Below are 57671 nucleotides of genomic sequence, written 5' to 3' on the forward strand. Positions count from 1 at the left end.
TTATTATTCTTCAGAAGGAGCGGCAACTACTACTTCTTCTTCAGCAACACCGGCAGCCGGAGCAACAAGCGTAGCGATGGTGAAGTCGCGGTCGGTGATGACGGCGCGTACACCCTTCGGCAACTTGACGGCCGAAATGTGGATGCTGTCGCCGATCTTGGCGCCGTCGAGATCGACGGTGATGAATTCCGGGATGGCGTTGGCCGGGCAGAGGAACTCGACCGTGTGACGGACGATGTTCAGGACGCCGCCCTGCTTGATCGCGGACTTGTCTTCGTTGACGAAGTGAACCGGAACGTCGACGGTAACTTCTGTGTTGCCGGAGACGCGCAGGAAGTCGACGTGCAGGGTGAAGTCACGCACCGGATCCAGCTGATAATCCTTCGGCAGAACAGTGATCTTCTTGCCGTCGACATCGATGGTTGCAACCGTCGTCATGAAACCGCCAGCGTGAATACGCTTGGTGACCTCATTGGTGTTGAGGACGATTGAAATCGGGGCCTGCTTGTCACCATAGATGACAGCGGGGATAAAACCGTTGCGGCGAAGTTCACGGGAGGACCCCTTACCTACCCGTTCGCGCGCCTCGGCCTTGAGCTCGTAAGAATCCTGGCTCATGGCATTTCCTTTCGAGGTTATTTGGAGAGTTCAGTCGATCGAAACGGTCGCTCTGAACCGGAAGGCATTATGCATGCGTTCCATCCGCGTTGCCTCCAAGGGTGTCTATGCGGACGCGCCCCTATAGTACAACGACCCCTGCGAGGCAAGGCTTTCCTGAAGCTGACAATGTCTTTTGTTTCGCCGGTCGTACAGCCGCTTGTTGCGGAGCTGTGGGCTGGCGTTGATCCAGGGTAGGCACTCCTTGCCAGACTGTTAAGGACGTTTCTTTCCACCAGTCCAAAAACTGGTCTGCACAATACAACGTATGGAGTTTGTTAAAGAAACGACGCCGACAAGCAACATTGATTTCAAGGAATGATTATGATGTACGGTATCGTCAACTGCCTGGTCCAAGAACACGATCTTACCCTTGTCCTGATGGCGGGCGTACTTTGCTTTCTGGCGAACCTTGGAACTGTCTCTTTCATCGGTCGAGCACGGGAAACCGATCGCGCCGCGCGCCTGACCTGGGCTGCGGTCGCTGCAGGGGCAGGAGGGTTCGGCATATGGGCGACGCATTTCGTCGCAATGCTGGCCTATGATCCCGGACAGACTTTCCGTTTCGACCTCAGTCTTACGCTTGTGTCGCTGGGGCTGGCGTTTGTCGCGACCTTTGCTGCCGCAACCTTCGTGCTGGTTATTCCGACGCGCTTCGGCGCGGCTGCAGCCGGTGTGGTGTTCGGCGCCGGGGTATCCTGCATGCATTTCACCGGCATGTCGGCCATCGAATTTGCCGGCGTCATTGCATGGGAGCGTTCGCTTGTTTTTGCCGCAATCGCTGCGGCCGTCACCCTGGCTCCGGTTGCTTTTGTCATCGCGCAGTCGCGGAGCGTCAAGGCTGTTGCGGTAGCTGCGGGGATTTTGTCCCTGGCGATCGTATCGATGCATTTCATCGCCATGGGGGCCGCCAGACTCGTTCCGGATCTCTCTTCGGCGATCGAAGTAGGCTCGCTGTCAAAACCACTGATGTTATCGACTATCGTCGTTGTCTCATTGACCCTGATCGGGTCGGGCGCTGCCGCTGCCGTCGTTTCCGGCCGCGCCGCACGCTCGTCCAGGGCAAGTGAGAGAAATTTTCAGCTGCTTGTCCGCGGCGTTACGGACTACGCCATCTACATGCTGGACCCGACAGGCGTTGTGACCAACTGGAATGCCGGCGCTGAACGCGCCAAGGGTTATGCCGCCAACGAAATCATTGGCAAGAACTTCGCACGTTTCTACTCTCGGGAAGATCAAAAGCAGGGCATGCCGGAACAGGCTCTCAGAACGGCTCGCGATACCGGCCGTTTCGAGGCGGAAGGAAAACGTTACCGGAAGGACGGAACGTGGTTCTGGGCGCATGTCGTCATCCAGCCGATCCGTGATGAAGAAGATGTGCTGGTCGGTTATGCAAAAATCACCCGCGATATCACCCGCGAGAAGGAAGACAGCGACCGTATCGCAGTCGTTACACAGAACCTTGATCTTGCCCTTGAAAACATGAGCCAGGGCATATGTCTCTTCGACCGCGATGAGAGGCTGATCCTATGCAATGGCCGCTATCGTGAGATGTTCAAGTTTCCGGAAGGTTTTGTCACTCCGGGTGTCAGCTATTGGGAAATGGTCCGCAAGGGCTATGAAATGTCCTACGCCGATCCGCAGGATGCGCTGAACCGTGCGGAGAAACACTACAATCGCTATCTTGCTGCCATGAAATCGGGGCAACGCGTTATCCCTCATCGCACTGCCGGCGGCCAGACCTTCCGCATAGGACTGAACATGCTGACAGGCGGGGGCTGGGTCTCGACCTTCGACGACATCACTGAGCAGGTTCGCTCCGAAGAGCAGATCGCCTTCATGGCGCGTCATGACGGCCTAACGCAGCTTCCCAACCGAGCCGCCTTTATGAGCCATATCGAAAGCGAAGTTCTACATGCTGAACATAGTGGCGATCGTCTCGCGGTCGTCGGCATCGACCTCAACAGATTCAAGCAGATCAACGACCAGTTGGGGCATGGCGTCGGTGACGCGGTGCTAAGGGAGATCGCTCACCGCATGCTCAAGGTGATCGAGCCGACACAAATCTTTGCCCGTTTCGGCGGCGACGAATTCGTGGCGGCCATTCGATATGACGATATCGGCGAGGTCAGTGCGTTTCTTGATCGTATGATCGGCGAATTCAACCGGCCTATGGATATCGAAGGTCACAGGCTTAGCACTGGTGCCAGCATGGGCATCGCTCTTTATCCCAACGACGGCCAGTCGCCCGAAGTGCTTATCGCCAATGCCGACCTGGCCATGTATCGCGCCAAGGCGTCGCTGACCGGCGAGTTCTGCTTCTACGATGTGGAGATGGACGAGGCAGCGCGTGACCGCACGAAAATGGCCAAGGAACTGTGGGCCGCGATCGACGCGAAACAGTTCCATTTGAATTATCAGGTCCAGAAATCAGTCTCGACTGGCGATATAACCGGCTACGAAGTTCTGCTGCGCTGGTATCATCCGGAACGCGGTCTTGTTTCGCCCGTGGATTTCATCCCTGTTGCGGAAGAATGCGGCGCCATCCTGCCGATCGGCGAATGGGTGCTTCGCGAGGCCTGCCGAGAAGCTGCCGGATGGCCAGTCGACCATAAGGTCGCGGTCAATCTTTCGCCTGTTCAGATCGCTCATACCGACATGCCGGCACTCGTGCATCAGGTGCTTCTTGAGACCGGGCTGAAACCTAGCCGCCTGGAACTCGAAATCACCGAGAGTTCTATCTTCAGCGACAAACAGCGCGCTCTGCATGCGTTGCGGGCGATCAAGGCGCTCGGCGTCTCTATTGCCATCGATGACTTCGGCACCGGCTATTCTTCTCTGGAAACGCTGCAGTCCTTCCCGTTCGACAAGATCAAGCTCGATCGCAGCTTCCTGATCGATGTCGAGCGGAGCGAAGAGGCAAAAGCCATGGTCCGGGCTATCCTCGCGCTGGGGCAGGGCTTGCGTATCCCGGTGCTCGCCGAGGGTGTCGAGACGTCCCATCAGCTGGATATCCTGAGGCATGAAGGCTGCCACGAGGCGCAGGGCTACCTGTTGGGGCGGCCCATGCCGATCGACAAGCAACTACTGACCGAAGCGGCCTGACAGGCTCTACGCGAGGTTTTCGCCGGCCGCGTCAGCGGCGCGCTTCGCCACCCGGAGCGTAGACCGTTTTCTGCTCAAAGCGGAACTTGAACCCGCAGTCGCTACAACGGATCATATATTTGCGCGGGTCGGTCGAAGCAAATTCGGTCCTAAAGCTCTTCGGCAGTTCGTCTATGCGAAAATCCCGGTTACCGGCGCGCTTGTCGTCCGTTTCGGAGACTTCGGCAAAGCCGGTATTGCCGCACTGGGAACATTCGAGCTTTCGGGAATAGCGGTCGCGGGCGGCCATGCGGGACTCCTTGGGAATACCGGACCTACATAGTCAACGCATTTGCCGAATGCAAAACGCCGGGACTGTTGCCCCGGCGTTTTGTAACGGTCTTCCCGCGTTTTTTATCCGCGGCGGCATTCGCCGGATGAAATGATGCCGAATCCGGCGTTGTTTGCCTCGCAGGGATTCGGGAACGTCTGTGTGCGACCGCCGCGCTGGCCGCAAACCGGACGGTATTCGCGCGTGCAGATGCCGCCGGACTGCTGCGGGCGGTCAGGGCGACCCGGTCTGTCCCAGTCGGGACGATCCGGTCTGCCGGGACGATCCCAATCCGGCCGGTCTGGCCGACTCGACTCCGGCCTGTCAGGTCTTCCGGGGCGATCCCAGTCAGGACGATCAGGCCTCCCAGAGCCCCTGCATTCGCCGGAGCTGACGACACGGAATCCACGGGCTCCGGCCTGGCAGGAATTGCCGAAGGTTTCAAACCGTCCGCTCCGTTCGCCGCAGACGGGCCGATAATCCATGGTGCACATCTGTGGCCCACGGTCGGGACGAGAAGGCGGGTAATAGCCTCCCGGACCTGATGGCGGGCCGCCCTCCACGCAGGCTGATAGAAGCGGCAGCAGCAGAAGAAGTGGAAGCTTGGCAATATGGGCTGATATGAATGACATCGTTGATTCCTCCCCATCGAATTGATGATCAATCTAAAGCATCGGGCCGAAAATCGATATCGACTTTCGGCCCGGCGGAAATATTCGCAAAATTATGTCGGATGACCGGAAAGGGTCAGTCGAACAGGCTGGAGACGGAGGATTCCATCGCCGTGCGGTTGATCGCCTCACCGAGCAGGTTCGCAGTCGAAATGACGCGAATGTTCGGTGCGGACTGAACTGCCGTCGTCGGCTGGATACTGTCGGTGATCACCAGTTCCTTCAGCTTGGACGAGGCGATGCGGCTGACCGCGCCGCCCGAGAGCACGCCGTGGGTGATATAAGCGGTTACGCTGGTAGCGCCGTTTTTCAAAAGAGCTTCGGCGGCATTGCAGAGTGTCCCGCCCGAATCGACGATGTCGTCGATCAGTAGACAGTCCTTGCCGGTCACGTCGCCGATGACGTTCATGACTTCCGATTCACCGGCACGTTCGCGGCGCTTATCGACGATCGCGAGCTGGCAACCCAGTCGCTTGGCGAGCGAGCGCGCGCGCACCACACCGCCGACGTCCGGCGAAACGACCATAACGTTGCCGAGGTCGTAATTTTCCTTCACGTCGCGGGCGAGGATCGGCACGGCGAAAAGATTGTCCGTCGGGATGTCGAAGAAGCCCTGGATCTGGTCGGCATGCAGGTCGAGCGTCATGACACGGTTGGCGCCCGCCTCGGTGATCAGGTTGGCCACGAGCTTGGCCGAGATCGGCGTGCGCGGTCCGGCCTTGCGGTCCTGACGGGCATAGCCGAAATAGGGAAGAACCGCCGTGATGCGCTTGGCGGAAGCCCGCCGGAACGCATCGATCATAATGAGCAGTTCCATCAGATGGTCGTTGGTCGGGAAAGACGTCGACTGGATGACGAAAATGTCTTCCCCGCGCACGTTTTCCTGAATTTCAACGAAGATTTCCTGGTCTGCAAATCGCCTTACGCTGGCTTTTCCGACTGGGACATTAAGATAGCTGCAGATCGCGTCGGCCAGATGCCGGTTCGAATTGCCTGCGAAAACCTTCATTTCGGTCCGCCTGTTTTGAAGCTGGATGGCGGCCTTTTACCGCCGCTGCCCTTGAATGCAAGAGCGTTTTCGAAATGCGCACTTATTTTATGAATGAACTGTGACTTGAGGGCCAAAATACCACTCCTTTCACAACCGTAAGGCTGTTTGGCGCCACTCGAGATAACCCGATATGGTCTTGTCGGCAATCGACTGCATGACGGATGCAGGTATTGCTGCCCACGGATCAGAACTTTCAGCGGACAGCGTTTCCTGTCCCTGCATTCGGTGCAGTCTCGCACCTGCATTGTCCAGTACATCCCAGACGTAGACGACCGTGACCTTGCCGTCGTCGGCGAGGGCCGAGAAATATCCCTTGAGTATATGCTCGGTGCTCGTATCGACCGATGGCCGGATCGTCAGCCCGCTCGAACGGGCCGCTGCCGCCAGCTGGCGGGAGAGAGGCGTGACCGCCTCGACCGGAGCGCCGATGATCGGCAAGAAGCGAATGGTTCCGCCGTCATTGGCCTGTACAGACGGCAATGCTGCTTGATTTGCCGGGGAGGTGGCGGGTGCGCCGCCAGCGGAGGGCATCTGCACCAGGCTGCCCGAAGTTTGTCCCGCCCATTCCGGCGGTGGGCCTGAGGAGGACGGCGAGATGGTGTTGCCATTCTCCAAAGCCCGAGCCTGCGACTCCAGCGTGTTATTCGGTCCGCGCGAATAGGTTCTGGAAGCCGGAGGGGCAGGTCGAAACGGTGCGGGTTTATAGGTCCCGGCCATCCTGTCGGTATCGTCCTGGGTGACGGTGCTGGAGGACCGCTCCATTCCGCCGCCGATATCGACCTGCGGGGTCAGGGCATCGGTGGTGTTGCAGGCGGAAAGTCCGAGCAAGAGAACGAGAGCCGCGATGACATGCCATCTTCCAGATCGCTGCACGCATCCACCTCCCGAACACATCACCTCATGTGAACTTAGAGGCGGCCTTTCGGACGTGTCAATTGCGACAGATATTGTGATCAGCAAACGATCAGGTCGAGGCCGCGGCGTGAGAGCGGTTCCGGTGCGCCTTCGGTCGTCAAATAGGTATGGCCAAGCGTCATCGCCGTGCCGCTGTCGGAATCCATGATGATCATGTGCACGAAGAGCGTCATGTCGGCCAGGATCTCCTGCGGGTTGCCGACATGGAACATCTGCTGTTCCATCCAGGATGGCGAGAAACGGGCGCCGAGCGAGTAACCGCAGGCGTTCAGCCGGTGGCGTGACAGGCCGCGTTCATCGAGGATGCGCGCATGGGTGTCGAAGACATCGCCGAACGTATGGCCGGGACGAAGCACTTCCTCGATCGCCTGGATGGTTTCAAGACATGCCTTGTAAAGCTCGCGGTGTCGCAGCGACGGCTCACCGATCACGACCGTGCGCATCATCGCCGCGTGATAATGCGCTGAGGCGCCGGCCCATTCCAGTGTCAGCTGGTCACTGGACTCGAGCTTGCGCCGGCCGGCCTTGTAGCGGCAAAGAAGCGCGTCCTCGCCGGAGCCGATGATGAATTCATTGGCCGGGTAATCGCCGCCGCCGGAAAATACCGCGCCCTGCATGGCCGCCAGAATATCGGCTTCGTCACCGCCTGCCCTGATCAGCGGAAGGGCGGCGTCGAGCGCATCGTCCGCCAGTTCGGCAGCGTGCCTTGCGTAAGCGATCTCAGCAGGGCTCTTGACCAGGCGCAGCCTGCCGACGAGATAGGAGCCGTCGATCAACTGGCCGAAGGTGGAGAGCTGGTTGTCGATGAGGCGGCCCACACGGCCGGTCATGCCGTGGGTATCGTATTCGATGCCGATCTTGGCGCCGAGCAGATCCATGTCGCTCAGCAAGTTCTTGAGATCGAGTGTCGGATCGGCGTTTACCCGGTCTACCCAGATGACGATGTTTTCGATGATCGAGGTCTGGCGTGCCTGGCGCAGATCCGCCGAGCGGGTCAGCAGCGTCATCGAGCCATCAGCCTTGACGATCAGCGTCTGGAAGAAGCAGTAGCCGAACGTGTCGTAGCCGGTGAGCCAGTACATGCTCTCCTGGGCGAACAGCAGCATCGCATCAAGCTTCTGCTCCTGCATCTCGGCCAGAAGCCGGTTCAGGCGAGCGGAATATTCATCACGTTCGAATTGCAGGGCCATTTCAATCCTCCCGGATCGCGATTGCGGAAATCTGACGGCCGTAATCCGGCTCTTTCGCATGGGTCGTGCGCCGATAGGAGAAGAACCTCTCCGGATCGGGATAGGTGTCGAGGTCAAGGTTTTCGGCGCGCACACCGGCTTCGGTGAGGCGCCTGACCGTCAATGACGGAAGGTCGAACATCGCGTGACCGGGCTTGTCCGAGGCTGAGAAGAAAACCTCGTAAGACGGATCGACGGCTTTGAAATTGGCAACGAATTCGGGTCCGACCTCATAACTTTCCGGACCGATCGACGGGCCAAGTACGGCGGTGATCCTCGAACGGTCAGCGCCGAGTGACACCATGGCTTCGACGGTGTTTTCGAGCACGCCGTGGAGCGCGCCTTTCCATCCCGCATGGGCGGCACCGATCACGCCCGCCTCGGCATCGGCAAAGAGGATCGGGCCGCAATCGGCGGACAGAACCCCAAGCACGATGCCAGGCACATTGGTCACCATCGCATCGGCCTTCGGCCGCTCGCTTGCCGCGGATTGTTCATCAACGACGATGACATCAGGCGAATGGATCTGGTGGAGGGTCGCCAGTCTGTCGAGCGGCAGGTCAAACCATGCCGCGACGCGGGCGCGATTTTCGATCACCCTGTCCCTGTCGTCATCAGAGCCTATGCCAACATTCAAGCCTGCATAGATTCCTTCGGAAACGCCGCCAGTTCTGGTGAAAAAGCCGTGCCGGATGCGTGCACCTGCCCGTTCGCGCAGCAATGTGCTTTCGATCGGCAGCGGCAGGTCGTTTTTCGGCATGTGCGTTTATCCTGTTGATTTTACGAGGTAATGCACACGAACGCGTCTGCTTCTGCCGACGAGAGTGGCGCAGAAACCGCCAACCTGTCAATGCAGTTCGGGCAAGGATCAGTCGATTGCACGGAACGGCATGAGCTTCACCGCCGGGCTCGAAACGGCGATGACCTTGAACAGTTCGCCCATCTTGCCTGCGCCTTCTCCGGCCAGCCTGTCGACGGCTGCCGCGATGAGGCGCTGTTCGGGCGGGTCCTTGTCGCGGGCGAGAGCCGTGGCGCGTTCGGCCAGGCCAAGCCCGTAAAGAAACTCACCCTGACGCAATCCTCCATTCAGATGAACGCCGCTTGCCACGGCAACCTTGGCAAGATCCTCGAAATCGACGTGACTGGTTAGGTCTGCTTCACCCGGATGGGCGAATGGCGGATCGAAGTCATGGTTCATCACGGCTTGCAGCGTGTCCCCGAAGCCGGTCACCATGTGGCCGTAGTCGATAACGAGGGCAGTGCCGCCTTGTTGCAGCAGGCGCTCGCAAAGGGTCTGCATCACGGCCTGACGTGCGGGCGCCACTTCGAAGATGGTGCCATCCGGAACGGCGCTGGTGTGCGGAGGCAGTAGCGCCGGATCGACGGTTGCAACGCCCGCCGCAAAGGCGAGTTCGTCATCGATACCCAGACCGATCAGGCGCTCGCGAAAGCCCGTCGCTGTCTTGATAAACTGGCGGATCGGAATGGCGTCGAAAAGCTCGTTCGCGACGATCAGGCAGAAGCCGTCGGGGATTTCTTCAAAACTGTCGTGCCAGCTGATCTTGGTCGAATAGGCTTCGAGCGTCACCCGCTGGACACCGCGAAGGCGTTCGCTGGTTTCGACGAGATGTACGGTCATCTGATCGAACAAAGCAGGCGCTATACGTCTGATCACACGCAGCATGTCGGCCATCATCGTGCCGCGACCCGGCCCGATCTCGACGAGACGAATTTCGCCGGGCGTACCGTGCTGCTGCCAGGCATGCACCATGAAGATGCCGACCATTTCGCCAAACAACTGGCTGATCTCGGGGGCGGTTATGAAGTCCCCGTGGCGGCCGAACGGCTCGCGTGTGCGGTAATAGCCGTATTCCGGATCGGCGAGGCAGAGCGCGAAATAATCCGTGACGCTGATTGGTCCGTTGGTGCGGATCAGGTTCTTTATCTTGTCGGCCAGGGGAGTATTTGCGGGCGTGCTCATGATGGGCGTGTCCTTCAGGCCTCGGCCGTACGGGAGGCAGCGAGTGCGCGCAGGGCAGCCCAGAGACCGATCAGCACCATCGGCGTCGATAGAACCATGCCCATGGTCAGCCAGTTCGTTCCGAGAAGATAACCCAACTGTGCATCCGGCTCACGGAAAAACTCGACGAAGATGCGTGAAAAGCCGTAACCGATGACGAAGACGCCTGCCACGAGGCCTGGCTTCTTCAAGGCCTTGATGCCGAAGATCAGGGCGGCGAGCAGCAGAAGAAGGACGATGCCTTCCAGGCCGGCTTCGTAAAGCTGGCTCGGATGACGTGCGAACGGGCCGCCGGTTGGGAAAACGATCGCCCAAGGCGCGGCGCTCAGCCGCCCCCAGAGTTCGCCATTGATGAAGTTGGCGATACGTCCGAACAACAGACCGAGCGGCACGACGGCTGCGATGATATCGAACATGCTCCAGACGGGAATGGCGTTCTTGCGCGCAAACAGGATCATCGCGACGATGGCGCCGAGAAGGCCGCCATGGAAGGACATGCCGCCGTTCCAGATCTGGATGATGCGGATCGGGTTCTCGATCATCACCGAGAAGTCATAGAAGAGGACGTAACCGGTGCGGCCGCCGACCACGATGCCGACGGCGATCCAGACCAGAAAATCGTCGAGATGAACTTTCGTCATCGGTGCCGCGTCGCCCTTCCAGAGCGTCGGCCTATCGACCAGCTTGCGGGCATAAAACCACCCGATCAGAATGCCCGCCACATAGGCGAGGCCGTACCAATGAACGGCAAGAGGCCCGATGGAAAAGGCCACCGGATCGATATTTGGAAACGGCAGAATGGCAAGAAGATTCAATGTTTCGTACAATGTTTGTTCCCGGCGTGACCGACTTGGGCGGACCATGGCCTTACCAAAAGTGGCGGTCAAGCTGGAATCGCACAACCGGTTACCACAACAGTGGATGGCGCTTGCAACGGACAGCCGCTAGCCCTACTTCCATTGTCATGGACAAAAGATATGCCGGGGCATTTCCGCCGGCTTCAAGGAGATGACGACATGTCGACCGGAACCAACCGCATTTTTGACGATTTCGCGAAGCTGATGACGGATGCCGCAGGCGCAGCCCAAGGCGTGCGCAAGGAAATGGAAACGGCTTTCCATGCCCAGGCCGACCGTTTCCTCAACAGCATGGATATTGTGAAGCGCGAGGAATTCGAGGCTGTCCGCGAGATGGCGGCACGCGCCCGTGACGAAAACGATGCGTTGAAGGCGCGCATCGAAGCTCTCGAAGCAAAGCTGTCGGCACAGCAGGGCTGATCGCGAACTCTCTCGATCATCCAGAATCAATCGGCCTCCCATGTCCGCATGGGAGGCCGATTCGTATCTGCCGTTAACCTTTGTGTGCCGCCTTGGAGCAATGTCCCCTGGCGGTGAAGTGTAGTTCTCCTCAAAAAAGTCTGGCCTGTGGACACTTCCGAAAAAGGTAAGCGACAGAGTCAGTTACTCATCTCCGCTGACCTCCGGCACGAACCGTTCCGCCCGTAACCCACCGAAATAATGGGGGGAGGGGCTGGAAGCTCGAAGTGGTCTAGCTACACTGATTTTAAATGATGATTCGAAACGGGCTGGTAAGCTCCAGGCAGGGTTAGAGCGTTAATCTGGCGGCGCCGTAAGATCATCGGGAGTGTTGTTTCCGGTTAACTGTTCGCGTGTTGGCGTTTTTCGCAACTCCGCATTCATTCCGGTCTAAAAGGTGCCGCATGAGCCTCATGGAATTGGAAATTGAACGTCAATCGAATCCGGTCGACATGATCGAATTCGTTGCTGCGTCCAACGACTGGACGTTCGAACGATCCGGCGAAGACGAAATCGCAATGACCGTCGAAGGTCGCTGGACCGACTACCACGTTTCCTTCTCCTGGATGGAGGATTTCGAGGCGCTGCATCTGGCCTGCGCGTTCGATCTCAAGATCCCGGACATCCGCATGAACGAGATCCTTCGCCTGCTGTCGCATGTGAATGGTCAGACGCTGATGGGCCATTTCGACCTGTGGCGTCAGGAGGACGTGATCATCTTCCGCCAGTCGCTGCTGCTCGCCGGTGGCGCAGAGCCGACCAACCAGCAAGTGGAAGTGCTGCTTTCCAGCGCGCTCGATGCCTGCGAGAGCTATTATCAGGCATTCCAGTTCGTTGTCTGGTCGGGCATGGAAGCCAAGGCGGCCATGGATGCCGTCCTGTTCGAAACCGTAGGCGAGTGCTGATAATGACTTCTGGCAGTGGATCGATCGTGCTTGTCGGTGCCGGCAATATGGGCGGCGCAATGCTGTCCGGCTGGCTGGACAAGGGCGTTTCCGGCGATCGGATCACGGTCGTCGATCCTTCTCCATCCGACAGGATGAAGGCGAAGATCGTCGAAGCCGGGGCGCGCCATGTGACGGCGGTGCCGGAAGGTTTCAAGGCCGATATTCTGTTCCTTGCGGTCAAGCCGCAGATGATGGACGTGGTCCTGCCGCCTTTGAGGCCGGTCGTCGGCGATCAGACGGTTATTGTCTCCGTCGCGGCAGGCAAGACGCTCGTCTATCTCAAAAGCCATCTCGATGACGCCGCCATGGTTCGCGCCATGCCGAATACGCCGGCGATGATCGGTCGCGGTGTTACGGGTGCTTTCGCCAATGCGCGTGTCAGCGATGTGCAGCGTGAGGCGGTCGATGCTCTTCTGCGGGTCAGCGGCCCTGTCGAGTGGGTCGCAACCGAATCCGATATCGACGCGGTTACGGCCGTTTCCGGCAGTGGACCGGCCTATGTGTTCTATCTCGTCGAGTGCATGGCAGAGGCAGGCCGCAAGCTGGGCCTGCCGGCGGACCTCGCCATGCGGCTCGCGCGGGAAACCGTCTCGGGGGCTGGTGAGTTGTTGAACCAGTCCCCGGAGGACGCGTCGCAGCTTCGCAAGAACGTGACTTCGCCCGGCGGCACGACCGCTGCCGCTCTCTCGGTGCTGATGGCGGATGACGGCATCCAGCCGATCTTCGACAAGGCGATTGCCGCGGCTCGTACTCGGGCCGAAGAACTGGGTAACTGATCTATTATGACGGACGAAATCACTTACGGCGACTTCGAGAAGGTCGATATCCGGGTTGGGACGATCGTCGAGGCGGAGCCGTTTCCCGAAGCGCGCAAACCGGCCTTCAAGCTGAAGATCGATTTCGGTCCCGAGATCGGGATCAAAAAGTCGTCGGCGCAGATCACTGTGCACTATACGCTGGAATCACTGATCGGCCGTCAGGTGCTGGGCGTCGTGAATTTTCCGCCGCGCCAGATCGGCCCGGTGCGGTCAGAGGTACTCACGCTCGGTTTCGAGGACGAAAACGGTGCGATCGTGCTGGCCTCGGTGGAACAGGGCGTTCCGAACGGGCGGAAGATGATGTGATCGGCTTGCGGGGTTTCGGTTATGTTTCCGCTCGAGCTGGAACACGGCGCATTTGAAACCCGGTCTTCGACTGTTCGAAACCTGCACCGAGATAAAAGTCCAATGTTTCACGTCGCTTCGAACCGGTCATGAGCATGACCTTGTAGCAGCCTGCCTTCCATGCGGCTTCAGCTGCGTATAGCAGGACCTGCCTGCCAAAGCCCCGATTTCGATATTCGCGGTGCGTAACAACATACTCGATCAAACCATACGGTGTCCCGCCGTGCGTGAGGTTGGGGACAACGACTAGCGTGCATGATGTCGCCAAGGCGTCGCCTGCCTGTCCGACTATGATCATGCTTCCGTATAGGCTCGGAACCGTTCAAATACGTCCTGCGCCAATTCAAGGTGAGGCTTTTCGTCCCCTTCGGCCAAATGTTGGTACAGTTCCATAAGCGCGGGTAGGTCGCGCTAATGAGCTTGTCGGATATCCAAAGACGTTGCGCTCATGGTCCGCCCTTTATGCCGGAATGCGCACGATAGCCCTCAAGCCGCCGCTCGGGCTGTCGCCCAGCGTGACGTTGCCGCCATGGGCACGGGCGATGTCGCGGGCGATGGCGAGGCCGAGGCCCGTGCCGGAACTATCCAGATTGCGAGCCTCATCGAGCCGGTAGAAAGGCTTGAAAACCTCCTCTCGCGATTCCGAGGGGATGCCGGGACCGTCGTCGTCCAGTGTCAGGGTGAGCCACTTGGCGCTGTGTTTTGCGTGAATGTGCAGGCTCTTGGCATAACGTTCGCTGTTGGACACCAGATTGCCTGCTAGCCGGGTAAAGGCGTTCGGCCGTACCGCGATTTCGTCCTCGCCTTCGATCTCATAAGTGAGTTTGCGGCCGCGCAGTTCGAAATCGTTGCGAAAGCGGTCCAGCAGCTCGCTGAGTTTGAGCGTACCGAAATCCTCCTCGCCCTCGCCCTTGGCGAAGGCCAAATAGCCCTCCAGCATGGACTGCATGTCGTTGACATCTTCGGTCATGCCGGAGAGTTCCGGCTTGTCGCCGGCAAGCGCCAGCTGCAGCTTGAACCGGGTAAGGATGGTGCGAAGGTCGTGGCTGATGCCGGCCAGCATCGCGGTGCGCTGTTCCATCTGACGTTCGATGCGTTCGCGCATCTGGATGAAGGCGAGACCGGCGCGGCGGACCTCGTCGGCGCCACGAGGGTAAAAACCTTCCGTTTTCTGGCCCTTGCCAAAACTTTCGGCGGCAACGGCAAGCGATAATATGGGGCGGATCTGCCCGCGCAGAAAAAGAATGGAGATGATCACCAGAACCAGGGCGGCACTTACCATCCATACCAGGAAGATGTGGGTGTTGGATGCATAGGTCGAGCCGCGGCTGACGAAAACCCTGAGCACCCGCTGATCGAACTTGATGCGGATTTCCACGAGCTTGCTGTCGCCCACCGTATCCAGCCAGAACGGCATCTTGATCTGCTGGGTAATCTGGTCGGTCAATATACCGTCCAGGATCGAAAAGAAGGGGCGAGGCCGTGGCGATGGCAACTGCCCGTTCTCTTCCACCGCGATCGTCAGGCCCAGTGTCTGGTCGGCGATCCGCGTGATCTGGTTGTAATTGCTGTCCTGGGGATAGCTGCGAATGATCTCGATTATGGCGGCGATGTCGCGCACCGTGCCGTCGGACAGACGCTCGGTGACCATGCGCCAGTGACGCTCCATGAAGACAGCAGCGACCACGGTCTGCAACAGCAGCATCGGCAGGATGACGATCAGCAGGGAGCGGGTATAGAGACCCGTGGGCAACCAACGGCGTAGCCAACGGGTGAACGGGCGCCAGCCCGGAATGCTGAGCGCTGCCGCGTTCTGTCTCAGCGTGTCGAAAAAAGCCATTGCCGCTCCATTGCCGCCCGTTGCGGGAGGCTAGTCGATGCTCAGCCTGTAGCCGATGCCTCTCACCGTCTGAAGATAGACCGGATTGGCCGGATCGTCTTCTATCTTCCGCCGCAGGCGGTTGATCTGCACGTCGATCGTCCGTTCCCCGACATCGGAATCGTCCCCGATCAATTCGTGGCGGGGGATCGTATCGCCGGCGCGCAACGCAAAAAGAAGCATGATTTCCTGCTCCCTGTCGGTCAGGCGAATGGTTTCGGCTGCGCGCCTCAGTTCCTTGCGGGAAATAGAGAAGGTGAAAGGTCCGAAGATCACCTGTTCGATCTTCGGTGTTTCCGACGCGCTGCGGCGCAGGATGTTGTTGATGCGCAGGACCAGTTCGCGCGGGTCGAACGGTTTTGCCAGATAGTCGTCGGCGCCAGCCTCCAGCCCCTCGATGCGGGATTCTGCCTCGACACGCGCCGTCAGAAGGATGACCGGGATCGTCTTTTTCTCGTAGAGCGATTTGGTCAGCGACAGGCCGGATTCGCCGGGCATCATCACGTCGAGGATGATGAGATCGAAATGCAGGCCTTCAAGCTTGCGCCTGGCTTCGGCGGCATCACCGGCAATGGTGATGCGAAAACCCTGTTCGGCGAGGTAACGATTGAGCAGATCGCGGATGCGCTTGTCGTCATCGACGATCAACAAATGAGGGGCGTCGTCCGTAGGTGGTGTTTTCGTCATAACGGCATCCTACACGTCGTCGTTTGCCGGCGGCAGGCTTTCGTCGCGGCCAAGCATTTTTTTCAGGAATTCCTTCACCGCCTCGCGATTGCTGGGGGTCAGATCCTCCATGGCATTGGCGATGCGCAAAGATTGCGGCTCGGATAGGGCAAGCGCCAGTTCGCGGCCGGCCAAAGTAGGGTAGAGGCGTCGCTCACGGCGGTCCTTTGCGCCAGCCATCTGGCGGATATACCCGGCCTCGATGAGATGTTTCAGGACGCGCGAGAGGCTCTGTTTGGTGATCTGCAACGTATCGAGAAGATCGCCGACCATCAGACCCGGCTGACGGCTGACGAAATAGACAACGCGGTGATGCGCCCGTCCCATGCCGATCCTGGCCAGAATGGCGTCAGGGTCCGAGAGGAAATCGCGATAGGCGAAAAAGAACAATTCGATTGTGTCGAAGTCGATCCGGCTTTCATCGACCGCCGGCATGGGCGGCAGATCTTTCCTGACGGGTTTGGCCGCCATTGATCGAGACACGTGCAGTTCCTTTCCACTGTGCGGCGCCAACACCTGCGCCGCATACCCTTATGATTGTAATGCGTCGTGCTCGATAAAGCGCGATCGGCTTGAACAATCAACAGAATTTGTATGATTTCCATGGCGAGCATCCGGGGAAGGATGCCATGCCGGTCGTCGGACGCATAATATCCGGCGAGCAAGTTTTGGAGCGGCAATGTCCAAAGCTCGCGGCTTTCTACGATCCTCCCAGATCTCCCTTGTACCAAGGTTCATGGAACCTAAAGCCGCGCTACTCATTATTCCGGCCAGAGAGTTTTGGAGAGCCATCATGCAGACCTATTCAGCCTTGCCGCCGATCACGATGGACAAACCGGAGCCGCATCCGTTGCGCGCCGTTTTCGTAACTGTGATCACGCTCAAGCTTGTCGTTTGCGCTTTCCTTCTGGCCAACGCGTCTCTCGCTCCCCCTGTCGCCGCCGACACGCGCTACATGGTTGCTGCCGGCGAGTGAATTTTAGGCTGCTTTCTCTTGCGGTAGCCGCTATATCCGGCGGGTAATCAAGCCAAGGCCGGAGATCATGGGAAAACTTCAAGCCGGGATCATTCCCGTTACTCCGTTTCAGCAGAACTGCACGATCTTTTTCGATGACGAAACACGCGAAGGCGTGGTCGTCGATCCTGGTGGCGACGTTTCGCTGATCGAGCAGACGGTTCGCGAGAACGGCTTGTCGATCAAGGAGATATGGATCACGCATGGCCATATCGATCATGCCGGTGGCGCAGACGAACTTCGCGAAATCCTCAAAGTGAAGGTGATTGGCCCGCATGAAGCCGATCTGCCGCTGCTCGAGCGATTGGATACGCAAGCCCAGTCGTTCGGCGTCAGGATGGAAGCGCGCAACCTTGTGCCGGACCGCTGGCTGACAGACGGTGATACCGTGTCCTTCGGCGATCATGTTTTCGAAGTCTACCATTGCCCAGGCCATGCGCCTGGACATGTGATCTTCTTCAATCGCGCGCAACGTTTCGCGCATCTGGGAGACGTTCTGTTCAACGGTTCCGTCGGTCGTACCGATCTGCCGGGAGGCAATCACCAGACGCTGCTGGCTTCGATCCGGGACAAGGTGCTGCCGCTTGGCGACGATGTCGGGTTCCTGTGCGGCCATGGGCCGGGTGGGCGGATCGGAGAGGAGCGGAGAAACAATCCTTATCTGCAGGACATGTATTCGGCGTCTGCCAACGAGCAGCAAAAGCCGTCATCCGGTTCGTAAAGACAATATCACGCCGAGATTACGGAGTTTCACAAGGAGTGTGAGGCGCTCGGTCGAAATTTCTGGTATAAAAAAACCCGGCAATCTTGCCGGGCCTCAACTTGGGTCAAAGCCTCGCAGGCTTAGCCATCGATCTGCAGGTTAACGGCCTTTGGGCCCTTACCGCGACGATCAGGCTCCGTGTCGAAGCTTACCTTCTGGTTTTCCGAAAGACCGGACAGGCCAGATGCCTGGACGGCAGAAATGTGGACGAAGATATCGGCGCCGCCATTATCTGGCTTGATGAAGCCGAAGCCTTTGTCAGTATTGAAGAATTTTACAGTGCCAGTTTCGGCCATGCATCAGGTCCTTTTCTCTCTGTCCGTGTTCAGCGGCGGACAGCACAACACTATTGCCCCGAGGGGCGGCGGCAGGCAGCTTTAAGAAAGGGTCCCTGTGTTACCGCGGCGAATGTCAGGAATAGATTTTTTCAAATTGTCCCCGTTTCTACCGCCCGAAGTTTTGGCGCCTTCGGATCGCATTATTATAGGTCTTCCCATGCTCGTAAATTGCCCGAACTGCGGCAGATTGCTGTGTTTATAGGGAATTGGCAAGAAAAAGTTTTGCGAAATTGCGCCGTCAAGTTGAAAAGGCAAACCCGCGGAAGCCGTTGGAACATAGGCGTTTTCGCCGACTCGACAGCTTTGGCGCTATAAAGTCTAGTTGGCTATCATTGATTGTATTGAGCAATGTGCCGATTTGGCACAGGTGATACTGTTACCTTTATTTCAGCAGAGTGGATTAGGAGAGCATTCCTTCAATGTGGCTTGCTCTGCGTTTCCGGCTCGCAATTTGGCCGCATTCTTCGTTTCCCGGTTTCGGGTTTTAATGTTTGAGCTGGTGACACGAATAGGTTGTGCGGACGTTGAGCCGGCTTCAATTACCGCACTTGCTGCCGGGGTGAGTGTTCACGGACTTTGATAGGTCGTATTCAAGCTTTCCGCTTGAAAGAGAGGGCGTCATTCGACATACCACTTCGGGCGATTTTTTTGACCTTCGCCGCGTTGCAACAGCTCTCAGGACCTCAATTATGGCCTTTCTCGCCGATGCCCTCTCCCGTGTAAAGCCGTCCGCCACCATCGCCGTTTCGCAGAAAGCGCGGGACCTGAAAGCGAAGGGCAGGGACGTGATTGGTCTCGGCGCCGGCGAGCCTGATTTCGACACGCCCGATAACGTCAAGCAGGCGGCGATCGATGCGATCAACCGCGGTGAGACGAAGTACACGCCGGTTTCGGGTATTCCTGAACTTCGCAAGGCGATCGCGGCAAAGTTCAAGCGCGAGAACGGCCTCGACTACGACTGGCAGCAGACGATCGTCGGCACCGGCGGCAAGCAGATTCTTTTCAATGCCTTCATGGCAACGCTTAATCCGGGCGATGAAGTCGTCATCCCGGCTCCTTACTGGGTATCCTATCCGGAAATGGTGGCGCTGTGCGGTGGTACGCCGGTTTCGATTGCCACAAAGCAGGAAAACAATTTCAAGCTGACGGCAGAAGAGCTCGAAAGCGTCATTACCCCGAAGACGAAGTGGTTCATCTTCAACTCGCCGTCCAACCCCACCGGTGCTGCGTATAGCGCTGCCGAGCTGAAGGCGTTGACAGACGTCCTGCTCAAGCATCCGCATGTCTGGATCCTGACCGACGACATGTACGAGCACCTGACTTTCGGTGACTTCAAGTTCGCCACTCCGGTGGAAGTGGAGCCGAAGCTTTACGATCGCACGCTGACGATGAACGGCGTTTCCAAGGCTTATGCGATGACCGGCTGGCGTATCGGTTATGCAGCCGGCCCGATCCAGCTGATCAAGGCCATGGACATGATCCAGGGCCAGCAGACCTCTGGTGCCTCGTCGATTGCCCAGTGGGCTGCTGTTGAAGCGCTCAATGGCCCGCAGGACTTCGTCACCAGGAACAAGGCAATCTTCGAAGGCCGCCGCGACCTCGTCGTGTCGATGCTGAACCAGGCGACCGGCATTGTTTGCCCGAAGCCGGAAGGCGCTTTCTACGTCTATCCGTCCTGCGCCGGCCTGATCTGCAAGACTGCGCCGTCGGGCAAGGTCATCGAGACGGACGAAGACTTCGTGTCCGAACTGCTGGAATCCGAAGGCGTCGCCGTCGTTCACGGTTCGGCATTCGGCCTCGGCCCGAACTTCCGCATTTCATACGCGACGTCGGAAGAACTGCTGGAAGAAGCCTGCAAACGCATCCAGCGCTTTGCCGGCGCCTGCAAGTAACGTTTCGGCATCAATGCAAGAAAAAGCCGCTCCTTTTCGGGGCGGCTTTTTCGTTTGTAGATCTGCAATGGACGACCGCGTTTAGAAGCGGCGGCTCAGCGAGATCTTGAAATTGCGGCCGGGCATGGCGGCAATTCCGTCGCTAAGATAGGGCTCGTATCTCTTGTCGAAGATATTCTCGACGGACGCGTGCAGCTCGGTATCCTTCATGAAGCCTTCCTTGGGCGTCCAGTCGAGAAAAATGCCATGAACGGCGTAACCCGAGCTTTCGGGCCGCGCATAGGTTGAGCCTAGATACTGCCGGATAGGTGTCTTATCCTGTGCCTTCACGAAGGTGCCCTTCCAGCCGAAGGATAGATCCCAATCGGGTATCTTTGCTCCGAGCATGAGATTGGCCGTGGTCGGCGCCAGATCGTTGATATAGGTCTTTGGTCCGAGGATATCGTTTACAGCGCCATGGCGAGTACCCGTCATTATCGAGAAGCCGAGATCGGCAAACATCCTGTCGTTTTCGTAGTGCGTCTGGATTTCCAAACCGGACGTATAATAAGCAGGGGTATTCCAATACCAGTCCACACCACTTGCGCCCATGCCTGACAGGTTCCTGCCGCCGAAACGCCGTGTTACGGGATTGGTAACGTGATTGTTGAAGACGGCGACCCGGGCGGACAGCGTATCGCCGGACGTCATCATGTCGTCGAAAATGAAATCGACGCCTAGATTTATCGTGTTGTTGCGTTCGATATGCAGCTCGCGGCTGGTGGCCGGTGCAGTGGTGGTGCCTTGAGTAGAGTAAAGTTCATCGATATTGGGCGCGCGCATGGCGTAAGCCCAATCAGCGAACAGACGAATATTCGAAGTTGCCGCCCAGGCCACGCTGACAGCGGGCGTAAAGCCGGAATGGTCGACTGCCGAATAATCATGGCCGAGTGCCGGATTGTTGTAACGCGGGGCTGCGTTCGGCACCCCTTCGGAGCGAACCCAGTCGAAGCGCAGCCCCGGTGTCAGTGTCAGGCTGTCGGCCAGGCTGATCGTGTCACGGACAAAGGCCGACACGGTGTCCTGCGTGCCTTCGGGCATGAAATAGGGGGCGTAGTAACCGTAGTTATACTCGGGCTTCGTGCTGTTGGCGATGTCGAACATGGAGATGTCGCGCTTGTGCGCATTGTATTGCAGGCCGTAGTTGAGCGCATGCCCAAAACCGCCAAGATCGAAGTTTGACGTGTTTTCCAGTTCGACGTGGATATCCGAATAGGACGCATCGTTTTCATAACCGCCGACGGAGGCGGAAGGCGTTTGATTGCCGTGACGCGTTGCATGCTGTTGGGTAGACGAATAGCTGGCCATGAAGCGCGTGTTCACGAGATCGCTGTCACCGCTATATTTATGTTCGAAGGTCGAGGTGAAGTCCTTCAGTTCCCGCCACGCCAGGCGCCGCCTCAGCGCTTCCTGATAACCGTAATTCTTGATGTCATTGGCAATGGGATCAATCTGACCACGGATGGCGGCGACCGGTCCCCAATTGTTGCTCTCACCATAGAGCACGGAAGCCTTAATCTCGTGGCCGTCGAATTCTGCGCCTACTTTGCCCATGCCTGAGGCCAGTTTCTCATCGGAAAACAGAAAGCGTTCGCCGCCACCGATCCGCATGTCGTCGCCCTTGCGCCATGTCAGCGAGAGGAGGCCGTCATAGGTGACCGGCGTTCCGAAATCCGAGCGGCCGTAGAGGGCGCCGGTTTCCAGGAATTGCCTGTTGGCCGTCTGATAGGCGGTCTTGCCATAGAAACCCCAGGTCTGTCCCGGTTTCAGCATGTCGGCGGCATCCTTGCTGTCCATGCGGATGGTGCCGCCGAAGCCGCCATTGCCGTAACGCACGGAGGTTGCGCCCTTTTCGATCTCGACGCGTTTGAGCAGTTCCGGTTCGACGAAGATCGTGCCCTGGTCGTATTTTTCGAAGTTCTTCGGAGCGCCGTCGAGCAGGATGCGTGTGTCCGACTGGCGAGCGAAGCCGCGTATGGCAATGGTCTGCCCCTGAAGCCGTACGCCGCCACCCATGGATACGCCCGGCGTGTAGTTGACAAGCTCAGGAATGCTTGCTGCCTGCATTCGCGCCATTGTTTCTTTGCCGATAACAGCCTTGCTCGGGTCCCCGGCGCCATAATAATTGCCGCCCGTGAGCACGATAGGCTCGAGTGCTGTCTGCTCGCCTGATGCCAGGTCCGCACCATTAGCCTTGCTCAACGTCACCATCGACGTGCCGGAATAGCGGTATGAGATGCCGGTACCAGCGAGCAGCCTGGAAAGTGCCGCGTCCACGGTCAGATTTCCGGAAACGCCTCGTGTCGGGATGCCCTGCGTTATCGAAGCGTCGAAAGCGATTTGTAACCCCGCCTGTCCGGCCAATGCATTGAGCGCCCTGGTCAATGTGCCGGCCGGTACGTCGATCGAAATGGCCGCGGTTTGCTGGGCGCGTGCCGTTTCCATCGTCGAAAATAATGCGGCACCGCTCAGAAGAACGGCAAGCAGCCGGCTGTGTCTGCGCATGCTGCTGTGTCTTGTCGAATGTGTCATTTGCCCCCGGACCTGTCCGTTTAAATGTGCTTCTGCCGGGTTGACGGACGGACATGCAGCTTTGGGACACGTCTGTGAAAAAAATTATTGGCGCAGGATCGTCAGGTATGGGCCAAGCCGGGTAATCCTGATGCCGATGGCGTTCGCAAAGGCGTCCAGTGCCGTGTCGGGCCGGGCCAGATCAAGGCTTCCCGAAATTCTTCTATCGGCGAGATAGGACTGGGCGATGACGATCCGGCCGGGAATATAGCGGTCGATCTGTTCCACCACTGACGACAGAGGGCTGTTGTCAAAGATGATGCGGCCCTGCCGCCAGGCGGTTGCGGTGTCGATGTCCGCCGCTGCCGCCGTATAGAGGTGGCCATCGAGATCGTAGGAAATCTGCTCGCCTTCCTGCAGCCGATGTGCGCGATCTCCGTCCTCGGGCGCGACCATGACGGCATGTTCCGTAACGACCACCTTTGTGCCCTGCTGCGTGAGGTTGATGTCAAAAGCAGTGCCAAGCGCCGTTGTGGTTCCTGCGCCAGCTTCCACAACGAAGGGGCGCGTCGGGTCAGCCGCAACCTGGAAAAAGGCCTCGCCCCGCAACAGGCTTATACGACGCTGGCTTTGCGAGAGGTGGATGGCGATTGCGGATTCGGCGTTCATCTCGACAATGGAGCCATCTGCCAATGTTACGCTTTGCTGCTGGCCTGTGCCTGTGATGACATCCGCACGCAAGCGCATTGGTCCATCGGCCAGGGCAAAGGCTATCGAGCCTCCCAGAACCAGCAGCAGGCCCGCCACGACGTTGCGCCGGCGTAGCAGCGGCTTGTGAGCTGCGTTGCGGGTGAAGTCGAGGTCGCTGGTGAGGAGATGGCTCGCATCGCCCATGGCTCGACATGCCCGCTCGTAAACCACGGCTCTATTAGGGTCTTCGCCAAGCCAATGCTGAAAACGCTGCGTTAGCACTACGTCATCAGGATTTTCCTGAAGTCGCAACATCCAGTCGATTGCCTGCGCCCGCAACTTCTTCTCGCTTGTCTTTGCGTCCGTCATGCTCAGAGCGTGTCTTCCAAACGATCCAGGCAATGGAGATAGGCTTTTCGCAGATGGCGATCGACCATGTTACGGCTGATTTTCATGCGTTCGGCAATCTCGTCGGCTGGAAGCTTGCCGACACGGCTTGCGATGAAGACGCGTCGTCGCTGTAGCGACATTTCCATGATCGCCACTTTCAGTATGCCTATGCGATGTTCGAGGTCCAAAGTCTGGTCAGGAGATGCGATCGGTGCACTGACCTGCAGCGCTTCCTGTTCGCTGCCGGAGAACAGGCAGGATTCGAAACGCTCGCGGCGAAAGCGGTCGATGCCGAGATTGATGCAGGCCCGGATCAGAAAGGCTCTCAGCGACGTTTTGTTTTCGAGGGCGCTATGCCGCTGCCGCAGACGGACATAAACGTCGTGAACGATTTCCTGGGAGTTTGCCGGGCTATGGCCTCGTCTGCGCACGCTTCCGCAAAGCTCGTCATAATAGGCGAGAACAGCCCGATCCAGCAGCGGGTTTTCACCGGCCGAGGATGCGTATTCATTTGCGGAGGGGGCGCTGAAATGCGCTGTCATAACAGTCTCGGATACGAAAGCCGAAGGGCGGATTGCCGTCTCTTAGAGGACGAGAAAACCGAATGCAACAAATATGATTATTTTTGTCATGTTTTTTGAGGGCTGCCGCATGCGTGCTTAAATGGACACCAGGCGACATAAAAGCCGCCCGGTGCCATGACCGCCTAGGTCTTGGTGAGCTTGATGATGGTGGATTGCCCGCCGCCTCGCTGTTCTGTCACAGCATAAACTGCGCCGTCCGGCCCCACTTTGACGTCGCGGATCCGGGCATCGAGCGGCACGCGTTCCTCATGGGCCACCCGGTCGCCATCCATGTGAAGAACAACGACGCCTTGGCTAACGAGGCCGCCGACCAGAAAGGCGTTCTTCCATTCGGGAATGGCATCGCCGTCATAAAAAGCCATGCCCGAGGGGCCTATTACCGGGTCCCAGTAATAGACGGGCTGCTCCGTCTGGGCATTCTCGGTGATGCCCTTGCCGACTGCGCTGCCGCTGTATTCGACACCATAGGTGACTTCCGGCCAGCCGTAATTTTTGCCGGGTTCCGGCCTGTTCAACTCGTCGCCGCCACGCGGGCCGTGTTCGACTGTCCAGAGGCGTCCCTGGCCATCCAGCGCGGCGGATTGCATGTTACGGTGGCCAAGGCTCCAGATTTCCGGCTGCGCGCCTTCTGTGTTGACGAAAGGATTGTCGGGCAGGGCTTTTCCGTTCATATCGATCCGGAAGACTTTTCCCAGCCCGCTGCCGAGTTCCTGTGCCTGCACGCGCGGTTCGCGGTCGGAGCGTTCCCCAACCGTCACGTAAAGTTCGTTGGCCGGACCGAATGTAAGGCGTGAACCAAAATGCGAACGCCCGTCGTAAGCCGGTGTCTGGCGGAAGATGACGTTGACGTTTTCAAGCTTGCCGCCGCCGTTGTCGTCGGCCACGAGTTTTGCCGAGGCGACCGATGTGCCGTTGCCGTCCTGGCGTGGTTCCGAGAAGGAAAAGAAGATCATGCCGGACGTGGCGTAGTCCGGCGCCAATGCAACGTCGAGCAATCCTCCCTGGCCGCCGAATGCCACTTTCGGAACGCCGGCGATTGCCGGGCCGGCCTCACCTTCTTCCGAGATGATGTGCATGGCGCCCTGTTTGGCGGTGACCAGCATGCGGCCATCGGGCAGAAACTCCATCGCCCACAGATGCGGTAGCCCTTCGGCCACAACTTCGGTGGCGATCTTCGGTATCGATGCGGGCTGTGGCGCGCGCGTCTGATTTTCGAAAGCGGGCTTCTGGTTGGGAGCGTTGGCGCGCCCGGTTTCAGCGGGCTGGTTCGCATTCTGAGCGAGGGTCGGAGCGGAGATGAGTGCGGATGAAATCGCCGTGCAGGCGAGCAGGAGGCTGAGGCGTTTCATTCTATCTCCCTTCAAAATGGACGTCGTGATTCAGATAGGGTGGTCAGACCGAAGTGCCGAACACGGTCCGATCAAGTTTAGTTTATGGCGTCGGTTGTCGGGGCGGTGGGCTTGAGAGATTGAATCCGCAAAATCATTCAGGCTGTTGATCCGGATGTTTTTTCCGTCATAGCCCCAGGAAGGTCAGCATCACGAAGGTGGCGAAAAGTACGAAATGGGTCATGCCCTCGATCGCGTTCGTCTGTCCGTCATTGAGGTTGATTGCAGCAACAACGAGCGTGATCGCAACCATGACGGTCTGTACCGGCGTCATCGCCATGATGAAGGGCTGGCCGGTGTAAAGCGCGATCGCTTCCATGACGGGTACCGTCAGGATGACGGTCGAAAGCGAGGCTCCCATGGCGATGTTGACGACCGACTGCATGCGGTTCTTCAGCGCTGCGCGCAGTGCCGTCAGGATTTCCGGTGCAGCTGAAATTGATGCGACGACGACGGCCATTAGCGCGGGTGGTGCCCCTGATCCTTCCAATCCCTCGTTGAGGAAAGCCGACATGAATTCGGCCAGGAAGCCGATGATCAACACGCCGATCAGGATTATGGCAATGGAGACGCTCGCCGGCTCGTTGCGAGCCTCTCGCTGTTGCGCGGCTTCCGGCTTTTGGCCAGCCGTGGCGGCCCCCTTCGAGGCGGAAACGGGAGCGCCGCTGGTGCGAGTATAGCTGTAGCTGAAGAAATAGCTGTGCGTGCCCACCTGCATGCGCAGGAACACGGCATAAAGAGCGATCATCGCGGCGATGGTGAAGGCGGAATAATAGTGCCATTTTGCTTCCGGAATGAATTCCGGAACGATCATCGATATGCCCATGGCCGTGAGGATCATGGCGCTGTAGGTGCGGCTCGAGTCATCGTTATAGGGCTGCTCGCCATGCCTGATGCCGCCGATCAGGGCCGCGAGCCCGATGATGCCGTTGATATCCAGCATGACCGCCGAATAGATCGTATCACGCACCAGTGTCGGTGAGGTGCTGCTTCCCATCATGATCGCAAGGATCAGCACTTCCACCGCAACGGCAGAAAGGGTGAGGATCATCGTGCCGTATGGGTCGCCGACCTTGTGGGCCAGCACTTCCGCATGATGGGCAACGCGGGTGGAGGTCATGACGATGACGACGATGAGGGCGCAGGCCGCAATCATCGATACGAATTGTCCTTGCTCGAGAAGAGTGTGCTCGAAAAGGTAGGACAGGACCGCAAACCCGAATGCGATGAGAAGAAAACTCTCCTGTTTGACAAGTGACATCATTCTCTACGCGCGCTCCTTTTGATGGTGGTGATCTAACGCTGCAGCGCACCGCATCAAGCGCGCTGTGCCACGGGGTAGGGCATTTGCGCTATTTGGATGATAATGCCATTATTTCGTTTGTGGCCTGGAACTTTGCTTCGGTATTCCGCATCTTCACCACGGTGCCGTAGCCGGAAAGATTTTCCGACATGTATTGTGATGCGGCCACGCGTAAGGAGGAAGTATGACCAAGGTCGTTTACAAGATCGTGCCGCATGACGGCGGTTGGGCCTATCGTCTCGGCGACGTTTTCTCCGAGACTTTTCCAAGCCGATCGGATGCAATGCAGGCTGCCCGTATCGTTGCCGCGGAGCAGCAGGTGGGTGGCGAACCGGAAGAGATCAGCTGGCAGGATGATAAGGGTGCCTGGCATAGCGAACACAGCGACGGCGGCGATCGCCCGGAAGCAGAAGTTCAGGACGGTGACGGAGAGACGGCCGGCGCGCGATAGCAAGCACTTGCCGTGAGGCTTTGCGAGATTTGCGTGTGATAGCAAAAGGGCCGCATGCTGCGGCCCCAAGCTGTATCGAATTATCAGGCGACGGCTTCCAGAGCCGGGTAATCGGTATAACCCTTGGCACCGCCGCCGTAGAAGGTCGTATTGTCCGGTGCGTTCAGCGAAGCGTTCGTTTGGAAGCGCTCGACAAGATCCGGGTTGGCGATGAACAGCTTGCCGAAGGCAACGGCGTCCGCATAACCGCTTTCCACGGCCTGTTCTGCCGTTTCCTTGTCATAGCCGTTGTTGACCAGCCATGCGCCGGTGCCGCCGGCCTTGCGGTAGATATCCTTCAATTCATGATAATCGAACGGCTTGTCGCCCTGGGTGAAGTTGCGGTCACCGCCGGTTGCGCCTTCGACAACGTGAATGAAGGAGAGGTTGCGTGAGCCGAGTTGCTCGACGAGGTGGTTGAACACCGCCTGTGGCTGGCTCTCGGTGATGTTATTGGCCGGCGTGACCGGTGAGAGACGGATCCCGACGCGTCCTGCGCCGATTTCCTTTGCCACGGCATCGACGACTTCGAGCGCGAAACGGACGCGGTTTTCAATCGAGCCGCCATATTCGTCGGTGCGCTGGTTGGCGCCGTCCTTGAGGAACTGGTCGATCAGGTAACCGTTTGCGCCGTGGATCTCTACACCATCGAACCCGGCGTCAATTGCAGCGCGGGCACCCTTGGCATAGTCGGCGACAACACCTGCAATTTCGCCAGGCTCAAGCGCGCGCGGAGCCGAAGTCTCGGCGAAGGCGCCGTTGCCGTTTTCATCGATGATGTAGGTCTTGCCGCCGGCCGGGATTGCGGAGGGAGCAACCGGTGCGTTGCCATTCGGCTGCAGGGAAACATGCGATACGCGGCCCACATGCCAGATCTGGGTGACGATCTTGCCGCCCTTCTTGTGAACGGCGTCGGTCACTTTCTTCCAGCCTGCGATGGCTTCCGGGAGATAAAGGCCGGGAACATCAGCATAACCCTGGCCCTGCTGCGTCACTGGCGTACCTTCGGTAATCAGAAGGCCGGCCGAGGCGCGCTGTTCGTAATAGGCCGCATTGAGATCGTTCGGGATCGCCTTGGGCGAGCGATTGCGCGTCAACGGCGCCATGACGATCCTGTTCGCCAATTCGATATCGCCAAACTTCACCGGGTCGAAGAGTGTGGTCATTGCGGAAGTCCTTTTGCCTTTGGCTTGGAGGATCTTGGGAGGAAGCCTAATCAAAGTGTCGATTTCAGCTCTTTCAGGAAGGTCGCGATGGTTTCTTCGTCGCGGCTATAGAATGCCCACTGACCGACACGGTTCGTCTTGAGCAATCCGGCCTTTTCGAGCGTGGCAAGATGGGCGGATACCGTCGATTGCGACAGGCCGCATTTCTTTTCGAACTGGTTGGCGCAGATGCCCATTTCCAGCGGATGTGCCTGATCGCAGAAATTCTGTTCAGGTTCGCGCATCCATTCGAGAAACGACACCCGTACAGGGTGAGCCAGCGCTTTTAGAATTTCCGTCTTGTCTGTTTTCATCGCATATCGCCTTCATTCGATATGTAGATCGTACTTTTCCGATTTAAAGAGGCAAAAAAATCGGGCCAACGGATTTCTCCGTGGCCCGTCAATTGTGAAGGTCAAATAACCTCCAGAGGGGAACAGCCGACGCGGATGGCGGGAAACCATCGAGCCGTCGACTGATTTCAATATGGGTTGCGATGCGGCTCGCGACAAGGGGCTTGGTGAAGATATTAAACGCAAGGGCTTGTTTTGCCTGCTGCAGATTGGCGCAGCTTCCGTCCCGGCGGCAGATGGAAGGCAAAAAAAGAGGGCCACCGGATTACTCCAGGGCCCTTTTAAGTGTGAAGGTCAAAATGAACCTCCAGAGGGGAACAGCTGCTGCGGTGGAACTGGGAGGAAAGCCACCATATGCATCAGCTGAGTGCGATATGATGGTTTTTTGTGCATTGCGCAATCATATTTTGTGCAGGCCTGCCATGTTTTGAGCGCATGGCTTCCGTCGTAAAACTTGCATAAATGCAAGAGCAGCGCGTTGATCCTTGGGATTCGCCTGATATGCCGGGACTTAGAAGTTCCAGTTTCTGGCTTTTGCGACGATGAAATCGCGGAAGACCTTCAGCTTTGCTGCGTTCTTCATTTCATCCGGGTAGCAGAAATAGGTGTCGAAGGTGGGGATGTCCGCGTTGATCGCCAGCTGGATCAGGCCGGGGTCGCGCCCGACGATATAATCCGGCAGAACGGCGATGCCGATGCCGAGCAGGCAGGCGCGCTTGATCGACGTCTGGCTGTTGATCTGCAGGTGCGGAGCCCGCGTGTTGTCGGAGTTGCGACCGGCATATTCGAGCCAGTTGACGTCCAGCAGATAGTTCGGGGCAGGTTCGCCGAACGTGATGATGCGGTGCTGGTCCAGGTCCTCTATCGTCTGCGGTTCGCCGAAGCGGTTGATATAGGAGGGGGCCGCGTAGACGTGCATGTGGACCGTGAACAGCTTGCGCTGAATGAGGTCCGACTGCTGCGGTTGGCGAAGCCTGATGGCGCAGTCGGCGTGACGCATGTTGACGTCGACTTCCTCGTTGTCGAGGATGAGCTGTACCGACATTTCAGGATAAAGCTGCAGAAATTCCTGCACCTTGTCCGTCAGCCAGCCTTGGCCGAGGCCGACTGTCGTGGTGACGCGCAGCTTGCCGGAAGGCTTGTCGGTCGTCTCTGTGAGCTGAACCTTGACCGTTTCCAGCTTGAGGAGAACGTCATGGGCTGTCCGGTAGAGCAGTTCGCCCTGTTCGGTCAGAATAAGCCCGCGGGCGTGGCGATGAAAAAGCTTCACCCCCACGTCCTGCTCGAGTGCACTGACCTGGCGACTTATCGCCGACTGGGAGAGATGCAGCTTGTCGGCGGCGTGGGTGAACGAACCCGCTTCTGCTGCCGCATGGAAAATGCGCAGTTTATCCCAGTCCAGAGGAACGCCCATGCTTACTCCGCGGCTATGGAGACCGGCTGAATGCCGGCCAGGTAACGCTCGGCCTCAAGTGCGGCCATGCAGCCCATACCAGCGGCGGTGATCGCCTGCCGGAAGGTGTCGTCGGTCACGTCGCCTGCGGCAAAGATGCCGGGCACGTCAGTCGCGGTCGAATCGGGCGCGGTCCAGAGATAACCGCCGGCCTTCATCCTGAGCTTGTCCTTGAACAGTTCTGTCGCGGGGGCATGGCCGATCGCGACGAAAACGCCATGGATCGGTTGTTCCGTGATCGCGCCGGTCAGCGTGTTGCGCAGTTTCACGCCTTCAACCGAAGGCGGAAGCGGCGGCTTTGCCGGCTTTCCTGTGATTTCGTGGATCTCGGTATTCCACAAAACCTTGACATTCGCACGCTGGAACAGCCGCTCGCGGAGGATCTTCTCCGAGCGAAACTCGTCCCGGCGATGCACGACGGTCACGGATTTTGTGATGTTGGACAGATAGAGCGCTTCCTCGACGGCGGAATTGCCGCCGCCGACCACGATCACGTCCTTGTTGCGATAGAAGAAGCCATCACAGGTGGCGCAGGCCGAGACGCCAAAGCCCTGGAAATGCTGTTCGCTCTCGATGCCCAGCCACTTCGCCTTGGCACCGGTCGCGATAATGATCGTGTCGGCGGTCCAGACGGTGCCGGAATCGGTGCGGATGGTGAACGGCCGATTGTTCATCTCGACTTCGGTGACGAGGTCATTGACGATCTCGGCACCGACATGTGTCGCCTGCTTGAGCATCTGCTCCATCAGCCAGGGGCCCTGGATCGGATCGCCGAAGCCGGGGTAATTCTCGACATCGGTGGTGATCATCAACTGACCGCCCTGTTCCATGCCGGCGATCAGGACCGGCTTCAGCATGGCGCGGGCGGCGTAGATGGCTGCCGTATATCCGGCGGGACCTGAACCGATGATCAGCACTTCCGTGTGACGAGCGGACATGAAAACTTCCTTTCGAAGGCGGATTGAACGTATACCCATATAGGAAGGGTGTTTTCGCTCTGCCGCTTTTTGACTGTCATCTAATGTCGATCCATGCGTCAGTGCAAGGGCAGGTTTGCATTAACAACAGGACAGTTGGTCGCGAGCGCATGGACCCGAAGGCCGGAATCAGCTTGCAGATCTATGTGCAGTCTAAAAAATATCCCCGTATGCCTTGATCACCCTGTCTGGTGCACAGCGCGGTGGGGCTGTATTGGCTTATGCCTTGCGTTAAACGCTGTTTCGATTAAAAGCCATCCCATTCAAGGGGGAATACCGTGCTCCGCGCCGATCTCGATGCCATCGATATAAAGATTCTGAAGGAGCTCCAACAGGACGGGCGCATCACGAATGTGGAGCTTGCCGAACGCGTCGGGATTTCCGCGCCACCCTGTCTGCGGCGTGTACGAAAGCTGGAAGAAGCGGGCATCATCGAAGGTTATCATGCGCTGCTGAACGGCCAGAAGCTCGGCTTCGATCTCGTGGCTTTCTGCATGGTCGGCCTGAAACGCCAGTCGGACGCGGACTTGAAGGGGTTTGCTTCCAGAGTGCTGCAATGGCCGCTGGTGCGAGAGGCCTGGATGGTGAATGGAGACAGCGATTTTCTGCTGCGCTGCACCGCCGAAAACCTGACACAGTTCCAGGATTTCGTCATCGAAACACTGACCGCAGATGAGCATGTCGATACCGTTCGGACGATGCTGACGATCCGGCAGGTGAAGCAGCTTGGGTTGGTTGAAGTTTAAGATTGCCCCGCCGTCTCGACATTGGAGAGCGGCGGCTTGAAGTTCGCAGGTATGGACATGCTGACGCCCAAGAACACCCTTATCTGCATATTCTCGTATAATATGGGCGCAACGCTGGAACGTTGCATCCAGTCGACGATAAAGATGTGTGCAGGGTTCGAGACGATCCTGATCGACGATGCGAGTGAGGATCCCCGAACGGTCGAGTTGTTGAAAACGCAGCGACATCTTTTCCGTGAGGTGATCATTTCCAGAGAGCCCAAATTGGGCAAGAGGCATGGAAACCTTTATCTGAATATTCAGAAGGCCTGCGCCTACGCTACTCAGTCAGGCTTCGAATTTTTGATGATGATTCAGGACGATATGCAGTTCGTCCGTCCATTTGACGAAAATATCGGCAAGCAATACGGCGATCTCTTCAACAGCGGCGATAAAGTCCTGCAGGTTGATCCCCGCTTTCTGAGGCGAGGGGAGTATGAGGTTCTAAAGGAGCGGCGCGCCTACCGCTACGACACGAGAACGTCCTATGCGGATGTCGGCATAGTTCATCTGGGGCGCCTGAACAGTATCAAATGGCAATTCCTTGAAGGCGAAAGAGCAAATAAGCAGGCGCTTACCGATCTCGGTTACGAGCGGCTTTTTCCCTTTACGCCGATAACCATGCATGTTCCCTTTCCGCGGGTTTACCGTGGCGGTAGAGGACGTTTCCGCGTGTTTCCCTTCAACCGTGGGAAATACGGGTTTGCGTATATGACAGAACAGGAAATGGCCGATATGGATGCCCGTCCTGTCGAACAGGTCCCTTTCTTCCGGGTTTTCTTGCGTCCGTATAATATGCGGCTTAGCCGGCTCCTTTATTGGTACCGAAAAGACAACAAGATTTTCACCTAGCATTTCTGCCAGGCAGCGAACCGAGAATAGATCTGTCGTGCAATGACCAAACGCTCAAATCGCCCATTGACCCGATCGCTTGTGAAATTAGGCGCGCGACTTTTTCTTGGAAGCGAACGGGCGCATTTTCAGGACCATATTCCGGGACTTGTCATCACTGCAAAACAGCCGGATCGCGCCATCGTCTACCGGGGAAGGCAGCTCAACGTCCTTCAACAGTGCGATAGTCTCGGTCATGGTCAGGAGGCGGCCTATATAATCGGCTCGGGTCCTTCTATCGACAGGTGCGATATGACCAAGCTCGATATCGGCTCGGCGATACTCCTGAACGGGGCCATCCATCTGCTTGCCAAGCGAGGTCCGCTGCCTCTGGCCGTCGCGATCGAGGACGAGCGTTTCATCTGGCGCCATTTCGCACTTCTGCGCGACAGGATTGCCGCGGATACGATCTGTTTGCTTTCGGTGCAGGTCATCCGCGCCATATGCGAGCATGATCCGTCATGGCTGAGCGACAAACGGGTCATCCTGATTGACAACATCTCAAGGCCTTATGGTTCGCGCCGCCGCTCGAATGCGGAACTGTCCCGGCTCGATTTCGTGACAATGGGCCGCGATGGAAACGGCGGTATCTCTACTGAGCCGGACAAAGGGGTATTTCAGGGCGGCTCGGTTGCAATCTCCGCCATGCAGTTTCTCATCGCATGCCGCCCCGGATTGATCGGGTTGTTCGGCATCGATATCTCGAACGCCGATCTGCCTCGATTCTATGAAACGAAGGATGCAGCAGCATTCAGCGGCATCGCCATGGCGGAAGCTCGCATTCTAGGGCACTTTGCGACTGCGCTGTCTGTCTGTTCCAAACAAGGTATCACGGTAGAATGCTACTCGGAAAAGTCTGCCTTGCTGGCTGCGGGGTATCGGTATAGCGATCGGTTTTCGCTGACACGTCATGATCGCTGATATGGCGACACAATAGAGTTGATATGCGCTTCTTCAAAAAGAAACATCCTTACACAAAGCAATTGACGATTACGCCGCCCAAGCCTGATCCCGATCGGGCGGGCGTGGCGATCGTTACCTGTGTGAAGAACGAGGCGCGATACATTGCCGAGTGGATCGAGTTCCACCGTGCAGTAGGCGTCGTACATTTCCATATCTACGATGACGGTTGCGAGGACGATACGATTGCTATCGCCCGCGGACTGCTCTATCCGTCCGCCTTGACGGTCGTGCCCTGGAAAGGGCGGCTGATCGATACGCCGACCCAGAACCTATTGAACAGCCAGGCAATTGCTTTTGCCCACAGCATTTTGAACTTCGGCGGTCGGTACGCCCGTATGGCATTTATTGATGTCGACGAATTCCTGTTGCCGAAAAATGGTGACACGCTGGACGAGGCACTTGAAGGCGCAAAGAGGTTCCCGAATATTTCTCTGCCGTGGCATATGTTCGGAACAAGCGGACACAAGACACGTCCTGCCGGATCGCTGCTTCGCAATTATACGATCCGCGGCGCGGACCCGCTGTCGACGAAGAAGAATGCAAGCAATTTCAAATGCATCGTCGATCCGTGCGCCGTTTCCGAAGTGAGCATCCACCATTTCTCAACAGGCGCCTTCGGCGAAAATACGTCGAATGACCGCGGCGAGGTTTTCTCCCGGAAGGGAAGGAAAGGGCAGGCGTTCTATTCTTCCGACTTCATCCAGCTCAACCACTATTACAGCAAGTCCGAGCAGGATCTGAGAGAGAAGATCGAAAGAGGGCCTGCCTCGCCGGCATCACGCCAGCGATATGAAGATCGCGTCATGTCTGCCGTCGCGAATATCGAATCCGAGACCGTCGTCGATACTGCGATGATCGAGTTTCTGGATCGTAGAGGTCTTATTCCGGATGTTTCTACGAAACGTGAGCTAAGCTAAAGACTTCTCATAGACGGCGCCTAGGCGCCGTACTTCACCCTCGATGCTGAAGTTGGCCACCGCATGCTGGCGTGCGCGCACTGCAGCGGCTTGGCATCTTGCATCGTTGTCCATGAATTTTCCGGTTGCGGCACTCATTGCTTCAAGCTCCGCGATAATGACCGTACCGGTTTCGCCCTCACCAGTGACAATCAGCTCTGGAAACGCTCCGACATCTGTTGCCACGACGGGAACGGCGGTCGCCATCGCTTCCAGTGGTGTGAGGCCGAAACCTTCCCAGCGCTGGGGCGCGACGAACAGATCGAGTGTGCGGTACCACTCGTTTATATTGGTATGTTCGCCGACAAATAAAATACGGTCGGCAAGGCCGGCCTTGGCAACTTTGTCGATCAGACCTTTTTCATAATCGACATGCGGACCGGTGGCGCGGCCGGCGATGATCGCTGTCCAGTCCGGGCGCGTGGGCAAAAGCTCGATCATCGTGTCGACGAAAAGGTCTGTGCCTTTCTGGTGGCGCACACGGCCAAAGCAACCGACGAATTTCCGGGCTGGATCTAGCCCGAGGTTTTGCCGCGTTGCGGCCTTGTCCGTCGGCGGTGAAAAACGCTCTGTGTCGATGCCATGCATGACAACGGTGTTCGGCACGTTGAGATAGGTCGCCGTCCTGCCGCTAGTGGCGACGACTGCGTCCATCTTCGAGATCAACCATTTCGTCCAACCCGAATGCCTGCGCTGCGAAGCCGAGGTGAAGACGATCTTCAGCGGCATGCGGAGGATATCGCGCATGATGATGGCAGGCAGCATTTCGACATTGCGGCGGGCATGCCAGACGCGGAAACGCTTGCCGTGTGGACGGCTCCACAAGCGCAACAAGTCCCGAAAGCGGATATGCGGGATGGTTTCCGGCAGGCCCGGTCCGAGCGCCGCCACCTTGTAACCAAGGGCGCGCTGAACCGGAACCAGCTGGATGATCGTGCTGGTCACCCCGGACAATCGCCGTTTGAAGTTTGGTGCGATGACCTCGACTTCACTTATATCGACGATTGCCGGATTATGACTGCTGTTCTTCTGGCCTTCGGCCACGGCACTCAGCCCCAGGAAATGGAAAGGATTTCGTAAGCCTTGGAGCCGCCGGGTGCTACGACTTCGATCGATTCGCCGGCTTCCTTGCCGATCATGGCGCGAGCTATCGGAGACGAGATCGAGATGCGGCCGGATTTGACATCGGCTTCCTGATCACCGACGATCTGGTAGGTCTTTTCTTCGTCGGTATCTTCGTCAATCAGCTTGACGGTGGCGCCGAACTTGATCGTCGAACCGGACATCTTGGAGAGGTCGATCACTTCCGCACGGGCGGTGAAATCCTCAAGCTCGGTGATGCGGCCCTCATTGTGGCTCTGGGCCTCCTTGGCAGCATGATACTCAGCGTTTTCGGAAAGGTCGCCATGGGCGCGCGCTTCCGCAATCGCTTCGATGATACGGGGACGCTCCTCCTGCTGTCTCCAGCGCAGTTCTTCCTGCAACCGGACAAAGCCGTTCTGCGTCATCGGTACCTTTTCAACCATTTCCGTATCCTTCAGGGGCGTATCCGCGGGTACCGCGAACACAAAAAGAAACAGGTTCCGGAGCGTGAACTTCGGAACCATCGCAGCATCAAAATGTAGGGTCACTATATCAGAATTTCGATGTCTCTCACGAGGATTTTCGAAATGATGTCATGTCTCCCGACTTTTCATGTGATGTGAACCGCGCCCGTTTGTCAATCTCTTGACCATTGAAATGAGAACATATATAGAACAAACGTAATGAAGAAGTCGCTGAAAGAACGATTGGCCATCCTGTCGGATGCCGCAAAATATGACGCTTCCTGTGCTTCAAGCGGGACGACGAAACGCGATTCGTCGGCGAGTGGAGGGCTGGGGTCGACCGAAGGTTCGGGCATCTGCCACGCCTATGCGCCAGATGGACGCTGCATTTCGCTTCTGAAGATCCTGCTGACAAATTTCTGCATCTATGACTGCGCTTATTGCATCAATCGTTCTTCCAGCAATGTGGAGCGCGCACGTTTCACGCCGGAAGAAGTGATCTGGCTGACTCTCGAATTTTATCGCCGCAATTACATTGAGGGGCTGTTTCTGTCTTCGGGCATCATTCGCTCTTCCGATCACACGATGGAGGAGATGGTACGGATCGCGCGGGAACTGCGGACGATCCATAATTTTCGCGGCTATATCCATCTGAAGTCGATACCCGAAGCATCGGGACGCCTGATCGAGGAGGCGGGCCTTTATGCCGATCGTCTGTCGATCAATATCGAACTGCCGACCGATGCAGGGATCGGTCGGTTCGCGCCGGAAAAGCAGCCGGACAATATCCGACGTTCAATGGGCAATCTGCGACTGAAGATAGAGGAAATGGCGGAGCCGACGCTGCAGACCAAACGTCGGCGGAAATTTGCGCCGGCCGGGCAAAGCACGCAGATGATCGTCGGGGCTGATGGTGCCGATGACGCCACCATTCTAGGCACCAGCGCCCGGCTTTATGGCAGCTATGGGCTGAAGCGCGTCTATTATTCAGCCTTCAGCCCGATCCCGGATTCGTCGAAGACATTGCCGCTGATCAAGCCGCCTTTGATGCGAGAGCACAGGCTTTATCAGGCCGACTGGCTCTATCGTTTCTACGGGTTCGATATCGGTGAAATCACCTCCGGCCAGTCGGATGGAATGCTGGATCTCGATCTCGATCCCAAGCTTGCGTGGGCTCTCGGTCATCGCGACCGGTTCCCGGTCGATATTAACCGGGCAGAAAAGGAGACGCTGCTGAGGGTGCCGGGTTTTGGCACCAAGACGGTCAAGGGCATCCTGTCGTCCCGGCGTTTCCGCCGGTTGCGGCTCGATGATCTGAAGCGGCTTGGCGTATCGCTTCGAAAGGTGCAGCCCTTTGTCGTCTGCGAAGGCTGGACGCCGCACCGGCTCGTCGACCGTTCGGATCTGCGTGCGATGTTCCAACCCAAACCAGAGCAACTGTCGCTGTTATGATGTACCGCTATTCCTTGCGGGGGCGGGGCGATCTGATCGAATGGCGAGATGCGGCACGCGGTTTCCTCAGTGCCGGCATCGTGCCGGAATATATCGAGTGGCGAACGATGGACGATGCCGACGGTCTGTTCGGTTTCGATGACAACCGCCTGCCAGAGCCTGCAGATCCGCCGCCCAGGGTCACGGTGTCGGCCTCGTTCATCAGGCTTGCGGAAGCAGTCATCTGCCATTCCGACCCGACACGGTTTACGCTTCTCTATCGGCTGCTCTTCCGGCTCTTCCATTCGCACGGGTTGCTCAACATGGCCGTGGATCGGGATGTGAGCGCGGCGCGGCGCATGGCGAAATCGGTCGGGCGCGATTATCACAAGATGACCGCCTTCGTTCGTTTCAAAGAACTGGCTCTGCCGGAAGGCGCTGCCGGGCGGCGGCGCTTCGTCGCCTGGTTCGAGCCCGATCATTTCATTGTCGAGCGTGTCGCGCCGTTTTTCCAGCGGCGTTTCACCGACATGGACTGGCTGATCCTGACGCCCAAAGGCTCGGCATCGTGGAACGGAGAGGAACTCAGGACAACCGACGATCCGGCCGAAAAGCCGGATCTACGCGACGATACCGACGATCTGTGGCGCACCTATTATGCTTCCATCTTCAATCCGGCGCGGTTGAAGGTGAAGATGATGATGACGGAGATGCCGAAGAAATACTGGAAGAACCTGCCCGAAGCGGAGCTCATTCCCGGCATGATCGCCAAGGCCGAGGCAAACGTTCTTGCAATGGCTGCCAGACAGGCAAGCGAGCCCTTGCCGTTCCATCACCGTATCCAGGAGGCAGCGGCAAAAGTGCCGGCGGCACCGCAGCCAGCAGCGGGCACGTTTGCTGCACTCAAGGAAGAGGCGCGGTCCTGCACACTCTGCGATATCCATTGTCTCGCAACGCAGACGGTTTTCGGGGAGGGGCCTGAGGATGCGCAGACGATGTTCATCGGCGAGCAGCCGGGTGATCAGGAGGATCTGGCGGGCAGGCCATTTGTCGGTCCGGCGGGCCGGTTGTTCAATGATACGCTGGCCCAAGTCGGTATCGAACGCGACAGGCTCTACGTCACCAATGCGGTCAAGCATTTCAAATATCAGCCGCGGGGCAAACGGCGCATCCACCAGAAGCCCAATATGGGAGAGGTGCGGCAATGCCGCTGGTGGCTGACGAAGGAACTGGAACTGGTGAAGCCGAAGCTAATCGTGGCAATGGGAGCAACGGCGCTCTTTGCGTTGACCGACATGCGGCAGAAGCTGGAAGATATCCGCAGCGAGCCAATTGCTATGGAGGAGGGCAGGACGCTGTTCGTCACCGTCCATCCTTCTTACCTGCTGCGTATTCCCGATGAGGGTTTGAAGCGGGAGGAACTCGCCCGTTTTCGGGAGGATATCGCATCTGTGAAAAGGCTCATGTGAGCAACGGTCAGGTTATTCACAGGCTGATGCTGCAGCGCGGTATCATTTCGGGTCGCAAATGGTGCATCGCGAGACAGCTGGACAAAATTTCGCGTTTCGGGGGCTCTTGTCTTTAACTCTTGCCGGGCTTCGTTCGAGACGCGGGAAATATTCCCACATAACTTTGTTCCCAGGACCAACCCACGGAGGTGCCGCCCCATGACGAGGCGGGTCGCAAGTCTGATCATGTCCGTCTGTGTCGCGTTTGCGATGTGGACGACGCTGGCTGTTGCGTCACTTCTGATGTGGAAATTCCTCCGGGATGTTTCCGGATGAATGTGGTCCATGATGGGCCATGGCCGCCTTTGCGAAAGTGGAGGCGGCCGATCGCCGGAAAACGGCCATGGCGTGTCAGGTGACGAAAACAGGATCCTTCGGCAGATTGGGCGGGTTGTAGCCGCCTGCGTCAGTCCGGGTACGCACGGATTGGTGCAGCATTGCCGTATCCGGAATCAATCGGTAATCCTTCAGCGGAATATAGATCGAACGGCGGTCGCCCCGCTTGCGCCAGGAGTTTTCCGGCACGCGGCGAGGGAGGTACTCCAGAGGTTTCCAGCCAAAGCTCATGGAATCGTGCAGGGCCGCGGTCGGGTTCAGTCTGACATATTTATTGTCCCGTTCACCGCGGACGATATCGTTGACAGTCTGGGTCCGGAAGATCAGCCCCGCCGGTTCCGTCTCGCGGATCATCCAGTCGAGCGGGATCTTGACCTGGCTGCTTTCGGCTTCGGGATAACCGCCGCCGACATCGCCATGCACGCCTGCAAACCAGACTTCCTTGAAGTTCTGCTTTCCCTTCACTTTCTTGAACGGGCTGCCTCTGTAGTCCTGATCGGCAGTCCACAATTCCGGCTGGAACATCGTGCGGCGTTCGTCGATGGCGACCGCATGGCGTACCCATTCGACGCTCGGGTTCTTGGCGCTGAAGGGATGGGTTTTCATCTGCAGCCAGTGTTTTCCCGGTTCGATCACCGAGGCGACCGTATCGAACAGGCCAAGCAGTTTGATCGGAGGCCTGCCGGTACGCAATGTCCGCTCGTAGAGGCGCATGGAGGCAAAAGCGGAACGTCCGTCTTCGTCTTGCAGCCGGTCACGATCGATCTCTTCCTGTGCCGGTATCCCCTTGTAGGTATCGTAGGCGTAGTCAAGAAGGTTGAGATGGTGGCGGTTCATGAATCCGAGCGCGTGAATGAAACCCGCTAGAACCCGTGCGGAATAGGCGCCGCGGCTGAAGCCGAAGATATAGATACGGTCGCGGTCTTTATAGTTGCCGCTATCGTCCTTTTTGCCGGGATCGTAATTGTCGATCAGGAAGCGGTAGGCTTCCTTGATATTCTGGTCCATGCCCCAGCCGGTCGCCAGCCCCCAGATCTCGATCGTATTGCGATAGATCTTCGACCATGCGTTATTGGCACCGAACGTGCCGACACCCGGATCGTAATAGACGATCTGTCGCCCTGACCGCTCTAGCGCGCCGAACAGTCTGAGGATATTCGTGCGGTCCGCCGAAATTTCGTTCGACGTGCCGTCGAACAGGATGACGATGTTCTTCGACATGAAATCCCCTCGCGAGTGCGATATCGAAAATATCATTCAGCCTGTTGCATTTCAATGAAGGGGAAAATGACTGAAGAACAGCGTCTTACGGGGCTCCGTTCCGAAGTTGAGTCTGAATCTGAACGACACGCACAGTACGATTGCGAGCCATCTGCTTCCTCCTCTTTTCGTCGGTCGGAGGAGAAGGGCGAGAACCGAATTAACAGACCCGATTTCCCGGATGGCTCTTCCTTAACCTTCGCATACCGACCGAGCTTGGTGAGCGTGTAGCTGCCGCTTCAAAGAGCGCCAACCACTACCACGGCTGGCATGTCTCAAGTATCGCGACGGAAAGGGGCCGTGAGATGCGCGTCTTGCCTCCTTTTCCTCGCGTGTGATCGGGCCGGAGCCGCCGCCTATCGCGCTGCCCGGCCTTGCCCGCCCGGCCCGCCTCAGATATCGAGATAGCTGACGTTGAAGATGGCATCGATGCCGCGTTGTCGCGGCGCGTTTATGACTTGGCCAAGGCGATAATCATGCCTGGTTCGGTTCTGCACTAGGTCAGCACCCCCTTGTTCGCCATCAGCGACATGACGGTTTCCAGCCGGTCAAAATTCTGCTCGTTGGCAGCTTCGAGGAAACGTTCGATCTCACGGTTCTCCTTCGTGTCGTCGAAGGACATGCGCCATGTCAGGCGAGTGGCAGGACCTGCGTCATGAAATCCGATCTCGAGGGCGAATGCGTGCGTCGGGCCATGATGGAAGGCTGTGATGCGCTCGTCTAGCCGGATGTCCTCGAACGTCCAGTGGTTAACGAAATCGGTATCGCTGGAGGATGTCATAACGATGATCCATGTTCCTCCATTCGTGAATTCGAATCTGTCGATGCGATTGGTGAAGCCGTGCGGCCCCCACCATTTAGCCAGGATTGCGGGATCAGAGAATGCTCGGAACAGGGTAGGGCGTTCAGTCGCGAACAGCCGCTCGTTTTCGACAATCAGCGAGCGTTCCACACTATCGGCCATTGCCACCTTCCTTTATTCCGCCTTGATCGGGCCGCTCCTCGCAGACAAGGCATTTGATCTCGCCTGACATCTTCATAAGCTCTCTTCTGCCAACCTCTCAAGGCAGACTTTCTGAACCAACACCTGCAATGTCTCCACCCGTTCCACTAGCCATTCCAGTTCCTCGGCTGTGATCTGGTACTTGGGCGAATAACGGGCTTCGACATACGCCCGCACCAGGAGTTCAAACCGGCGACGGCTGAGGCGGCTGTCGCGTGGCCAGGCGGCAATCAATCGCGCATCGATACTCTCTGCCTTTGAACGGAGATTTCTGATTCGATGTGACTTTGGGCTGTAAAGCGTCATCGTCAGAAGGAAACAGTGGTAGGCGCTCTCGCATGCTTGATGCAGGGAAAATGCACTGTGATTCAGCCAGAACGAGCCATCTCTCGATCGGGTTAGTTGGTACGCCGCGGTCTCTAGGGACGAAAAGGAGTTCGCGATCCATTGATCGAAATATCTCCGCGCTTCTTCCTTCGCCTCCGCCGGATTCAACGGCTTCGGCTGTGCGAGCGGGTAAGGATCGCTTTGATAGAGCATCTTCCCATCGCGAAGAATATCGACGAAGAACGGCCGCCCTTGCGCCAGTTGGTTGTTCACATCCTGCAGGCTATGTACGATCGGACTAGTCGGTGTTTTAACATGACCGGCAATCTGCAACTGGATCAGCCGGTCATCAAGTCCGAGCCAGAGATCGTCATCCTCGGCGAAACTGTGACTATTGACGACAACCAGGATATCATAGTCCGAGCGGTAGCCACTGAGACGATCCTCAACCCAGTCACCCCGGGCGTAGCTGCCAAAGAGTATGACCTTGAGGATCTTACCACGCCTGTTTTGTTGAGAGCTTTTGGTCGACTGATGACGCTCGACCTCATCAAAAATGACCTCGAGAACCCGAGCGATTTCGCGTCTTTTGGTCGAGGGCAGATGGTCGAGAATATCAGTCAAAGTCAAAGCCGCATCAAAGCCTTCAGCACCGGATAAATCCATCGTAGCCACCCACCGTTAACAACGTATACAGCGTAATTGTGATCAATGATCACGTTGTGCAACTGCCCGGTTTTTTCATCAGGCCATCCCCTACGAGATCACCTTTCATAGTCATCCCGATCGAAGGTGTTGCTTCGTTCCAATCCGGCTTGCGCGTGCGCCTTGCTCTCGTCTCGTCCCGGAGTACGGTCGGCTGGAGGGACCTGATCGAGCTCGTGTTCTTCTCTTGTGAGGTTGGACGAAGGTGCGCGCGCAGCAAATCGTTCGGCGCTCAACGACGCGAGCAAAACCCTTTTATCCTCAAAAGGATCGTTGGGGCTTGCTGTATATTGATTGTAGGTGGGTTGATTACCAACCTCTGGGCGTATGTGTATTTCAGGACGGATGCGATCTTCAATCGCTCGTACGAACGCATTGAACAGCGTTCCAAAACGCTCTCTAAGCCCCGCTGTTTCTTGTTCGTTATAATTGGTTGAGTGATCCCCATGGGTCAATTGATGTAGTTGGTTCGATGGCGACGGCGCGCGCGAACCATTGACGGTACTCAAGTGTAAGCCTGGTTCGTCCAGTCTGTCACTTTCTCGGTTGCTAGACGTAGCCGCGCCAAAACCGGCTGGCGTTTGCAGGCAGCTTTCATGCTCCGATAGCCCCTGCATTTGCGCGGGTTTCGCAGCGTCAAAGCTGTCGCGCGCCGCATTTTGATGTGGCTGCTGATCTGCGGCGGCTTGCGTCTGGGATCGTTGTGACGTCTGCTTGGCTAAACGATGTTCGAGCCAGTCTTCCGCCCGCATGATACGGTTGATCATTCTGGTTGCGTGAAGTTGAATGTCAGGAGCGTAGCCAGATTTGGTAAGCTCCTGCCAGACGGCGCGGGCCTCATCTACCTTCGCCCTAGTTTTCGCGCCGGCAGAAAGATCCGGAAATTCGCTACGCTTCTCGCAGTAACGCATATGAGCGGAGTCGCTCGTACCTCTGTGCTCGGTCCTTCCGTCATAGCTAATCGGACGAACCTGCTTATAGGTGTAAGCGCGCGGCATTGCTCTCTCCACGCGTTGAACCGTCTCAACGGCGAGATAGTTAGCCCGGCCATGTTCGGCAAGAATTGAACGCCAGCGATCCATATCCGGGATCCAAACTTTTAACCGATCTCCATAGTCGTTCATCGCCGTGATAACAGCGTGGGCGTGGATGTGTGGTCGCTTTCCACCGTCGTTTATGCCCTTGGGATCCTGGATCGGGTCGTGGATTGCAAAGACATATCGGCGCCCTCGAAACTCCTGTGCGAGGAAACCTCGGACCGAACGCTCCAATGCTATGTAACTACTGTCAGCCCCAACCGAAATTATGAGATGTACAACATCCCGCGGTGTGCGGCTGCCTGCCACATTGCGCCACTGATGCTGAACCAGCCTGGTCGCCGCATCACGACCATCAATCGTCTGACCCTTTTCATTCTGAACTTTGCCAGCGTTGTCCTCTACAAGACTGCGGAGACGAGCTGCGGCCCATCGGGTACCATGTCCATAACCGTCAAACAAAAACGAGACGTTTACCGCCTCATCTCTCAGATTGGTTCGCATTCGTCGTTCGACATGGCCGGCGGTCTCAGCGCTTGGCTCCAACCGGTCGCCTTTCCCGGCGTTCAAGACGACCAGACCTTTCAGTTGCAGGTTGTTTTCGCTTTCCTTTACTGCAAAGGCGAAAACTCGCTCGCCCAGAGCCTGCTTGGCAAATGTCACAGGCGACTGTGAAGGAGGAGCCGATTTCCAGGAAATATCCATGGCAAAGGCGGCAAAGTCCTTGCTCGCTTCACGTGGTGACATAAGGTGTGCCCATTCGTCGGCAACCTGGCCGGGCATTGACGGTCCGCGCAGCCGCTCTCCGCGCTCGTTCTCCAGTCTAAGCTCGCCCTCACGCGAGATATAGGTCACAAGGTTTTTGGCCCCGTCAGCTTTATTGAAACCCGCAACTTTCACGATCACGGGAGTGGCGCCCTTCGCCAGCGCTAAGAAGCGGCGACGCGTGTCATTGGTCATCTTCTGTTCGTGGTTCCGCTTTCGAACCAGAGACGTCACAGATGGTCCGGGTCTGGAGGTAAATGCGGGGTTCCCTGCGTCTGCCAAAGACGCCCATGTGCACTCAGGGAACAATGATCGACGCGAGATCTCGTCAAGCACACGAGGACGCCGTTGCCACCATTCGTCAATGCCGCTGGGATGAAGTCCTGCCATCACGATCTCCTTGGGGCTGTTGTTTGAGAAGCTCTTTACGATGGACGGAAAGCTCCACGCAGAGGGCCGCGATCGTACGTTGCATGGTTACGAGTCCAGCTTTGATCGCCCCGTCGACGGGCAGGTTTTCCACATTGAGTGTGCGAACAAGATCCGTCAGCCGGCACCCTTCGTCTCGAAGCTCCTCTCGTAGATAAAGGAGAAGCCGACGATCGTCGTCGCGATAAACGGGCTCCATTTCACCGGCCTTCAGAGCAGACAGCCTCAAGAAACTTGCGAGGCTTAAATTTCGTTGTGAAGCCAACACTCTGACAGCTGCATAGTCCTCCATGGAAACTTTGGTGCTTATGGAGATTTTCTTCACTTTCCGCATGCTTGGCTCCATGAGTGAAATGAAATACGCATTTCAATCTTTGGTAGTATGCGCAACTATGGAGAGATTTAATTGCAATTACAACCTTCTTTGCGGATTTGCTGTGAGAGATCGCGATAGCGTTCGTCAGCTTGCAAACAGCAAAAATGCTGTAGACATGAATCGCCGCCGACCAGAAATCCTAGAAATAAAGCTGCGCAAGGCCGGTGATCGCTGCTGCCAGAGCTAACGGCCTTTTAACGGCTCAGACAAACTCAAGTGCCGGTCTGAATTACTTCACCGTCAAACCTTAGGGTCGGCGGGCGTAGCTTTCATTGATACGCATGGCAGTATATCTGCAAGGCTTCGCCGACCGTCGTTATACTCATATGACCCCGACCTGCTCACTCCGCGAGCTCCCCGTTCACGGCACGAAGAAGAAGCTGTTTCGGTTTCGGGACTTTCGTCAGAAAATCACGACCGTTGTTGCGCAAGCATAATCTGCCGTTTCCGTCGCGATTGTTGCCGCGATAGTCTGGCTGAGGCTTTCCGACCTGAGGCGATCGTTTCTGTTCCAGTTCCTGCGGTCCGGTCGGTGATCACGGCACCCACAACTTGGATCATCCCTATTACGGTGCCACACCTGATGCCGGTGACTATCGTGAGAGACATGGAGCGGCTTTACGTAGCTGCTGTAGCCTCGTTCATATGTCGAGTATCCGCCACCTTCACTCGCGCAACTGGTGAGGCTCGGCAGGCATGCCATTCGTCGGTTTCGCGCCAAACCGACGCGTACGATACCGTATACTTGAATGCAATTGCTCGGTAGAAAACGCAGGTCATACTCCAGCCGCTCTCGCACTTTGTGATTGAGCGGGGGAGGTTCAGTTGGGAGGTTGAACTTTCAACCTTTTCACCAATCCGGTTAGCCATGAAAAGAGTGTTTGTTAGGATAAGGAACCGTTTAGCTTACTGTTCCTCATTGTCTTATGCGGCGCTGCATCTGGTGTCGTCCGATTACCTTTGCCGAAGCAATACGTGCCGACCTTGCGATTTCATGGAATGTCGGTCGCGTCGCGTTGGTCCGCCGATGAATTTCAAAAAGCCTTGCCCACCATAAAAGGGGCAAGGCTTTGCATTTTTTAGAAGTAGCTTTGCAGCGGCCTGACTTCGAGATTCCCGGCCTTGAGAGCCTTGATCGCCATTGCCGCGGCTTCGGCCCCAGCCATGGTGGTGTAATAGGGTACCTTCTGCATCAGGGTAGCGCGACGCAGCGATTTGGAGTCCGAGATCGCCTTGTTGCCATCCGTCGTGTTGATGACCAGCTGGACCTGGCGATTGCGGATGGCGTCCTCGACATGGGGACGGCCTTCCAGAACCTTGTTGATCTTCACCGCCTCGATGCCGTTTTCGGCGAGGAAACGCTGCGTGCCACCGGTGGCGAGAACCTTAAAGCCGATCGCGGTGAGAATCTTGATCGCAGGCAGGACGCGGGTCTTGTCGCTATCGCGGACGGAGACGAAGACCGTTCCGTCACGCGGCAATTCGACGCTGGCGCCGAGCTGCGACTTGGCGAATGCCAGGGCGAAGTCGGTATCGAGGCCGATGACTTCGCCGGTCGAGCGCATTTCCGGTCCGAGTAGTGTATCAACGCCGGGGAAACGAGCAAACGGGAAAACGGCTTCCTTGACAGCGATATGCTTGAGGTTGCGCGGGTCGGGCTTCGTGCCATAAGCGGAAAACAGCGCATCAAGTTTTTCTCCGGCCATGGCGCGGGCGGCAATCTTGGCGATCGGCGCACCGATGGTCTTGGCCACGAAAGGCACGGTGCGCGAGGCGCGTGGGTTGACTTCGAGCACGTATACGGTGCCGTCCTTGATGGCGAACTGGACGTTCATTAGGCCGACGACGTTGAGCGCCTTTGCCATGGCCGTGGCCTGGCGTTCAAGCTCGTCGATCATTTCGGGAGACAGCGTGCGCGGCGGCAACGAGCAAGCCGAATCGCCCGAGTGGATGCCTGCTTCCTCGATATGTTCCATGATGCCGGCGATGAAGACATCGGTGCCGTCGCAGAGGCAATCGACATCCACTTCGATGGCGTTCGACAGGTAGCTGTCGAACAGAAGTGGGTTCTTGCCCAGCAGCGTGTTGATCTGGCCGGTTTTATCATTCGGGTAACGCTGCTTGATGTCCTCCGGCACGAGTTCCGGCACGGTATCGAGCAGGTAGGTCTGTAACTGGCTTTCCGAATGCAGGATCTGCATGGCGCGGCCGCCCAGAACGTAGGATGGGCGCACGACCAGCGGGAAACCGATCTCGCCAGCAACGGTGCGGGCCTGTTCGACCGAATAGGCGATGCCGTTGTTTGGCTGCGTCAGATCGAGCTTTATCAGCAGCTTTTGGAAGCGGTCTCGATCCTCTGCAAGGTCAATCATGTCCGGCGCGGTGCCGAGGATTGGGATGCCGTTCTTTTCCAGCGCTTCGGCAAGCTTCAGCGGGGTCTGGCCGCCGAACTGGACGATGACGCCAACAACCTCACCCTTTTCCTGTTCGGCGCGCAGGATCTCGATGACGTCTTCAGCCGTCAGCGGCTCGAAATAGAGGCGGTCGGAGGTGTCGTAGTCGGTTGACACTGTTTCCGGGTTGCAGTTGATCATGATCGCTTCGTAACCGGCATCCTTCAACGCGAAGGCGGCGTGGCAGCAGCAATAGTCGAACTCAATGCCCTGGCCGATGCGGTTCGGACCGCCGCCGAGGATGACGACCTTCTTGGCCGTCGAAACTTCGGCTTCCGAACGCAGTTCGCCAACGAACGGTGTTTCGTAGGTCGAGTACATGTAGGCGGTCGGCGAGGCGAATTCGGCAGCGCAGGTATCGATGCGCTTGAATACCGGGCGAACATTGAGGCTGTTGCGGAGTTCCGCAACTTCCTTCGGGCGCTTGTGGGTCAGCGAAGCCAGACGGGCATCGGAGAAGCCCATGGCCTTTAGCATGCGCAGGTTGTCAGCGTCGGTCGGCAGGCCGTGCTCGCGGATCCGGGCTTCCATGTCGACGATCGCCTTCAACTGGGCGATGAACCAAGGGTCGATCTTGCAGGCCTCGTGGACTTCGTTTTCGGTCATGCCGAGGCGTAGAGCCTGGGCAACCTGGCGCAGACGATCCGGGGTCGGCGTGCCGATTGCCGCGCGGATGGCGTTCTGGCGGTCGGCGCCGTCTTCCAGGCCGGGGATCTCGATCTCGTCGAGGCCGGTGAGGCCGGTTTCCAGGCCGCGTAACGCCTTCTGCAGCGATTCCGCGAAGGTGCGGCCGATCGCCATGACTTCACCGACGGACTTCATCGCGGTGGTCAGAACCGGCGAGGCGCCCGGGAATTTTTCGAAGGCAAAGCGCGGGATCTTGGTGACGACGTAATCGATCGACGGTTCGAACGAAGCAGGCGTCGCGCCGCCGGTAATGTCGTTGTCGAGTTCGTCGAGCGTATAGCCGATTGCGAGCTTGGCGGCGACCTTGGCGATCGGGAAGCCGGTGGCCTTCGACGCAAGAGCAGACGAGCGCGAGACGCGCGGGTTCATCTCGATGACGACGAGGCGGCCATCGGCCGGATTGACGGCGAACTGGACGTTCGAGCCGCCGGTCTCTACGCCGATCTCGCGCAGAACCGCGATCGAGGCGTTGCGCATGATCTGATATTCCTTGTCGGTCAGCGTCAGTGCCGGCGCGACGGTAATCGAGTCGCCCGTATGGACGCCCATCGGGTCGATGTTTTCGATCGAGCAGATAATGATGCAGTTGTCCGCCGTGTCGCGGACGACTTCCATCTCGTATTCCTTCCAGCCAAGCACCGATTCTTCGATCAGCACTTCGGTGGTGGGCGAGGCGTCCAGGCCGGAGCCGACGATCTCGAAAAATTCCGAGCGGTTATAGGCTATGCCGCCGCCGGTGCCGCCCATGGTGAAGGACGGGCGGATGATGGCCGGCAGGCCGACGACGTCGATCGCCTGCGCACCGATCGCCATTGCATGGCTGATATAACGCTGCTTGCGATCGCTTTCGCCGAGATTCCACTGGTTTTCCAGCGCATCGAGCGCGGTGTCGAGTTCGGCACCGGAGAGCTTGCCCTTCAGTTCGGTACGGGCGGCTTCATGCTTCTTGCGATCGGCGTCCTTGATCTCGGTGGCATTGGCCAGCATCGATTTCGGCGTTTCCAGGCCGATCTTGGCCATGGCCTCGCGGAACAGCGCGCGGTCTTCGGCCTTGTCGATGGCTTCCGGCTTGGCGCCGATCATCTCGACATTATAGCGATCGAGCACGCCCATGCGCTTCAGCGACAGTGCAGTATTAAGAGCCGTCTGACCGCCCATGGTGGGCAGCAATGCGTCCGGGCGTTCCTTGGCGATAATCTTGGCAACGACTTCCGGCGTGATCGGCTCGACGTAAGTGGCGTCGGCGAGGCCCGGATCGGTCATGATGGTCGCCGGGTTGGAATTGACCAGGATCACCCGGTAACCCTCTTCCTTCAGCGCCTTGCAGGCCTGGGTGCCGGAATAGTCGAATTCACATGCCTGGCCGATAACGATCGGACCCGCGCCGATGATGAGGATCGATTTGATGTCTTGGCGCTTTGGCATGGTCTCTATCCGCTTTTTCTGCACAAAAAGCCGGCTCGGGGCGTGAGTAGCTCCGGTCGGGTGGCGTGCGCATGATTTTTCTGGCTAGACGCGGCTTATAGGCAAATGTGCCTGCGAACGGAACCCCATAAATCGGCAAATCGACAGGAAAAGCTTTTGCTATCGCACCTCATGCAACATGCAGGTTGCAAATGTAATTATTTTAACTTTTCCGGGAGCGCGGTTTTAACCTTCGCATGTCTATAACGCCACGGATCTGTATCGGGACGAAATCATGCTATCGGAACTGACAGTAGCACGACGCTTACTTTTTGCGCTGACGCTTGTGTCATATGCGGTAATGTTTGGACTGGCCGATGTCGTTGGACTGACCATCGAATATTCCAGCTTCATGTTGCCCTGCGCATATTTCCTTGGCACGCTGGTTTTATTCGGCTGTTACTGTCATCTTCGCCAAATTCACGCGCTCGGCTTCGTCGTGGAAACCTCCTTCTGTCTGCTTTTGCTTGTCGTTCCGATTGTCGTTTCGACATATATTGCCATTGGGGTCGATATGCCGCTTGCCGATGACCTGCTTATCCGATCGGATCGGATGCTCGGCGTCGACTGGCTGAGCTTTGTTTCATTTGTTGATGGTCGCCCTATTCTTGCAGCGGCGCTGGGGTTTGCCTATCAATCGTTCATATGGCAATTGCTTGCTCTTCCAATCCTGCTCGTTTTGGTAGGACAGGCGATACGAGCCTACCACATGATCATCGCCTATGCGCTAATCTGCTTTGCATCGAGTTTCATCTCCGTCTGGTTTCCTGCGCTTGGCGCCTATGTCGTCTATGGGCTGACGGAAGCGGACGTGGTCAACATCAATGCCCATTTCGGCTACTTTTTCCTTGGGCAGTTCAATGCAGTTCGAAGCGATCCGAATTTCGTGCTTTCGCTTCAAGATGCTGCCGGTATCCTGACGTTCCCGTCAGTCCATGCTGCTATGGCGGCATTATGTGCCTGGGCTGGCTTTCGCCTTAAAACCGGACGCTATCCAATGCTTATCCTCAATATTCTTATGGCCACCTCTGCGGTGACGCATGGCAGTCATTACGTCGTCGACGTCATCGCCGGAATCGCTATCGCATTCGCTACTATCTTTTTCGTGAAGTGGCTGACCGGCCGGGCGCGGGCAAGACGGCCTGCCAATTTATCGGCTCTTTCGCCAGCCTGGGCCAATCGCCGAGGAACTGCCGATTCCGGTGCGGCAACCGTACCGAAATCGGTGGTCTCGTCATAGACAGCCGCACCCGCCGATACTATTCCTGCCGTTCATCAAGAAAAAAATGCAGGCGCGGATATCCGAGGGAAAATCCGTTGCCCGGAGGATTTCCATGGCCGATGCCACCTCTAAGTCCGCAGCTACCGTTGCGGCGGAAAAGACCGTCCTGCCGATCATCCTGGCAGCGAGCTTCTGCCATATGCTCAACGACATCATGCAATCGATGATCTCGGCGATCTATCCGATGCTGAAAGCCGACTTCAATCTAGACTTCTGGCAGATCGGTATCCTGACGCTCGCCTTCCAGTGCACGGCGTCCCTGCTGCAGCCGGTCATCGGCATCATCACCGACAAGAAGCCTTATCCCTATTCGCTGCCGATCGGCATGGCTTCGACCTTTTTCGGACTGATCCTGCTCGCCTGGGCGCCAACCTACGCGATTCTGGTGATTGCAGCGGGTCTCGTTGGCATCGGGTCGGCGGTGTTTCACCCGGAAGCATCCCGCGTCGCACGGCTTGCCGCCGGTGGTCGCTACGGATTTGCGCAGGCGACATTTCAGGTCGGCGGCAATTTCGGCCAGTCGATCGGTCCGTTGCTTGCCGCTTTCATCATCGTGCCGATGGGGCAGGGCAGCGTTGCCTGGTTTTCCGGCATGGCGCTTCTCGGCATCGTCGTCCTGACGTGGATTGCCGGCTGGTACAAGGCGCATATGGCGGCGAACAGGGGAAAGAAAAAGGTGCTTGGCGCTCATAACCTGTCGAAGCGGACCGTGGTGATCGCGTTGACAGTGCTGACGATCCTGACCTTCTCGAAGAATGCCTACATGGCCTCAATCAGCAGCTACTACACGTTCTTCGCCATCGAACGCTTTGGTGTTTCGGTTCAGATGTCGCAGATCATGCTTTTCGTCTTCCTCGGCGCTGTGGCGCTAGGCACCGTCGTCGGCGGTCCGATCGGCGACCGGTTCGGCTCGAAAGTGGTGATCTGGGTTTCTATCCTGGGGGTGCTGCCTTTTACACTCGCCATGCCCTATGCCAACCTGCCGGTCACGATTGTGCTTTCGGCGATCATCGGCTTTATCATGGCCTCGTCCTTCCCCGCGATCATCGTGATGGCGCAGGAGCTGGTGCCGGGCCGCGTCGGCATGATCGCCGGGATATTCTTCGGCATCGCCTTCGGAGTTGGTGGCATTGCGGCCGCGGTGCTCGGTGTCCTTGCCGACAGTCACGGTATTGTCTTCGTTTATGGTGTTTGCTCATTTCTGCCGGCGATAGGATTGCTCACCGTATTCTTGCCGAGCAAGAAGCAATTGCAGGTCGCGTAACGAGACATCTCATTCTGCATCGCCTTTCGGCGCGCCTGCGCTATATTGACGCGAAATTGGACATCACGTCGTCGAGGAGTGGGCAGAATGGAATGGAAGGGTCGCCGGCAGTCGGATAATGTCGAGGATCAACGCGGGGCCTCCATGGGAGGAAGCCCTCTCGGCCGCGGCGGGTTCCGCATTCCGATCGGTGGAGGCGGGCGACGCGGTGGCGGTGGTCTCAGCATCGGCGGCATCGTCGTGGTGCTCATAATTTGCTGGATCACCGGCATAAATCCTCTGACGCTGTTGTCCGGTGGCGATATCGACCTCGGAGGTGGCGGCAGCACTCAGCAATCGCAACAGCGTGCGCCCGTCAATGACGAGATGACCGCCTTCGTCCGCACCGTTCTGGCAGATACCGAAGATACCTGGAACGCAATATTCAAGGCGAACGGGCAGACCTATGAGGATCCGACCCTGGTGCTGTTTTCCGGCCAAGTGAGTTCCGCCTGCGGTTATGCCTCGGCTGCGTCCGGGCCGTTTTATTGCCCCGGTGACCGGAAGCTTTATCTCGACACGACCTTCTTCAACGAACTCTCGCAGCGTTTCGATGCGTCCGGCGATTTCGCCGAAGCCTATGTGATCGCACATGAGGTCGGTCATCATGTGCAGAATCTTATTGGTATCCTTCCCAAGTTCAATCAGGCACGGCAGCGGATGAGCGAAACACAGGCGAACCAGATGTCGGTCCGTGTCGAGTTGCAGGCCGATTGTTTCGCTGGTGTCTGGGGTAAGCATACGGACCAGAAGGGGTTGCTCAGCCAGGGTGACCTCGAAGAGGCACTGAACGCAGCCCAGCAGATCGGTGACGATACGCTGCAGAAGCGCAGCCAGGGCTATGTCGTGCCGGAGAGCTTCAACCACGGCACATCCGCCCAGCGTATGCGCTGGTTCAAGCGCGGTTTCGACAGCGGCAACATGAATGCCTGCGATACATTTTCAGGGGATGTGTAGGGCGGTATTCAGCCGCGCGCTCTGGCTATGCCAAAGAGAATATAGCTGTAACGTGAGATGTGATGATAGGCTGGCATAGGCGCTTCAGGCACTCTGCCATGTTTCTTCGCTAATCCACTGATTACGTCCGTTTTTCTTTGCCGTCAGCAGAGCTCTGTCTGCCCGCTCCAGAACGCTTGATACGGTGCCTCCTTGCGGTGATCGGGAAACGCCGAGCGAAATCGTCACGGGATCAAGGAGGCGTCCCCTGTAAGACAAAGGGGCGCGCTCGACGGATTGTCTCAGATGTTCTGCGATTTTCTCGGCATCCGTCTCGGTCGCGCCCGGCAGGAGTATCGTGAACTCCTCGCCGCCGAACCGGAACACTTCGCCGTGGTCGCCTATCACTTCCGAGAGGATTCGCGCCACGTATTGCATCACGGCATCCCCGGCGTCATGACCGAATTGGTCATTGAAGCGCTTGAAATGGTCGATGTCGATCATCAGGCAGGCAAGTGGAGTGCCCGGGTCTTCGATCAGTCGATTGAGCGCCTCATCGAGCGAGCGTCTGTTCAGGAGGCCCGTCAGCGCATCGCGTTTTGCCATGCCGACCAGACGTTGCCGAAGCTGAAGGTTGGCAACGGCAAGTCCTACATTCTCTGCCAGAAGTTCAAAATACAGGCGATCCGCATATGACGCATGATTTCCGATGTCGGTCTCTAGATAAAGCAAACCGACGATGTCGCCGAGCGCGGTCAGCGGGATGCAGAGATTGCTGCTTGTGCCGATATGAATGTGGTGGCAGGTGACATCGTCACCTTCCGGTTCGCTCAGGTGCGGGCGTCCGCGCCGCAGCGCCCAGCAGTCATCGATCGAAAAATGCAGTTCGGATGCGACCGGGTTTAACCATTGTCCCAGGGAATGCAGGATCGAGCCCTGTTCTTTGAGGACGAACAGGTGACCTGCCGCATCCGGAAATATTTGCGGCATGAAACGCGAGACGACGTCGGACAGTTCTTCCTGGTTCTGGCAAGCCTGCACCCGATGCATCATCTGCAGCATGAGGTCCTTCATGCGCTGATCCTTGCGGCGCTCGGCGTCAAGCCGCTCCCGCTCCAGGCCGTTATCCCGAAAAATCTGGATGGCATGGTTCATTTCGCCGATTTCATCCTTTCGCCCGTCGTCCAGCACCTCGACGTCGTAGTCCTGCCGTGCCAGCCGGGTGACCACATTACTCATTCTGATCAGCGGCAGCGCCACCCGCCGGCTCAGGACGAAATAGAGGACAGCGAGGAACATCAGCGCGGTCAGCGCCAGCATCGACTTGGCAATGGTCCCGAAGAAATCGCTTCGAGCTTTGGCGGCATCCACGATCCCTTGAGATCGCGTGGTGATGCTGGCTCGTACATCCTCGACCTGCTTCACGAGATCAGTCTGCAGACGATAATGCGCATCACCGAACAACGCCTGCTGTGCGTCATCTTGCCGGCCTGCACGATATGCGCCAATGGCATCCTTCTCGATAACATCTATAGCGTCGGCGGCACTCCTTATGCGGTCAAACATCGCCCTTTCTTCTGCCGACACGCCCAGGTCGGATAGTTTTTTAAGAGTCCCTTCCAGATGGCCTTCCTGATCGTCATCGACGTAAAATCTCGCCAGATGCTGCTCGTCGCCGCGCATGACATAAAGGCGGGCTTCATCTGTTCGGCTCTCGGCGAGGACAGCGAGTTCTTCAGCCAGATCATCAAGTTCCAGGTGTTGCTGGATCGCCGTGCGTTCCTGCGAGGCGCTTCTCGCCGACAGGATGAAGGTGGACGCTGATACCGTCGTCAGGACGAGAGTAACCGCATAGGCAAGATGTGTGATCGTACTCAGTCGCATGCGGGACGCCATCTGTTAGCCGACGGAGGAGAGATTTCCGAACGTCGGGTCAAGGGTCATTGCGCGTCCATGTTAATTCGTTGTGATAAACGGGAAGTCAACGCCAACGTGTGGGCCGGTTGACGAGAGGTTGTCCTATCGCGGTTGCATGACACCGTCACATGAGAACGCCAGATATCAACCGATCAGCAGTGCCGTTCCATACAGCCCGAGTGCAAAAACGGTGTGAGCGAGGAAATTGAGAAGCCGCACCTTGCTGGGGTTGGGTGTCTTCGAGGCTGCCCAGCCGAGGCCCATGCCCGGCTGCATCAGGAACCAGCCGGCGCCGATCGTGACAATGCCCAAAATCCAGGCGGGCAAGAAGGTTGGGGCAGTCATCCACTCGGGGCCCATGATCAACGCAAGGATGATGCCATAGAGGACGCCGACTGCGTAATGGCCGGTCCAGCCAAGCGCGAGTTCGTGACGATAGGGCTGTGCTGCCGCAATGCTGTCATGGAAGACCGTACCGTTCGCCAGATGCCGGAACCAGCGGCCCGCAGGCGCCCAGTTCGGTTTCGGTTGGCCGAATGCGAGATGCAGGATAATCGCCCAGATATCCATCAGCACCGTCGCGCCGATGCCGATCAGTATGCCCTGCCAGATAAGTTCTATCATCGCTCAATTGCCCTCGGCCTATTGTCCACATAGTCGCAGATTCTTTGCGTCATAACAGGAAAAAACGCCTACGGCTTCGCGGGTGCGGTGCGTCACTTTATTGCGGTGAGGGATTCCGCAAGCGATCAGGTTTCGTGAACTACTCCGCACAAAATCTGTTGTGTTGGCGGTCAGGCTTGCTGTGGGCCGATGCCGTCTTTATAGGCAGAGTGCTGCGCCGCTGACCATTTCTGGAAGCGGCCTTTTCTTTTATCGAGGTTCCTTCATGTCGAGCTCGCTCAACACGGTCGCATTTGAAAGCCGGGGAAATTCCTGGGCCGAGCATCTGCGCGCCACGTTTGCTCTGGGGATTCCGCTTGTCGGCGCGCAATTGGCGCAGATGGCGATCCATACGACCGACGTCATTCTCGTCGGTTGGCTCGGCACGACGGAACTTGCTTCCGTGGTTATCGCCACGCAGGTTTTCTTCATCGTCTTCATTTTCGGTACCGGCTTTACCAGCGCGGTTATTCCGCTTGTTGCACAGGCGCTTGGCCATGATGACAAGGTCGGCGTCCGGCGTGCCGTGCGCATGGGGCTTTGGGTCGTCATTGCCTATTGCGCATTGATGGCGCCAATCCTCTGGTTTTCTGAGCCGATCCTGCTTGCACTGGGGCAGGCGCCGGATGTTGCATCTAACGCGCAAGGCTATTTGCGAATTGCACAATGGGGCATGTTCCCGGCGCTCGGCCTGTTTGCAATTCGTAGCTTCGTTACCGGACTGGAGAAGGGGAGCATTGTCCTCTACGTCACGCTCGGCATGTTCGCGATGAACTTCGTGGTCGCCTATCTGACGATTTTCGGTCACTTTGGCGCGCCACAGCTTGGGCTTTACGGGGCGGCTCTCGCAGCCGTTTGCGCCAATGCCACCGGCTTCGTCATCATCATCGCCTATGTACAGCTGCAGCCGATGACGCGGTCCTACGAGATCTTCGTGCGTTTCTGGCGTCCGGATTGGCCGATCATCCGCGAAGTCCTTCATCTCGGCCTGCCGATCAGCTTTACAATCCTGGCCGAAACCAGCCTGTTTGCCGCAGCTTCGCTGCTGATGGGCATGATCGGCAAGCTGGAGCTGGCAGCTCATGGTATTGCATTGCAGCTAGCCTCAATTGCCTTCATGATTCCGCTGGGGCTGGCCCAGGTCGCGACCGTCCGCGTCGGGCTTGCCAATGGCCGGGGCGATGATCTTGGTGTACGGCGGGCAGGGGTCGCGGTGCTGGTCGTCAGTATCGTTTTTGCGATCGTCGGCAGCGTGCTTTATGCCGTT

52 protein-coding genes (1 of these 52 cut by a window edge) are annotated in these 57671 nt (G+C 57.6%); 19 read left to right on the forward strand and 33 right to left on the reverse strand.

What is annotated here, in order from left to right; translation table 11 throughout:
• Window positions 1–3: 3 nt before the first annotated feature.
• The gene (locus FHP24_RS17465) at window positions 4–618 is read right to left on the reverse strand and encodes a 50S ribosomal protein L25/general stress protein Ctc (RefSeq protein ID WP_139677495.1); all 615 of its coding nucleotides are present in this window, start codon (window positions 616–618) and stop codon (window positions 4–6) included.
• A 363-nt stretch (window positions 619–981) separates the two neighbouring features.
• Here FHP24_RS17465 and FHP24_RS17470 point away from each other — a divergent pair, with 363 nt between their 5' ends.
• The gene (locus FHP24_RS17470; RefSeq protein ID WP_449224055.1) at window positions 982–3762 is read left to right on the forward strand and encodes a bifunctional diguanylate cyclase/phosphodiesterase; all 2781 of its coding nucleotides are present in this window, start codon (window positions 982–984) and stop codon (window positions 3760–3762) included.
• A gap of 31 nt (window positions 3763–3793) precedes the next feature.
• Here FHP24_RS17470 and FHP24_RS17475 read toward each other — a convergent pair whose 3' ends face one another.
• From FHP24_RS17475 to lgt, 8 genes are all read right to left on the reverse strand, one after another.
• Window positions 3794–4051: a hypothetical protein gene (locus FHP24_RS17475; protein ID WP_139677496.1), complete on the reverse strand. Its 258-nt coding sequence runs from the start codon at window positions 4049–4051 to the stop codon at window positions 3794–3796.
• A 104-nt stretch (window positions 4052–4155) separates the two neighbouring features.
• Entirely contained in the window at window positions 4156–4704 is a 549-nt protein-coding gene (locus tag FHP24_RS17480) for a Kazal-type serine protease inhibitor family protein (RefSeq protein WP_139677497.1), read from the reverse strand.
• A gap of 115 nt (window positions 4705–4819) precedes the next feature.
• Window positions 4820–5752, reverse strand: a complete 933-nt coding sequence (locus tag FHP24_RS17485; protein WP_139677498.1) for a ribose-phosphate pyrophosphokinase — start codon at window positions 5750–5752, stop codon at window positions 4820–4822.
• A 129-nt stretch (window positions 5753–5881) separates the two neighbouring features.
• Window positions 5882–6667, reverse strand: coding sequence for a hypothetical protein (locus tag FHP24_RS17490; protein WP_246091793.1), 786 nt, complete (start codon window positions 6665–6667; stop codon window positions 5882–5884).
• 80 nt (window positions 6668–6747) lie between these two features.
• Entirely contained in the window at window positions 6748–7899 is a 1152-nt protein-coding gene (locus FHP24_RS17495; RefSeq protein WP_139677500.1) for a M24 family metallopeptidase, read from the reverse strand.
• A 1-nt stretch (window position 7900) separates the two neighbouring features.
• On the reverse strand, window positions 7901–8698 hold the full coding sequence (pgeF, locus tag FHP24_RS17500; protein ID WP_139677501.1) for a peptidoglycan editing factor PgeF: 798 nt from the start codon (window positions 8696–8698) through the stop codon (window positions 7901–7903).
• Window positions 8699–8806: 108 nt separating this feature from the next.
• Window positions 8807–9919, reverse strand: a complete 1113-nt coding sequence (locus FHP24_RS17505; RefSeq protein ID WP_139677502.1) for a class I SAM-dependent methyltransferase — start codon at window positions 9917–9919, stop codon at window positions 8807–8809.
• Between the two features lie 14 nt (window positions 9920–9933).
• Entirely contained in the window at window positions 9934–10785 is an 852-nt protein-coding gene (gene lgt / locus FHP24_RS17510; protein ID WP_246091795.1) for a prolipoprotein diacylglyceryl transferase, read from the reverse strand.
• Window positions 10786–10974: 189 nt separating this feature from the next.
• Between lgt and FHP24_RS17515 the strand changes: the two genes are divergently transcribed.
• The 4 genes from FHP24_RS17515 to FHP24_RS17530 all read left to right on the forward strand — a co-directional run bounded on the left by FHP24_RS17515 (window position 10975) and on the right by FHP24_RS17530 (window position 13345).
• On the forward strand, window positions 10975–11235 hold the full coding sequence (locus tag FHP24_RS17515; protein ID WP_139677504.1) for an accessory factor UbiK family protein: 261 nt from the start codon (window positions 10975–10977) through the stop codon (window positions 11233–11235).
• Window positions 11236–11678: 443 nt separating this feature from the next.
• A complete protein-coding gene (locus FHP24_RS17520) occupies window positions 11679–12179 on the forward strand; it encodes a type III secretion system chaperone family protein (protein WP_139677505.1) in 501 nt (166 codons plus the stop codon).
• A gap of 2 nt (window positions 12180–12181) precedes the next feature.
• Window positions 12182–12997 carry a pyrroline-5-carboxylate reductase gene (proC, locus tag FHP24_RS17525; protein ID WP_139677506.1) on the forward strand — a complete coding sequence of 272 codons (816 nt, stop codon included), beginning with the start codon at window positions 12182–12184 and terminating at the stop codon, window positions 12995–12997.
• Window positions 12998–13003: 6 nt separating this feature from the next.
• A complete protein-coding gene (locus tag FHP24_RS17530) occupies window positions 13004–13345 on the forward strand; it encodes a tRNA-binding protein (RefSeq protein ID WP_139677507.1) in 342 nt (113 codons plus the stop codon).
• 19 nt (window positions 13346–13364) lie between these two features.
• Here the strand turns inward: FHP24_RS17530 and FHP24_RS17535 are convergent, their stop codons facing one another.
• The 4 genes from FHP24_RS17535 to FHP24_RS17550 form a co-directional block, all read right to left on the reverse strand.
• Window positions 13365–13682 carry a GNAT family N-acetyltransferase gene (locus FHP24_RS17535; protein WP_210237842.1) on the reverse strand — a complete coding sequence of 106 codons (318 nt, stop codon included), beginning with the start codon at window positions 13680–13682 and terminating at the stop codon, window positions 13365–13367.
• Window positions 13683–13844: 162 nt separating this feature from the next.
• Window positions 13845–15224 carry an ATP-binding protein gene (locus tag FHP24_RS17540; protein WP_139677508.1) on the reverse strand — a complete coding sequence of 460 codons (1380 nt, stop codon included), beginning with the start codon at window positions 15222–15224 and terminating at the stop codon, window positions 13845–13847.
• Window positions 15225–15254: 30 nt separating this feature from the next.
• Entirely contained in the window at window positions 15255–15950 is a 696-nt protein-coding gene (locus tag FHP24_RS17545) for a response regulator (RefSeq protein ID WP_139677509.1), read from the reverse strand.
• Window positions 15951–15959: 9 nt separating this feature from the next.
• Window positions 15960–16460: a MarR family winged helix-turn-helix transcriptional regulator gene (locus tag FHP24_RS17550; RefSeq protein ID WP_139677610.1), complete on the reverse strand. Its 501-nt coding sequence runs from the start codon at window positions 16458–16460 to the stop codon at window positions 15960–15962.
• A 322-nt stretch (window positions 16461–16782) separates the two neighbouring features.
• Here FHP24_RS17550 and FHP24_RS17555 point away from each other — a divergent pair, with 322 nt between their 5' ends.
• Entirely contained in the window at window positions 16783–16965 is a 183-nt protein-coding gene (locus tag FHP24_RS17555) for a hypothetical protein (RefSeq protein ID WP_139677510.1), read from the forward strand.
• Window positions 16966–17032: 67 nt separating this feature from the next.
• Entirely contained in the window at window positions 17033–17725 is a 693-nt protein-coding gene (locus tag FHP24_RS17560; protein ID WP_139677511.1) for an MBL fold metallo-hydrolase, read from the forward strand.
• A gap of 122 nt (window positions 17726–17847) precedes the next feature.
• Here the strand turns inward: FHP24_RS17560 and FHP24_RS17565 are convergent, their stop codons facing one another.
• On the reverse strand, window positions 17848–18063 hold the full coding sequence (locus FHP24_RS17565; RefSeq protein WP_112456660.1) for a cold-shock protein: 216 nt from the start codon (window positions 18061–18063) through the stop codon (window positions 17848–17850).
• Between the two features lie 731 nt (window positions 18064–18794).
• Here FHP24_RS17565 and FHP24_RS17570 point away from each other — a divergent pair.
• Window positions 18795–19997 (forward strand): pyridoxal phosphate-dependent aminotransferase, encoded by a 1203-nt coding sequence (locus tag FHP24_RS17570; protein WP_139677512.1) that lies wholly within the window; start codon window positions 18795–18797, stop codon window positions 19995–19997.
• 81 nt (window positions 19998–20078) lie between these two features.
• Here the strand turns inward: FHP24_RS17570 and FHP24_RS17575 are convergent, their stop codons facing one another.
• The 5 genes from FHP24_RS17575 to FHP24_RS17595 form a co-directional block, all read right to left on the reverse strand.
• Window positions 20079–22541: a TonB-dependent receptor gene (locus FHP24_RS17575; protein WP_246091796.1), complete on the reverse strand. Its 2463-nt coding sequence runs from the start codon at window positions 22539–22541 to the stop codon at window positions 20079–20081.
• A gap of 111 nt (window positions 22542–22652) precedes the next feature.
• On the reverse strand, window positions 22653–23606 hold the full coding sequence (locus FHP24_RS17580; RefSeq protein WP_139677514.1) for a FecR family protein: 954 nt from the start codon (window positions 23604–23606) through the stop codon (window positions 22653–22655).
• Window positions 23607–23608: 2 nt separating this feature from the next.
• Window positions 23609–24169 (reverse strand): RNA polymerase sigma factor, encoded by a 561-nt coding sequence (locus FHP24_RS17585; RefSeq protein WP_139677515.1) that lies wholly within the window; start codon window positions 24167–24169, stop codon window positions 23609–23611.
• Between the two features lie 164 nt (window positions 24170–24333).
• Complete coding sequence (locus FHP24_RS17590; RefSeq protein WP_139677516.1) at window positions 24334–25560, reverse strand: PQQ-dependent sugar dehydrogenase; 1227 nt, start codon at window positions 25558–25560, stop codon at window positions 24334–24336.
• A gap of 166 nt (window positions 25561–25726) precedes the next feature.
• Window positions 25727–26863 (reverse strand): calcium:proton antiporter, encoded by a 1137-nt coding sequence (locus tag FHP24_RS17595; protein ID WP_246091797.1) that lies wholly within the window; start codon window positions 26861–26863, stop codon window positions 25727–25729.
• Window positions 26864–27086: 223 nt separating this feature from the next.
• Between FHP24_RS17595 and FHP24_RS17600 the strand changes: the two genes are divergently transcribed.
• Window positions 27087–27353 (forward strand): DUF2188 domain-containing protein, encoded by a 267-nt coding sequence (locus FHP24_RS17600; RefSeq protein ID WP_139677517.1) that lies wholly within the window; start codon window positions 27087–27089, stop codon window positions 27351–27353.
• An 83-nt stretch (window positions 27354–27436) separates the two neighbouring features.
• On the opposite strand, the gene FHP24_RS17605 is transcribed toward FHP24_RS17600, so the two are convergent.
• The 4 genes from FHP24_RS17605 to trxB form a co-directional block, all read right to left on the reverse strand.
• Complete coding sequence (locus FHP24_RS17605) at window positions 27437–28558, reverse strand: alkene reductase (RefSeq protein WP_139677518.1); 1122 nt, start codon at window positions 28556–28558, stop codon at window positions 27437–27439.
• A gap of 50 nt (window positions 28559–28608) precedes the next feature.
• A complete protein-coding gene (locus FHP24_RS17610; protein WP_139677519.1) occupies window positions 28609–28911 on the reverse strand; it encodes an ArsR/SmtB family transcription factor in 303 nt (100 codons plus the stop codon).
• A 550-nt stretch (window positions 28912–29461) separates the two neighbouring features.
• Window positions 29462–30364 (reverse strand): LysR family transcriptional regulator VtlR, encoded by a 903-nt coding sequence (locus FHP24_RS17615; protein WP_139677520.1) that lies wholly within the window; start codon window positions 30362–30364, stop codon window positions 29462–29464.
• Window positions 30365–30366: 2 nt separating this feature from the next.
• Window positions 30367–31341, reverse strand: coding sequence for a thioredoxin-disulfide reductase (gene trxB, locus FHP24_RS17620; protein ID WP_139677521.1), 975 nt, complete (start codon window positions 31339–31341; stop codon window positions 30367–30369).
• 317 nt (window positions 31342–31658) lie between these two features.
• On the opposite strand from trxB, the gene FHP24_RS17625 reads away from it, so the two are divergent.
• From FHP24_RS17625 to FHP24_RS17640, 4 genes are all read left to right on the forward strand, one after another.
• Window positions 31659–32126, forward strand: coding sequence for an Lrp/AsnC family transcriptional regulator (locus FHP24_RS17625; protein WP_139677522.1), 468 nt, complete (start codon window positions 31659–31661; stop codon window positions 32124–32126).
• A 36-nt stretch (window positions 32127–32162) separates the two neighbouring features.
• Window positions 32163–33017, forward strand: coding sequence for a glycosyltransferase family A protein (locus FHP24_RS17630; RefSeq protein ID WP_139677523.1), 855 nt, complete (start codon window positions 32163–32165; stop codon window positions 33015–33017).
• Window positions 33018–33308: 291 nt separating this feature from the next.
• Window positions 33309–33977, forward strand: a complete 669-nt coding sequence (locus FHP24_RS17635; RefSeq protein ID WP_342782347.1) for a glycosyl transferase — start codon at window positions 33309–33311, stop codon at window positions 33975–33977.
• Between the two features lie 23 nt (window positions 33978–34000).
• The gene (locus tag FHP24_RS17640; RefSeq protein WP_139677525.1) at window positions 34001–34936 is read left to right on the forward strand and encodes a glycosyltransferase family 92 protein; all 936 of its coding nucleotides are present in this window, start codon (window positions 34001–34003) and stop codon (window positions 34934–34936) included.
• On the opposite strand, the gene FHP24_RS17645 is transcribed toward FHP24_RS17640, so the two are convergent.
• On the reverse strand, window positions 34928–35980 hold the full coding sequence (locus tag FHP24_RS17645; protein ID WP_139677612.1) for a glycosyltransferase family 4 protein: 1053 nt from the start codon (window positions 35978–35980) through the stop codon (window positions 34928–34930). The two genes, FHP24_RS17640 and FHP24_RS17645, sit on opposite strands and share 9 nt — an antisense overlap.
• 44 nt (window positions 35981–36024) lie before the next feature.
• Window positions 36025–36501 (reverse strand): transcription elongation factor GreA, encoded by a 477-nt coding sequence (greA, locus tag FHP24_RS17650; protein ID WP_139677526.1) that lies wholly within the window; start codon window positions 36499–36501, stop codon window positions 36025–36027.
• Window positions 36502–36741: 240 nt separating this feature from the next.
• Here greA and FHP24_RS17655 point away from each other — a divergent pair, with 240 nt between their 5' ends.
• A complete protein-coding gene (locus tag FHP24_RS17655; RefSeq protein ID WP_139677527.1) occupies window positions 36742–37974 on the forward strand; it encodes a putative DNA modification/repair radical SAM protein in 1233 nt (410 codons plus the stop codon).
• Complete coding sequence (locus tag FHP24_RS17660) at window positions 37974–39422, forward strand: UdgX family uracil-DNA binding protein (RefSeq protein WP_139677613.1); 1449 nt, start codon at window positions 37974–37976, stop codon at window positions 39420–39422. Before FHP24_RS17655 ends, FHP24_RS17660 begins: the two co-directional genes overlap by 1 nt.
• Window positions 39423–39812: 390 nt before the next feature.
• Here the strand turns inward: FHP24_RS17660 and FHP24_RS17665 are convergent, their stop codons facing one another.
• The 6 genes from FHP24_RS17665 to carB form a co-directional block, all read right to left on the reverse strand.
• Window positions 39813–41018, reverse strand: a complete 1206-nt coding sequence (locus FHP24_RS17665) for a T6SS phospholipase effector Tle1-like catalytic domain-containing protein (protein ID WP_139677528.1) — start codon at window positions 41016–41018, stop codon at window positions 39813–39815.
• Window positions 41019–41553: 535 nt separating this feature from the next.
• Window positions 41554–42021: an SRPBCC domain-containing protein gene (locus tag FHP24_RS17670; protein ID WP_139677529.1), complete on the reverse strand. Its 468-nt coding sequence runs from the start codon at window positions 42019–42021 to the stop codon at window positions 41554–41556.
• Window positions 42022–42093: 72 nt separating this feature from the next.
• Complete coding sequence (locus FHP24_RS17675) at window positions 42094–43053, reverse strand: HEPN domain-containing protein (RefSeq protein WP_139677530.1); 960 nt, start codon at window positions 43051–43053, stop codon at window positions 42094–42096.
• A gap of 98 nt (window positions 43054–43151) precedes the next feature.
• The gene (locus FHP24_RS17680) at window positions 43152–45089 is read right to left on the reverse strand and encodes a hypothetical protein (RefSeq protein WP_139677531.1); all 1938 of its coding nucleotides are present in this window, start codon (window positions 45087–45089) and stop codon (window positions 43152–43154) included.
• 166 nt (window positions 45090–45255) lie between these two features.
• Window positions 45256–45657 (reverse strand): hypothetical protein, encoded by a 402-nt coding sequence (locus tag FHP24_RS17685; RefSeq protein WP_139677532.1) that lies wholly within the window; start codon window positions 45655–45657, stop codon window positions 45256–45258.
• Between the two features lie 1121 nt (window positions 45658–46778).
• Entirely contained in the window at window positions 46779–50264 is a 3486-nt protein-coding gene (gene carB / locus FHP24_RS17690) for a carbamoyl-phosphate synthase large subunit (RefSeq protein ID WP_139677533.1), read from the reverse strand.
• 274 nt (window positions 50265–50538) lie between these two features.
• On the opposite strand from carB, the gene FHP24_RS17695 reads away from it, so the two are divergent.
• The 3 genes from FHP24_RS17695 (at window position 50539) to ypfJ (ending at window position 53845) form a co-directional block, all read left to right on the forward strand.
• Entirely contained in the window at window positions 50539–51543 is a 1005-nt protein-coding gene (locus FHP24_RS17695) for a phosphatase PAP2 family protein (protein WP_139677534.1), read from the forward strand.
• Between the two features lie 94 nt (window positions 51544–51637).
• Window positions 51638–52849, forward strand: coding sequence for an MFS transporter (locus tag FHP24_RS17700; RefSeq protein WP_139677535.1), 1212 nt, complete (start codon window positions 51638–51640; stop codon window positions 52847–52849).
• An 87-nt stretch (window positions 52850–52936) separates the two neighbouring features.
• Window positions 52937–53845 carry a KPN_02809 family neutral zinc metallopeptidase gene (ypfJ, locus tag FHP24_RS17705; protein ID WP_139677536.1) on the forward strand — a complete coding sequence of 303 codons (909 nt, stop codon included), beginning with the start codon at window positions 52937–52939 and terminating at the stop codon, window positions 53843–53845.
• Window positions 53846–53929: 84 nt separating this feature from the next.
• On the opposite strand, the gene FHP24_RS17710 is transcribed toward ypfJ, so the two are convergent.
• Window positions 53930–55708, reverse strand: a complete 1779-nt coding sequence (locus FHP24_RS17710; RefSeq protein WP_139677537.1) for a diguanylate cyclase domain-containing protein — start codon at window positions 55706–55708, stop codon at window positions 53930–53932.
• A 177-nt stretch (window positions 55709–55885) separates the two neighbouring features.
• Entirely contained in the window at window positions 55886–56365 is a 480-nt protein-coding gene (locus FHP24_RS17715; RefSeq protein WP_139677538.1) for a DUF2938 domain-containing protein, read from the reverse strand.
• 265 nt (window positions 56366–56630) lie between these two features.
• On the opposite strand from FHP24_RS17715, the gene FHP24_RS17720 reads away from it, so the two are divergent.
• A protein-coding gene (locus tag FHP24_RS17720) for an MATE family efflux transporter (protein ID WP_139677539.1) crosses the window boundary here: on the forward strand, window positions 56631–57671 show its 5' portion. The gene runs 357 nt beyond the window's last position; the window shows 1041 of its 1398 coding nt (coding positions 1–1041); the start codon lies at window positions 56631–56633; its stop codon lies beyond the right edge, outside the window.

This window comes from Aliirhizobium smilacinae (genome assembly GCF_006335145.1).
In the GTDB taxonomy this organism is placed as follows: Bacteria; Pseudomonadota; Alphaproteobacteria; order Rhizobiales; family Rhizobiaceae; genus Neorhizobium; species Neorhizobium smilacinae.

Bases quoted from the DNA above. Each gene is read 5' to 3' on its own strand.
- FHP24_RS17465 (WP_139677495.1), bottom strand. From the start codon at position 618: ATGAGCCAGGATTCTTACGAGCTCAAGGCCGAGGCGCGCGAACGGGTA.
- FHP24_RS17470 (WP_449224055.1), top strand. From the start codon at position 982: ATGATGTACGGTATCGTCAACTGCCTGGTCCAAGAACACGATCTTACC.
- FHP24_RS17475 (WP_139677496.1), bottom strand. From the start codon at position 4,051: ATGGCCGCCCGCGACCGCTATTCCCGAAAGCTCGAATGTTCCCAGTGC.
- FHP24_RS17480 (WP_139677497.1), bottom strand. From the start codon at position 4,704: ATGTCATTCATATCAGCCCATATTGCCAAGCTTCCACTTCTTCTGCTG.
- FHP24_RS17485 (WP_139677498.1), bottom strand. From the start codon at position 5,752: ATGAAGGTTTTCGCAGGCAATTCGAACCGGCATCTGGCCGACGCGATC.
- FHP24_RS17495 (WP_139677500.1), bottom strand. From the start codon at position 7,899: ATGGCCCTGCAATTCGAACGTGATGAATATTCCGCTCGCCTGAACCGG.
- pgeF (WP_139677501.1), bottom strand. From the start codon at position 8,698: ATGCCGAAAAACGACCTGCCGCTGCCGATCGAAAGCACATTGCTGCGC.
- FHP24_RS17505 (WP_139677502.1), bottom strand. From the start codon at position 9,919: ATGAGCACGCCCGCAAATACTCCCCTGGCCGACAAGATAAAGAACCTG.
- FHP24_RS17515 (WP_139677504.1), top strand. From the start codon at position 10,975: ATGTCGACCGGAACCAACCGCATTTTTGACGATTTCGCGAAGCTGATG.
- FHP24_RS17520 (WP_139677505.1), top strand. From the start codon at position 11,679: ATGAGCCTCATGGAATTGGAAATTGAACGTCAATCGAATCCGGTCGAC.
- proC (WP_139677506.1), top strand. From the start codon at position 12,182: ATGACTTCTGGCAGTGGATCGATCGTGCTTGTCGGTGCCGGCAATATG.
- FHP24_RS17530 (WP_139677507.1), top strand. From the start codon at position 13,004: ATGACGGACGAAATCACTTACGGCGACTTCGAGAAGGTCGATATCCGG.
- FHP24_RS17535 (WP_210237842.1), bottom strand. From the start codon at position 13,682: ATGATCATAGTCGGACAGGCAGGCGACGCCTTGGCGACATCATGCACG.
- FHP24_RS17540 (WP_139677508.1), bottom strand. From the start codon at position 15,224: ATGGCTTTTTTCGACACGCTGAGACAGAACGCGGCAGCGCTCAGCATT.
- FHP24_RS17545 (WP_139677509.1), bottom strand. From the start codon at position 15,950: ATGACGAAAACACCACCTACGGACGACGCCCCTCATTTGTTGATCGTC.
- FHP24_RS17550 (WP_139677610.1), bottom strand. From the start codon at position 16,460: ATGGCGGCCAAACCCGTCAGGAAAGATCTGCCGCCCATGCCGGCGGTC.
- FHP24_RS17555 (WP_139677510.1), top strand. From the start codon at position 16,783: ATGCAGACCTATTCAGCCTTGCCGCCGATCACGATGGACAAACCGGAG.
- FHP24_RS17560 (WP_139677511.1), top strand. From the start codon at position 17,033: ATGGGAAAACTTCAAGCCGGGATCATTCCCGTTACTCCGTTTCAGCAG.
- FHP24_RS17565 (WP_112456660.1), bottom strand. From the start codon at position 18,063: ATGGCCGAAACTGGCACTGTAAAATTCTTCAATACTGACAAAGGCTTC.
- FHP24_RS17570 (WP_139677512.1), top strand. From the start codon at position 18,795: ATGGCCTTTCTCGCCGATGCCCTCTCCCGTGTAAAGCCGTCCGCCACC.
- FHP24_RS17575 (WP_246091796.1), bottom strand. From the start codon at position 22,541: ATGCGCAGACACAGCCGGCTGCTTGCCGTTCTTCTGAGCGGTGCCGCA.
- FHP24_RS17580 (WP_139677514.1), bottom strand. From the start codon at position 23,606: ATGACGGACGCAAAGACAAGCGAGAAGAAGTTGCGGGCGCAGGCAATC.
- FHP24_RS17585 (WP_139677515.1), bottom strand. From the start codon at position 24,169: ATGACAGCGCATTTCAGCGCCCCCTCCGCAAATGAATACGCATCCTCG.
- FHP24_RS17590 (WP_139677516.1), bottom strand. From the start codon at position 25,560: ATGAAACGCCTCAGCCTCCTGCTCGCCTGCACGGCGATTTCATCCGCA.
- FHP24_RS17595 (WP_246091797.1), bottom strand. From the start codon at position 26,863: ATGATGTCACTTGTCAAACAGGAGAGTTTTCTTCTCATCGCATTCGGG.
- FHP24_RS17600 (WP_139677517.1), top strand. From the start codon at position 27,087: ATGACCAAGGTCGTTTACAAGATCGTGCCGCATGACGGCGGTTGGGCC.
- FHP24_RS17605 (WP_139677518.1), bottom strand. From the start codon at position 28,558: ATGACCACACTCTTCGACCCGGTGAAGTTTGGCGATATCGAATTGGCG.
- FHP24_RS17610 (WP_139677519.1), bottom strand. From the start codon at position 28,911: ATGAAAACAGACAAGACGGAAATTCTAAAAGCGCTGGCTCACCCTGTA.
- FHP24_RS17615 (WP_139677520.1), bottom strand. From the start codon at position 30,364: ATGGGCGTTCCTCTGGACTGGGATAAACTGCGCATTTTCCATGCGGCA.
- trxB (WP_139677521.1), bottom strand. From the start codon at position 31,341: ATGTCCGCTCGTCACACGGAAGTGCTGATCATCGGTTCAGGTCCCGCC.
- FHP24_RS17635 (WP_342782347.1), top strand. From the start codon at position 33,309: ATGACCAAGCTCGATATCGGCTCGGCGATACTCCTGAACGGGGCCATC.
- FHP24_RS17640 (WP_139677525.1), top strand. From the start codon at position 34,001: ATGCGCTTCTTCAAAAAGAAACATCCTTACACAAAGCAATTGACGATT.
- greA (WP_139677526.1), bottom strand. From the start codon at position 36,501: ATGGTTGAAAAGGTACCGATGACGCAGAACGGCTTTGTCCGGTTGCAG.
- FHP24_RS17655 (WP_139677527.1), top strand. From the start codon at position 36,742: ATGAAGAAGTCGCTGAAAGAACGATTGGCCATCCTGTCGGATGCCGCA.
- FHP24_RS17660 (WP_139677613.1), top strand. From the start codon at position 37,974: ATGTACCGCTATTCCTTGCGGGGGCGGGGCGATCTGATCGAATGGCGA.
- FHP24_RS17665 (WP_139677528.1), bottom strand. From the start codon at position 41,018: ATGTCGAAGAACATCGTCATCCTGTTCGACGGCACGTCGAACGAAATT.
- FHP24_RS17670 (WP_139677529.1), bottom strand. From the start codon at position 42,021: ATGGCCGATAGTGTGGAACGCTCGCTGATTGTCGAAAACGAGCGGCTG.
- FHP24_RS17675 (WP_139677530.1), bottom strand. From the start codon at position 43,053: ATGGATTTATCCGGTGCTGAAGGCTTTGATGCGGCTTTGACTTTGACT.
- FHP24_RS17680 (WP_139677531.1), bottom strand. From the start codon at position 45,089: ATGACCAATGACACGCGTCGCCGCTTCTTAGCGCTGGCGAAGGGCGCC.
- FHP24_RS17685 (WP_139677532.1), bottom strand. From the start codon at position 45,657: ATGCGGAAAGTGAAGAAAATCTCCATAAGCACCAAAGTTTCCATGGAG.
- carB (WP_139677533.1), bottom strand. From the start codon at position 50,264: ATGCCAAAGCGCCAAGACATCAAATCGATCCTCATCATCGGCGCGGGT.
- FHP24_RS17695 (WP_139677534.1), top strand. From the start codon at position 50,539: ATGCTATCGGAACTGACAGTAGCACGACGCTTACTTTTTGCGCTGACG.
- FHP24_RS17700 (WP_139677535.1), top strand. From the start codon at position 51,638: ATGGCCGATGCCACCTCTAAGTCCGCAGCTACCGTTGCGGCGGAAAAG.
- ypfJ (WP_139677536.1), top strand. From the start codon at position 52,937: ATGGAATGGAAGGGTCGCCGGCAGTCGGATAATGTCGAGGATCAACGC.
- FHP24_RS17710 (WP_139677537.1), bottom strand. From the start codon at position 55,708: ATGCGACTGAGTACGATCACACATCTTGCCTATGCGGTTACTCTCGTC.
- FHP24_RS17715 (WP_139677538.1), bottom strand. From the start codon at position 56,365: ATGATAGAACTTATCTGGCAGGGCATACTGATCGGCATCGGCGCGACG.